The organism is Sphingobium chungangianum, assembly GCF_977014255.1.
Window position 1 is genome coordinate 2,925,001 of record NZ_CDRNIV010000006.1, and the last position, 56,530, is coordinate 2,981,530.

A 56,530-nucleotide genomic window follows, 5' to 3' on the forward strand; every position below is an offset into this window, starting at 1 on the left:
GAATCGCGGTGATCGTCATGCCCCGTCTCCTTGCCGTTCAGACATTATGTCTCAGTCCCTTGATGATCCCACTTTCGTTCCCCAAAGAAAAGAGATGAGAAACAAACAGGGCCTCGATGATCCTCTGATTGCCGCAACCGCATGGGGACGGTTCCGCCGCATCATGTTTTGGATGGCAATCGGTGGCGCGCTGTGCGTCGGCGTTGCGCTTGTCTGCTTGCGGATATGGGCTGGACCGATGCCGTTGCACATGGTTCTGGCCACCATCATCGGGGTCTGGTTGACCTTCATGCTGGGGACCGGATTGATGGCGCTCGTGTTCCTGTCGAGCGGGACAGGACACGACGATCAGGTCATGGACCCGCTGAAGGACGAGGTGTCGATCGATGACTGAAAAAAGGGGCGAACTGGTTCTGCGGGTGGTTCCCGGCATCACCCAGATCAATACCAACGGCCATATTTTTGGCGGGTGGATATTAAGCCAGATGGATATTGCGGGCGGCATCGTAGCGGGCCGACTGGCCGAAGGCGCGGTGGCGACCGTCGCGATCGATGGGATGAAATTCATATCGCCGATGCTGCTGGGCGATATTGTGACAGTCTATGCGCATGAGGAACGCCGCGGGCGGACCTCGATGGGCATTCGTGTCGATGTGGTGGCGACGCGCGGCGCGGATCAGCAGCAGATCGACCTTACCAGCGGCCTCTTCACCTTCGTCGCGCTGGACGACCAGCATCGGCCCCGGGTTTTGCCCACGCGCTGAATTGCCACTGGTGGAATATGAAAAAGGGAGCGGCGCGAACGCCACTCCCTTTAATTCTATCCCGCCGCCTGTCCGAGGCAGAACGCTAGATCATTCCGCCGCTTCGGCAGCCGGGCGCGCACGACGAGTGCGCTTGCGCGGCGCTTCCTCTGCGGCTGGCTCGCTGTCATTGTCGGCACGAGCGATCGACGGCGGCAGGACGGAAAGATCCAGTCCTTCGCTGCCCTCTGACTTCGCTGTGTCAGCCTTGCGGGGGCGGCCCCGGCGGGCGCGGGGCGCTTCAGGCGCTGCCGCAGCTTCCGCCTCGGGCTGAGGCGCGGGCGAACGCTCCACCACAGGCGCGGGAGCTTCCGGCGCTTCCATTTCCTGTCGTTCGGCTGCTTCATAGGCAGGGCGGTCCCGGCGCGGCCGATCCCGACGATTCCGGTCGCGATTGTCCTGCTGGTCACGCGGCTGATCCCGGCGACGATCGCCTTCATAGCCACGCTCGAAATGCTGCTGCTGCTGCGGCTCGCCACGATTATCATCGCCCGCATATTCCGGAGCGTCAAAATCATCGCCTTCATAATCGCCATTGTCTTCCGGTCGGCGGTAGCGCTGCTGCTGCTCCTCCTGCCGGGCGCGATTGTCGGCCAGCACGCGGAAATAATGATCGGCAAACTGCAGATAATATTCCGCATTAACCCGGTCGCCCGCCATCTGGGCGTCACGAGCCATATTCTTGTATTTTTCCAGAAGCTGGACCGCGTTGCCGCGTGCGCGGTTGTCAATCCGGTTGCCGCTATCGCCACCGCCCCGGTTACCGCCGCTGGGACGTCCGTTATTGTTGTTCCGGCCGCGATTCCGGCGACCGGCCTGCCTGTTGTTGATCAAGGCCTGGTCCTTGCGTTCACTTTGCCATCATTCACTGAAATCATCAGTCAGTCGCTATCCTAAAGCACAGCCTGCTCATCAGGCCGGGTAGGGCTCCGCCGGACAGGGGCTGCGCGACAGCCCTTGCCCTTACGCTGCCAGAGGCGCCTGCGCAGCAGCGCCGTCGTGACTTTGAAGGAGCGGGAAAACGGCCTTTTCTCGGCTAAGCCCACAGGGCAGATCCTCAGGATAATGCCGTCCCTGCTCCTCATGTAGTGTCTTTGGCGGGATAAACCAAGCGAATTTCACTTGCGCCCGAGCAATTCCGGCGCGTGCGGTTCGCAGGCTGATCAGCACGAGGATCAGGAGCGCTCAAAGCTGTGGAGAACGAGTAACGATCAGGCAACGGTCATGTCCCGCCATGTCCTTGCGCATGGCCACGCCAAGTCCCTGTTCCTGAAGCAGGGCGGACACGCTTTCTCTCTGGTCATGACCGATCTCGATCGCTGCCATGCCGCCTTCGGCCAGCAGCCGGGCGATCATGGGCGCGATACGCCGATAGTCGTCCAGGCCGTCGACACCGGCAAAGAGGGCGCTTGCGGGTTCATGCAACACATCGCCCGCAAGGTCGGCGTTGCTTTCAATATAGGGCGGGTTGGCCAGGATGAGGTCGAACCGTTCAGCTATCCCCTCAGCCCAGTCGCCCAGTTGAAAGGCCGCGCGCCCGGCAAGCCCGAGATGTTCGGCATTGGCCCGGGCAACGGCGAGCGCGGCGGTGGAGCTATCCACGCCGATGCCCGTCGCCTGCGGCCAGTGATCCAAGGCCGCGAGCAGCAGCGCGCCCGATCCGGTGCCAAGGTTCAGGACGCGTGCCGGTGCGCGGCCTTGGAAATGGTCAATCGCGGCCTCGATCAGCGTTTCGGTGTCCGGGCGCGGGATCAGGACATCGGGCGTCACCCGCAGGCTGATCGTCCAGAAATCGCGCACTCCGGTGATGTAGGCGATGGGTTCGCCTTCAATCCGTCGATCAATCAGCGCGCCAAAGCCGGAAGGCACCGTGAGGTCTTGCTGGCGAAGTAGCAATTCATTGCGACTGATGCCCAGCGCATGGGCGAGGAGCAGTTCCGCGTCGAGACGCCCTGTATCACTGACATTTTGGAGCCGGGCAGCCGCATCGCGAAGCGCCTGGGCGATGCTCACCCGATGCCGTCCAGTTGAGCGAGGCGCGCGGCCTCATCCTCGGCGATCAACGCGTCGATGATTTCAGCGAGCCCCGGCCCTTCCAATATTTCCGGCAGCCGGTGCAAGGTTAGGTTGATGCGGTGATCCGTCACGCGGCCCTGCGGGAAATTATAGGTGCGAATGCGTTCGGACCTGTCGCCTGACCCGACCATCGCCTTGCGCGCACCCGCTTGCTCGCTCTGCGTTCGTTCCCGCTCCGCTTCGTAAAGCCGGGCGCGGAGAACCTGCATGGCCTTGGCCTTGTTCTTGTGCTGCGATCGTTCGTCCTGCTGCGTCACCACGATGCCGCTCGGCAAGTGCGTGATACGCACGGCGCTGTCGGTCGTGTTCACATGCTGCCCGCCTGCGCCCGATGCCCGGTAGATGTCGATCTTGAGGTCGCCGTCGGCGATCTGCACATCGACCTCCTCTGGTTCAGGCAGCACCGCGACGGTCGCGGCAGAGGTGTGGATACGCCCACCGCTTTCGGTGACGGGCACGCGCTGCACGCGATGGACGCCGCTTTCGAACTTGAGCTTGGCAAAAACGCCGATGCCGTTGATGCTGGCCACGACTTCCTTGAAGCCGCCGACTTCAGCGGCATTGGCGGAGATCATCTCCATCTTCCAGCCCTGTGCATCAGCATAGCGCTGATACATGCGGAAAAGGTCACCGGCGAAGAGCGCCGCCTCATCACCGCCCGTTCCGGCGCGAATTTCCAGCATGGCCGGGCGCGCGTCGGCGGCGTCGCGGGGAAGCAGTTGAAGTGCCAGGGCGCGTTCGGCATCCGGCAGCTGACTCTTGATCAGCTGCATTTCCTCCTGCGCCATCTCGCGCATCGCGGCATCCGCCTCGGCACCATCGCCGCCCGCCATATATTCGAGCGCCTGAAGCTCCTGCCGAAGCCGCCGCACCTCATGGGCGGCGCGGGCTACCGGCTCGATCTCGGCATATTCCTTGGACAGCCGCACGAACTCCTCGGGCGCGAGGTCGGCGCGCGTCATCGACGCCTGCACCTCGTCCCGGCGCGCCTCGATTTGCGCGATGCGTTCGGCGGAGATTTGCATCAAAGAGCCGTCAGCTTCCCGACTAGATCGGCCAGCGGCACGGCCTGCTGTTCACCCGAACGCAGGTCGCGCAAACCCGCTTCGCCACGAACCAGTTCATCGTCGCCGATGATGACCGCCCAAGCGGCACCCGAAGCATTGGCGCGTTGCATCCGCTTCTTCATATTCCCCCGAAAACCCATGTCGCACATAATCCCGGCGCGGCGAAGATCAGCGACCAGGCCAATCGCCTTCGCTTCTGCCGCCTCGCCCAGCGGGATCATGACCACTGCGGGCGCGGAAGGTTCCGGCGCATCGATCAGCATCGCAAGCCTCTCTATCCCCGCAGCCCAGCCGACGGCCGGGGTCGAGGGACCACCGAGATTTTCGATCAGCCCGTCATAGCGGCCTCCGCCCAGCACGGTGCCCTGCGCGCCCAGCCGATCGGTGATGAACTCAAAAGCGGTGTGACGGTAATAATCGAGGCCGCGTACCAGACGCGCATCGCGTTCCCACGCCACACCCGCCGCATCAAGGCCCGCCGTCACCTTGCCGAAGAAGTCGCGCGCTTCATCGGTCAGATAAGCGTCGATATCCGGCGCGCTGTCCGCCACGGGGCGGTCGCGCGGGTCCTTGCTGTCGAGGATGCGTAGCGGATTGCGATGCAGACGGTCGAGACTGTCCTCCGACAGCTGATCGCGATGCGCCTCGAAATGGGCGACCAGCGCGGCGCGCCACGCGTCACGGCTGGCCGCGTCCCCCAGCGTATTGAGGTTCAGAGTGACGCCATCGGATACGCCAAGCTCGCGCAGCAACTGGTCGGCAAAGACCAGCAATTCGACATCCGCGCCCGGCTCGCCCGCGCCGATGATCTCGGCATCCAATTGGTGAAACTGGCGGAAACGGCCCTTTTGGGGGCGCTCATAGCGGAAGAGCGGTCCGTGGGTGGCCACTTTGAGCGGCGAATATTGTTGCCAGCCTTCGGTAATATAGGCGCGCGCGATCCCAGCGGTAAACTCGGGACGCAGGGTTATACTGTCGCCGCCACGATCATCGAACGTGTACATTTCCTTGGAAACGACGTCGGTGCTTTCGCCAAGCGACCGGGCGAACACCGCCGTTGCTTCGAAGACCGGCACTTCAACGCGATGAAAGCCATAGAGCCTGCGGACCCGGTCAAAGGTCGCGACCACATGGGCGAAACGTTCCTGGAACGCTTCCGCCGTGCCCCCCAGCATGTCTTGCGTGCCGCGCACCGGGCGCGGGGTTTCAATTTTCGCCATGGGGATGCGCCTTTAACGGCAAAGAAGGCTCAAGGAAACGCGCTTTTTTTGTCAGATAATTTCATAGCTGTTCTTCGCGGTGGACGCATAGATTTTGGTTCGTCATGCTGAGTTCATGAGGCAATTCCTGCCAGGTCTTTCTCGGAGACAGCCATGATCCGCAGCCTTGCTGCCGCTTTCCTGCTTTCCACAGCCATCATCACCCCGCTCGCCGCTCAGGATGCCGTAAGGTCACGGCCCGCTGCCCTGCCGGTGAATGACGCCAGCCCCGCGCCGCGCGACATCCCCTACCCCGGCGGCACCATCCGGCTGGAGGTGGACGCGACCGACACGACTCAACGAATCCTCCGGGTGAAGGAGCATATCCCCGTCGCGTCGAGCGGGCCAATGACCCTGCTGGTGCCCGAATGGCTGCCGGGCAATCATGCGCCGCGTGGCCAGATCGAGAAGATCAGCGGCCTGACCTTTACCGCCGATGGCAAGCCGGTCGGCTGGAAGCGCGATCCGCTCAACGTCTACGGATTCGTCGTCGACGTACCGCAGGGCACGCGAGAAATCACCGCTTCCTTCCAGTTCTTATCAGCGACGCAGTCCAGTCAGGGGCGTGTCGTCGTCACGCCCAAGATGCTGAATATCCAATGGGAGTCGGTCTCGCTCTATCCCGCAGGCTATTATACTCGGCAGATTTCGGTTCAGGCCACGGTGACCTATCCCGATGGCTGGCAGGCGGCCACCGCGCTGCGCGGGCGGAAGACCGGATCGACCGTCGCTTATGAAACGATCGACTATGAAGCATTGCAGGATTCGCCGGTATTCGCCGGGCGTTATTTCAAGCCGGTGGACCTGGGCCATAATGTCACGCTGAATATCGTCGCCGACGATGCCGACGAATTGGAGGCAAAGCCAGACCAGATCGCCAAGCACAAGAAGCTGGTCGATGAAGCGGGCGCCCTCTTCGGCACCTATCATTTCGATCATTATGACTTCCTGTTCGCCATCACCGACGAAATGGGCGGCATTGGCCTGGAACATCACCGATCTTCGGAGAATCAGGTCGAGCCGGGCTATTTCAAGAAATGGGGGGATGGCGAAGCGCTGCTCGATCGCAACCTTTTGCCCCATGAGTTCACCCATAGCTGGGACGGCAAATTCCGCCGCCCGGACCTGCTGTGGACGCCCGATTTCAACGTGCCGATGCAGGACAATCTGCTGTGGGTCTATGAAGGGCAGACGCAATTTTGGGGCTATGTGCTGGGCGCGCGGTCGGGCCTGTTTTCCAAACAGGAGACGCTGGACGCCTATGCTCATATCGCGGCCAAGCTCGACACGACGCGCGGGCGCGAGTGGCGGCCGATGGAGGATACCACCCACGATCCGATCATTTCCGCTCGCCGTCCCAAGGGCTGGACGAGCTGGCAGCGGTCGGAGGACTATTATAATGAAGGGCTGATGATCTGGCTGGAAGCGGACGCGATCATCCGCAGGCAGACGCGCGGGGCAAAGGGCCTCGACGATTTCGCCAAGGCTTTCTTTGGCATCAACCCCGGCGATTGGGGTCAGGTCGTCTATAATCGCGACGATGTCATCAAGACGCTGAACGGGGTTGCGCCCTATGACTGGACCGGATTCTTCGCGCGATATGTCGATAGCACGACGCGCGAGACGCCCAAGGGCGGCTTTGCCATGGGCGGCTACAAGCTGGTCTATGGCGACACGCCCAACGCCTTCACCAAGGCGGCCGAGGGCAAGAATATCGACCAGAGCTTCGGCGTTGGCCTGATCGTCAAGGGCGACGGCGAAGTCTCCAACGTCGTCTGGGACAGCGCCGCGTTCAAGGCGGGGCTGGCGGTCGGCACGAAGATCGTCGCGATCAACGGGGACGAATATTCGGGCGAGGTGTTCAAGGCAGCGCTGAAGGCCGCCAAGCCGATGCAGATCATCGTCAAGCAGGACAGATATTACCGCACTTTGACGCTCGCTTATTCCGGCGGCCTGCGCTATCCGCGCCTCGAAAAATCAGGAGAGGGTGAAGGCAGCCTCGACCGGCTGCTCAAACCAAGGACATAATCACCCGCAACGCCAATTTGCATCAAAAGGCTTGAAGTCCATGAATATCGAACTGATCCCGGTTGGGGACGATCCGCCCAACAGCCTGAACGTCATCATCGAAGTGCCGATTGGCGGCGAGCCTGTGAAATATGAATTCGACAAAGCGTCGGGCGCACTGTTCGTCGATCGCATCCTGCATACTCCGATGCGTTATCCGGCCAATTACGGTTTCGTGCCGCACACCCTGTCGCCCGATGGCGATCCGCTGGACGCTCTGGTCATCGCCCGCTCGCCCTTCGTGCCGGGATCGGTCGTGCGCGCTCGTCCCATCGCCGTGCTCAATCTGGAAGATGAAGCGGGTGGCGACGAAAAGCTGGTCTGCGTTCCCGACAACAAGACCTTCCCCTATTATAGCGACGTCGATGAAAAGGACGACCTGCCCGGCATCGTGATGGAGCAGATCGAGCATTTCTTCACCCACTATAAGGATCTGGAAAAGCAGAAGTGGGTGCGCATCGGCACATGGGGCGGCGCGGAAGATGCGCGCCGCATCACGCTGGAAGCGATCGAGCGCTATCAGGCTGACAAGAAGGCCGCGTAAGCGCCGTCGAGAGAAATAAGGGGCCGCGCGGGAGATGTCCTGCGCGGCTTTTTTGTTTGGTTGATTCCGTCATGCTAGCGAAAGCTGGCATCTCAGGAGGGGGCGCGCGAGCAGGCCCGAGATCCCAGCCTGCGCTGGGATGACGTTTTGGGCAGAGGGAGTCTGCGCCTCTCTCCCATCAAATCAGCCGATCCGCCTCCAGCGCCGCCGCCAGCGAATCACGGCCGCGCGGCAGGCGGGCATGCAGCCGTGCATCAGCCTCGGCCAGCCGCTCGACCCCGATCGTCAGTTGCTCCTCCGGCAATGTGAAGGGCAGGCGCAGGAAGCGTTCGAACGCGCCGCTGACGCCGAAGCGCGGGCCGGGTGCGACGCGCACCCCATGACTTTCCGCTATCGCAGCAAGCGCCGTTGCCTCGGCGCGCGGTAGCTCGGCCCAGAGCGAGAGCCCGCCCGCAGGCGATTCGACACGCCAGTGCGGCAGATGCCTGTCGATCTCGCTGATCAGATGATCCCGGCGGGAACGCAGCAGATCTGCCCGCGGCCCCAATCCCTCATCACTGTCGATCAACTGCGCGACGGCAAGCTGCTCCACCACCGGACTGGCCATGTCCATCGTCGTGCGCAGTCGGCCGAGCGCCGCGATCGTCTGCGGATCGGCGCGAATCCAGCCGACGCGCAGTCCGCCCCAGAAGATCTTGCTCGCCGATCCCATGGTGATGACCTGGCGCCCCGACGGGTCATGAATCGCCACCGGTGGCGGGGCGGGAAAGTCGAGCCCCATCGCCACCATGGTTTCATCGATAATCAATGGCGTGTGCGTACGCGTGGCCGCTGCGACCAAGGCGCGCCGGGTCGCCGGGTCCATGCTGCGCCCGGTCGGGTTGTGAAAATCCGCGATGACATAGGCAAAGCGCGGGCTTGTCTGGCGGAATGCGGCCTCCATGGCGTCAATATCCCACCCTTGCGCGGGAAGGCCAACTGGCACCGGCACGACATGCGCGCGCTGCAACGCCTGAATGACATTATGATAGGTGGGGTGGTCTATCACGGCCCGGTCGCCCGGCCCCGTCAGCCATTGCAGCAATAAGGCAAAGCCCTGCTGTGCGCCGTTGGTGACGATGATCTGGTCAGGGCTGGTGGGGCAGCCGCGCCGTTCGAACTGCGCGGCGATCGCACGGCGCAGCGGCGGTAGGCCGAGCGGATCATAGCCGAGGTCGCCCAGAAAGGCCGGCAAGGCTTCAACCGCCGCCTGGCAGGCGCGCCCTACCCCCGGCGCGGCGGGCAGTGCGGCATGAGTCCAGTTGAGGATCTTCCCGCCAATGGGCAGGTCCAATTCAGGCGGTTCGGGATGTATCCGGCCGGGCGGCAGACGCGTGACGCTGCCCGAACCCTGACGGCTTTCCAGATAGCCCTCATCACGCAACCGGTCGAACGCAGCCGCGATCGTCGTCCGGCTGAGGCCCAGCGCGGCGGCCAGTTCCCGTTCGCCCGGCAGGCGCACGTTCAGCCCTACCCGCCCATCCAGCACCAGCATGCGCAGCGCGTCAGCCAGTTGGCGATAGGCGGGTTCGGCGCTCTCGGCGACCCGCCAAACGCCCAGCAATCGAAGCAGCGAGGGCGGACGAAGAGCAGAATTGGACATGGAACCGACTCTTTCCGATCAGAAACAGAAGTCCACTTAGAAACCACAGGCCATTTTGTAAAAGGCCAATATATCTTCAGCGTATCAACCGGCCACCAACCGGATCGACGCGCTCGACACCCAGCCGCTAAGGCACGGCCCGGCATAGGCTTGCTTCCGGTCAACCGGCTCGGACAGGCCGCAATCGGTCGGTGGCTGCGGCACGACGACCACCCCAAGCCACTTTTGGTCCAGACTGCGTGTGCATACGAGGGCTCTCGCCCCTTCCGCCAGACGTCCGACCTCCTGCGCCTCGGCAAAAGGCGCAGCACGGATCGCCAGGCCCTGAGCGCCGACGCGCACCGCCTGCCCCATGGCGGCACAGGCATCCAGTCGCGGGCCATCCTCGCCAATGGTGACAGGGCGTGTGATCTTCGCTCCCAACTGGGTTTCGGGCATGTCATCGCGCGGTGCTCCGGCGATGGAGCTGTTGGGCAACTGCTCCAGCACATCACTGCTATCGGAACAGGCGCCAAGCATCAGAAACAGGGGGATGATAGCGCGCATGCGCCCCTGATAGACCGGCCCATCCTCAAGCGGAAGTCGGCATGTTTCGCTTTAGTTTCTTTGGGGCTTTCCCTATATGCTCAGGCATGAGCGAGGAAAGTCAAAACAGCCCCAACACCAACGCCTATGGCGCCGACAGCATCAAGGTCCTGAAAGGCCTGGACGCCGTGCGCAAACGGCCCGGCATGTATATCGGCGATACCGATGATGGCTCGGGCTTGCACCATATGGTGTTCGAGGTCAGCGACAACGCGATCGACGAGGCGCTGGCCGGACATTGCGACCGCATCCTGATCACGCTCAATCCCGATGGGTCGGTCAGTGTCGAAGACAATGGCCGCGGTATCCCTACCGACATTCACAAGGAAGAAGGCGTTTCTGCGGCCGAGGTCATCATGACCCAGCTGCACGCGGGCGGTAAGTTCGAGAACACGTCCGACGACAATGCCTACAAGGTGTCGGGCGGCCTGCACGGCGTGGGCGTGTCGGTCGTGAACGCGCTCAGCGAATATCTGGACCTCAACATCTGGCGGGACGGCAAGGAGCATTATATGCGCTTTGCCTATGGCGATGCCGTCGCACCGCTCAAGGTCATTGGGGACGCTCCCGAAGGCAAGAAGGGCACGAAGGTCACCTTCCTTCCCTCGACCGAAAAGGCCCCCGGCGACGGCGGCACCTTCAAGAACCATACCGAGTTCGACTTTGAAAAGCTGGAGCATCGCTACCGCGAACTGGCCTTCCTGAACTCCGGCGTGCGACTGTTTCTGGCAGATGCTCGGCATGAGGAGAAGAAGGAAGTCGAACTATTTTATGAGGGTGGCATCGCGGCCTTCGTCAAATATCTTGATCGCAACAAGACACCGCTGATGCCCGATCCGATCGCGATTTCGGGCAGCCGCGACGACGTGACCATCGACGTCGCGCTGGAGTGGAACGATTCTTATTATGAGAACGTGCTCTGCTTCACGAACAACATCCCGCAGCGTGACGGCGGCACGCACCTTGCGGCCTTCCGCGCGGCGCTGACCCGGACCCTCAACAATTATGCCGACAAGTCAGGCATGTTGAAGAAGGAGAAGGTGTCCCTGACCGGCGAGGACATGCGCGAAGGCCTGACCGCGATCGTGTCGGTGAAGCTGCCCGATCCCAAATTCTCGTCCCAGACCAAGGACAAGCTGGTCTCCTCCGAAGTCCGTCAGCCGCTGGAAAGCCTGATGGCCGACAAGATGGCGGAATGGCTGGAAGAGAATCCGGGCCATGGCAAGATGATCATCCAGAAGGTGATCGACGCCGCCGCCGCCCGTGAGGCCGCGAAGAAGGCGCGCGAACTGACCCGGCGCAAGGGCGTGATGGACATCGCCTCCCTGCCCGGCAAGCTGGCCGATTGTCAGGAACGCGACCCCGCTAAGTCCGAACTCTTCCTGGTCGAGGGCGATTCGGCAGGCGGTTCGGCCAAGCAGGGGCGCAACCGGCATAATCAGGCGATCCTGCCTTTGAAGGGCAAGATCCTGAACGTCGAGCGCGCGCGCTTCGACCGGATGCTGTCGTCCAAGGAAGTCGGCACGCTCATTCAGGCGATGGGCACCGGCATCCGCGACGATTTCAACCTGGAAAAGCTGCGCTACCACAAGATCGTCATCATGACCGACGCCGACGTCGATGGCGCGCATATCCGCACGCTGCTGCTGACCTTCTTCTACCGCCAGATGCCGCAGATCATCGATGCCGGGCACCTCTACATCGCCCAGCCGCCGCTCTACAAAGCGACCCGGGGCCGTTCAGAAGTTTACCTGAAGAATGAAGCGGCGCTGGAGCAGTATCTGGTCGACAATGGCGTTGATTCCATGGCGCTGGAAACGACCGGCGGCATGCGTTCGGGCGAAGACCTGCGTTCGCTGATCGAGCATGGCCGCCGGATGCGCGCAGTGATGCGCTATGTGCCGCGCCGCTACAATCCTGCCATTATCGAGGCGCTGGCCATCAACGGCGCGCTTGATCCTGAACTCGGCCATGACGCGCAGGCAGAACGGCTGACGGCGACCGTCAAGTGGATGGACGCGCAGGATGACGAGGGCCGCTGGAGTGGCCGCATCGCCGAAGAGGGCGGTTTCCATTTCGAGCGGCTCTGGCGCGGCGTGACCGATCACCACATGATCGAACATGGCTTCATCGGTTCCGCCGAAGCGCGCAAGCTGCACTCCATCGCTGCCGAGGAAGCCGACAGCTTTCGCACCACCAGCCGACTGGTCACCGCAAAGGCGGCCGCTGCCGCCGAAGAGGCGGGGGAAGACGATCTGCCGGTGGTATCCAAGGGCGCGGTCGTCGTCACCCGGCCCAGCGAATTGCTGGAAGCGGTGCTGACGGCAGGTCGCAAGGGCCTTGCCATTCAGCGTTACAAGGGTCTTGGCGAGATGAATGCCGAGCAGTTGTGGGAAACCACGCTGGACCCCGACAACCGCTCGATGCTGCGCGTCGAGGTTGAGCAGGCGGACGTCGCCGACGAGATCTTCACCCGTCTGATGGGCGATGTCGTCGAACCCCGGCGCGAGTTCATTCAGGACAATGCGCTGAACGTCGCCAATCTGGACGTCTGATCCTGGTAGAGTGAAGCGGCTCTTACAGCCGCTTCAACTTATCAGCCGGACAGCGGTCAACGACCATTTGGACGCTCCCCCGGGGGGTCGCATGTGTTCGTGATCGTCGCGTTTCCGCTGAAGGACAGGCGCAGCGCGACCATCTGGAAGCAGGTGAGCGACATGCCCGATGTGCCGTTGAAGGTCAGCGTATCGTTCGGGAAATAGAAGGCGCCACTGAGGGTCGAATTGGAATTGCCGTTGACCTGGCAGCACTGATTGCTCGCCGCCGCCCTGCTGTCCCGATAGATGGTGATGCCGCTATAGGTGCCGCTGGTGGATTGAGAAAGATCGACCTCCGCTCCACCGTTGATATCCATCGTCGCGAAACTGTTCGCGTTATTGGGCGTCGTGCTGGTCAGCACGAAAGTGCAGCCCATGCAGGTAAGATGGCCCTGAGCGCCAACTTGCAGGCCCGCATTATTCGCCCCATTGGCCAGGTAGTAGACGCCCGGCTTCAGCGTCAGGGTGCCTTGGACATTGATCGTTCCATAGCAGCCAGGCGGATAAAGAGACCCACTAATATCATTAACCGGCGGATCGCTCGATGCGATGCTTATGACATTCCAATTGCTGCCGTTCTTGCACTTCCCATTGGAAACATCGTTGGTGCTCGGGTCAAGATTGGTGCCCGCAAACGGATCGGTCAGCGCTGCATGATTGGGCATGAGCATGGTGCCAGCGGCATAGGCGGTAGATGAGGGGATTCCACCCATAGCTACGATGGGCGAAACCTTCACGGTCGGCTGGCCGTTCACGTTCACCGCATTGCTGCTGATCGAATTGGTGCCCGCGCCGCATCCCAGATCGAGTGTCGAGTTGCCCGCAAAGGTGATCCCGGTGTTGTTGCCACTCTCCTTGGCAAGGAAACAGACCTTGCCATCGGAAACCACCGCCGCCCGCGCCTCAGCGGCCACGGTGGACGTGGACATGCCAAACAGGGCCATCAAGGCCGTGGGCTGAGTGCTGGCCAAACGAACATACATTGCCGAGGTGTAAGTGGTGCCACTACTGGTAGTATAAGCCCCCGGCGTGATCGTAGAGGTGGCTCCCGGGACAAGAGCATTCTGTGTCAGCGCCTTGTTCGCCTGAGCGGTGGCCGCACTGTTACCCTGACTTTGATAGAGCGAATAGGCGCCTGCCATCGCCGCGGAGTCGGCCTCCCGCTGCAATTCCCGCTTCACATGCGAAAGCTGCATGGTGTGGACGCCAAGCCCCGCCGCGCCGATCATGACGGGAAGCGCCAGCGCCGTCAGCATGAGCGCATTGCCCCGCGCGTCGGACCAAAGCGTGCGAAGACGGGACAAGCAATTGAGCAATGGCATCGTCAGCTCCTCGGCTTTAGCTCGTGACATAGGCTCTGCGCGTTTCGGACAGCGCGATCGTCTTGCTGCCGAGCAGAAAGTTGATGGTGACATTGTAGCCCATCGTTATGGTGACATAGTTGGGCTTCGAACTCGTCGTGAACGTGACGGTCGGCGCAACGATGTTGGCCGAGTTCATCCCGAACTGCTTTGACGCTATTCTTGCCTGTATGTCGGCCTCGCTCGGCTTTGGCCACGTCGTTGCATAACGCGCGGCATCCTCGACAGTGCTCCTGAGCCCAGCCTGCGCATAAAAGAGTATCCCGAGCGCCGGAATCCCGATCAGCATGCCCAGCAGGACAGGCGCTACCAGCGCGAATTCCAGCACACCGGCGCCACGGCAATCGCACGCAAGCTGATGGAGAAGGCGAAAAAGCCGTGTCATTGGATTCTCAGGACTCCGGTCGCGGAAATCGGCACGACGCCATTCGAGTTGGCCAGCATCTTCGCCAGCGAACCGAGCGCAAAGGATGGCGTGAAGGTCGTTGAAATCTGAATCTGCGTGTAGCGAGCGGTTTCGCCGGAGGCGCAGGGGTTGGCATTGGTGGTCCAGGTTGTCGCCGTGCCCCCGCACTCAAGTGTCTGGGTGACCGTCACGGCACTGGTCGGCACATTCGCCTGCGCTGCCGCCTGCGCCTGAATGTCGGTTGCGACAACGTCCGTGCCGCCCATCCATGACATCTCCAGACCGCGATTGACGGCTTGTTGGATTTTCATCTTAGCCGCGCCGTAACGGGCCGCATCGACCGTGCCCATGAGGATGATGGCCAGGAAAGGCGCAACCAGCGCCGTTTCAACAAGGGCGATGCCTGATGTCTCGGCCCTGAACCTGGCCAAAAGTGCCCGGAGAGACGCCCGATCGGCGGCAGACGTGGGACAACGCGGCGAATCAGCGCTCGCCTCGCTGCACGACAATCGGCCAAACATAGAAGGACGCATTGAAAATCCCCTTCGCTCGGGGATTTTCTACTCAACACATGCTGTTCATTTGCCTAAACAACATGGTTAATCATCTGCTAAGATGCTGTTTATGCTTCGGTATATATCCGAGGGTATATTAATTAACAGTAAAGAGGCGAGGGAAATATGAAGGCATGGCTGTTCGTTGCAGGCGCTCTTCTGCTCGCGGGTTGCGGCCGGAAGGAAGACATGGGTGAACATCGTGCGAAAGATACGCCAGTCGCGGAAACGCCCATTTTGAACCAGCAGGCGGATCATGACGAACCAGCAAATGTCGCTGACGCGCCAACCCCGCAACCTCCCCCGGAAAGAGTGAACACCGCACCGCTCAGCAACGAAACGCGCTATCGCGCTCTGGGAACCGAACCCTTTTGGGCGGTAACGGTCAAAGGCTCGGTTGCCACGCTGGAGCGCCCGGACAAGGCGCCCGTTCATGTCTCCGTCAACCGGACGGATGACGGTCGCGCCGTGCGGTATCTGGCGGACGGATTTTCGATGACCGTGACGGACGGACCATGCAACGACGGCATGAGCGACGCACATTGGGCCGATCGCGTAGCACTGTCTTTTGGCGAAGGAACTTTGAAGGGCTGCGGCGGAGTGCGCGAGGACTTCTAATCCGTCCGCATCGCCTCTGCCACCAGCGCCTCCGCCTCCATCAGCAGGGCATCTTCGGCCGCTGCCTGCGCGACCTGTTCGCGGCCGATCAGGATCAGCACCGGCACCGCCAGCGGGCTTACTCTATCCAGATCGATATGCAGCATCGTTGCCGATGCCCGATCGATCAGGTCTCCCAGCCGCCCGACATCCGTCATGCGCGCGCGGGCATCGGCCCAAGCCGCCTTCAACAGCAAATGATCCGGCTGATATTTACGCAGCACGTCATAGATGAGATCAGTCGAGAAAGTGACCTGTCGCCCGGTCTTTCGCTTGCCAGGATGCTGACGCTCGATCAGGCCAGCTATGACCGCGACGTCCCGGAAAGCGCGCTTCAACAGGCTCGATTGTTCGACCCATTCGACAAATTCATGATCCAGAATGTCGGCGGAAAACAGGCTCTGCGGGTCCGTCACGGGTTTGAGCCCGTAGACGGCGAGCGCATAGTCATTGGATACGAAACCCAGCGGCATCAAACCCTGCGCATCCATCCGGCGGGTGAGCAGCATGCCCAGCGACTGATGCGCATTCCATCCTTCAAAACTGTAGCAGATCAGATAATGCCGCCCTTCATGCGGGAAGGTTTCAATCAGCAGTTGCCCCGGCTCAGGCAGGGCGGAGCGATATTTCTGCACCTCCAGCCACTCCCGCACATCGTCAGGAAAGCGGTGCCATTCCTCCGGCTCGGCCAGGAAGTGCCGCACACGATCGGCGAGCCGCGTGGACATTGCCATGCGCGTGCCACCCCAGGCGGGCACCCGCGCCTGCTTCGACGTCGCCCGCACAACCAGGTCGGTGACATCCATCCGCACCACCTCCAGCGCGAGGCCGGAAAAGAAGAAGCTGTCGCCGGGTCGCAGCGTCGCGGCGAAACCCTCCTCCACTGTGCCGAGCTTGCGGCCATTGGCGAAACGCACGTCCAGCACCGGCTGGTCGACGATGATCCCGGCATTCATACGATGCTGCTGAATGAAGCGCGGGTGCGACACGCGCCATATCCCGTCCGCATCGTGGGTTAGTCGCTTGAACCGGTCATAAGCGCGCAAGGCATAACCGCCCCCTTCGATGAAGTGCAGGACGTTGGCAAAGCCCTCATCGGTGAGCGCACTATAGGGGGTGGCTGATCGGATTTCCTCCAGCAACTCTTGTTCCGCGAACGGCGCGGCGCAGGCGAGCGCCATCACATGCTGCGCCAGAACGTCAAGGCTGCCGGTACGAAAGTCATCGGCATCCCGCTCCCCCGCCTCCACGGCGTCAAGCGCAGCCCGCGCCTCAAGATATTCAAAACGGTTGCCGGGAATGATGATGGCTTCGCTTGGCTGGTCCAGCCGGTGATTGGCGCGACCGATGCGCTGGAGCAGGCGGGACGATCCCTTGGGCGCACCCATCTGGATCACGCAATCGACATTGCCCCAATCGACGCCCAGGTCGAGGCTCGCGGTCGCGACGAGCGCGCGAAGCCTGCCATCGGCCATCGCATTTTCCACCTTGCGCCGGGCCTCTACCGACAGGCTGCCATGATGGATGCCGATGGGCAGGTTCGCCTCATTCGCGGTCCACAATTCCTGGAAGATCAGCTCGGCAAGCCCCCGCGTATTGCAAAAGACCAGCGTCGTCTGCCGCCGCTCGATTTCGGCCATGACCTGCTTTGCGGCATATTTGCCGGAATGGCCCGACCAGGGGATGCGCCCTTCCGGAATGAGGATCGCGACCTCGGGATCAGCGCCCTGCTCGCCCATGACCGGCGTCACACTGTTGATGTCACCGTCGGGCGCGAGCCAGGCCCGATAGGCGTCGACATCCGCCACGGTCGCGGATAGCGCGACGCGGCGCAGTCCGGGATTGATCCTCTGCAACCGCGCGAGCGACAGGCTGAGCAAATCGCCGCGCTTCTGGGTGGCGAAGGCGTGGACCTCATCAATGATCACCGTCTTGAGCTGCCCGAACATCAGGAAGCTGTCGGGATAGCTCAAGAGCAGCGATAGCGATTCAGGCGTGGTCAGCAATATCTGCGGCGGCCGCGCCCGCTGCCGCGCCTTGCGATCCGAAGGCGTGTCGCCCGTGCGCGTCTCGACCCGGATCGGCAGGTCCATCTCCTCGATCGGGGTAAGCAGATTGCGGCGCACATCGACCGCCAGCGCCTTCAGCGGCGACACATAGAGGGTGTGGAGACCCTCGGCCGGTTCTTCGATCAGGTCGGCAAGCGTAGGCAGGAACCCCGCCAATGTCTTTCCCGCCCCTGTAGGCGCCACCAGCAGCGCATGATCGCCGACACGTGCGGCTGCCAGCATGTCCATCTGATGACGACGCGGCGACCATCCGCGCGCGGTGAACCATTGCTCCAGCGGTTCGGGAAGGCGTTGGTTCATATCGATAGATGTAGGAACGCGCGCAGCCCCTGTCACGATCCCCGCGCGATGTCATGGCGATAACATAATTGCCGGAATGGCTGATCTCTTTCCCCTCGAAAGGCGTTACACTCCTGGCATCATAAAGAGGCGGCAAAGGCCGCAAACGCAGGAGAAACAGCGATGACCGGCGAGACAGAGGCCGACCTTTCAGGTGCCGAGCCCCCGCGCAAGCGCCGACGCGCCAAGCCAGCGATCATGGAGATCGGTGGGCGCAAGCTGAAGCCCGCGACGCTGATGATGGGACATGGCTACGACCCGATGCTGTCGGAAGGATCGCTCAAGCCGCCCATATTCCTCACCTCCACCTTCGCTTTCGAAAGCGCCGCCGCAGGCAAGCGGCATTTTGAAGGCGTCACCGGGATCAGGCCCGGCGGCGCGGAAGGGCTGGTCTATTCCCGCTTCAACGGCCCCAATCAGGAAATCGCCGAAGACCGGCTGGCCGTGTGGGAAGAAGCGGAAGACGCCCTGCTTTTTTCCAGCGGCATGTCGGCAATCGCGACCACGCTGCTCGCCCTCGTCCAGCCCGGCGATGTGATCGTCCATTCCGCGCCGCTTTATGCCGCGACCGAATCGCTGATCGGCCGCATTCTCGGCAAGTTCGGGGTGCAATGGCTCGATTTCCCGGCCGGTTCTACGGAGGAGGAAATCAGCGCGGTTATTGAACGGGCAAAATCGCTCGGCCGCGTCGCGCTCATCTATCTGGAGAGCCCGGCCAACCCCACCAATGTGCTCGTGGATGTGGAGGCGGTCGTGGCCCGCCGTGACCATCTCTTCGCCGGAGAGGCCCATTTGCCTCCGGTCGCGATCGACAACACCTTCCTCGGCCCGCTCTGGCACCACCCGCTGGCCCATGGCGCGGACCTCGTCATCTACAGCCTCACCAAATATGCGGGCGGCCATAGCGACCTTGTGGCGGGCGGGGTTCTGGGGCCAAAAGACCTCATCAACACCATCCGGCTGATGCGCAATACGATCGGCACGATCCTCGACCCGCACAGCGCCTGGATGCTGCTCCGCAGTCTCGAAACGCTGGAGTTGCGCATGAGCCGGGCTGGCGAAAATGCGGCGAAGGTCTGCGCCTGGCTGAAAGACCAGCCGCAGGTGGAAAAGGTCGTCTATCTTGGTTTCCCCGAAACGGAACGTCAGGCGGACATCTACAACCGCCACTGCACGGGCGCGGGATCGACCTTCTCGCTTTATCTGAAGGGTGGCGAGGCTGAAGCTTTCGCCTTCCTTGATGCGCTGAAGATCGCCAAGCTGGCCGTCAGCCTTGGCGGCACGGAGACGCTCGCCAGTCACCCGGCGGCCATGACGCACCTGTCCGTGCCCGCCGAGCGCAAGAAGGCTCTGGCGATCACCGACAATATGGTGCGCATCTCGATCGGCTGCGAGGATGCCGATGATCTGATCGCAGACTTCGCGCAGGCGCTGCAGGCCGTGGGATGAGCGGCAGTCGCCCTGTTGTCCTGGTTGGACAGCCACTGCTGGCGCCGTTGCTGAATATCCTTTCACCCTTCTACGACGCCCGGCCGCTGTGGGAGGAGGAGGCCCAGCGGCAAGCCGATGCCAAGGCCATAGTTTGGGCTGGCGAATTCCCGCTTTCCGTTGCGCTGCTCGACGCCATGCCGCAGCTCCGCCTCATCGCCTGCTTCACCGTCGGCTATGACGGCATCGATCTGGAAGAGGCGGAAAGGCGCGGCATAGCCGTCACGCATGGCGCGGATGCCAATGCCGAGGACGTTGCGGACCATGCGATCGGCCTGATGCTCGCGCAGCGGCGTGCGATCGTAGAAGGCGACCGGCAATTGCGCGCGGGCCTTTGGACAGCAGAATCAGACCGGCTTACCCGTTCCATGAATCAGGCCCGGCTTGGCATCGTCGGTATGGGGCATATCGGGCAGGCTGTCGCCCGGCGAGCGGAAGCGATGCGGATGCAGATCGGCTGGTGGGGTCCGCGCGACAAGCCCGGCTTGCCCTGGCCGCGATCCGAAAGCTTGAAGGCTCTGGCACAGGACAGCGACATATTGCTGGTCGCGGCCCGCGCCGACAGCAGCAATCGTGGGATGATCAGTGCCGGCGTCATGGATGCAATCGGTCGCGACGGGCTGCTCGTCAATGTCGCGCGCGGGCATTTGGTGGATGAAGAGGCCTTGAGGGGGGCTTTGCGTCAGGGAAGACTGGGCGGAGCGGCGCTGGACGTGTTCCAGCAGGAACCTACCCCCGCCGACCTCTGGAAGGACATGCCCAACTGCGTCCTGACACCACATATCGGCGGGGCCACGCAGGAAGCAGTCGCGCGCATGGCGGCGATGGTGTTGGCGAATCTGGAAGCCTTCTTTGCCGGAAAAGCTCTACTCAACCGGGTCGGTTTTCACTGAGCCTGCATCTAGAGCATGATCCGAGCCAGCAGATGATGCCATCTGCTTCGAAAATGTTCTACGCCCAGTCCACCCGCGTCCACCCGCGCTTCGCAGCCAGCTTGGCGAGCGGCTTATGCGGATTGGAAGCGAAAGGCATGTCGGCGAATTCCAGCATGGGCGCATCGGACACATGGTCGGAATAGGCCCGGATCTGCGCATGGTCACGGTCGATCGCTTGCGCCGCCATCCACGCCTTGATCATCCGCAGCTTGCCGGTGTCGTAGCAATTCTCGCCCGCGATCTTCGCGCGCACATAACGCAGGTCCTGGCTCAAATGGTCGGTCGCGATCACCGCGTCGAACCCCAGCCTGCGGGCGATCGGCTCCACATACAGGCGGTAGGATGCGGTGGCGAGCACCAGCCGGTATCCATCGGCCCTGTCCCTTGCGATCTGGTCGAGGGCGCCCGCGCGGACATTGGTCGCGACGACCTTGGCCGCATAGCTTTCGACATGTGGCATCAGCCTGGCGCGCTCGACATTGAAACCGATCATCAGCGCCTGATTCAGCTCCTTCAGCCGCTGCCGACTGATGAGCCTCATCACATAGGCGAGCATCAGCAGGATGACGCAGGGCAGCAGCACCAGCCGCCATGGCGCCAGGCCTTTGGAAACATGTATCAGGAAGCCAGTATAGGTGCCCGAAAAGGTCACCGTGCGGTCCATATCGTATATTGCCAGACGGTGCGTCATGCCGTTTCCGAAACTTTTGCGCCTTGCTATCGTTCTACCGTGCGGATGGGCCGTTTCGGCTTGCCGTGCAACCGATAATGGACCACTAAACCGCCTTGATGAACAAAGCCGCCGATCTTGCCGAAGAAACGCGCGATGGCGGTGCTGTCATTCGGCTTCTCGGGCATTTTTCCATTGCCTGCCTGGGCGATCTGCCCGCCCGCCTCGACGCGGTGTCGGGGCCGGTCGCTGCCATCGACCTGTCCGGCATCGACCATATGGACACGATCGGCGCCTGGACGGTCCACCGTACCGCGAAAAGGCTGAGGTGCGAGCTTACCGGCGGCAATGAAGATGCGCGACGCCTGATCGAGGCCGTGGGCAAGCTGGACGAGCCGGTCAACATCAGGCCCGACTATGTTCCCCCGTTGCAGCGCGTGGTCGGCCAGATCGGCGAAGCGGTGGTCAACTCCTTCACGACGCTTCTCGGCCTCCTCGGCTTTTTCGGCGCGACCTTGGTCGCAAGCTGGAACGTTATCCGGCATCCCAGCAAGTTCCGCGTCAACGCCGTGGTGCAGAGGTTCGAGGTCGTCGGCGTCTCCGCGCTCGGCATCATCGGCCTCATGAGCTTCCTGATCGGGATCGTCATAGCCCAGCAGGGATCGGTGCAGTTGCGCCAGTTCGGCATGGAGATGCTGACGATCAACCTCGTCGGCCGCCTGACCTTCCGCGAACTTGGTGTTCTGATGACGGCGATCATGGTCGCGGGCCGATCCGGCTCAGCCTTCGCCGCGCAGCTCGGCACCATGAAGCTGACCGAGGAAGTGGACGCGATGCGCACCATCGGCGTGTCGCCTATGGAGGCGCTGGTCCTCCCCCGGACGCTGGCGGTTGTCATCATGATGCCGCTGCTCGGCTTCTATTCCTCCATCGTCGCGGTAATCGGCGGTGGGTTCCTGTGCGCCGTCTCGCTGGACATCCCGCCGATCACCTTCATCCAGCGGTTGCGAGAGGTGGTGCCGATCACAGACCTTTGGGTTGGCCTGCTCAAGGCCCCCGTCTTCGGTATCATCATCGCGCTTTCCGGCTGCTTCCAGGGGATGCAGGTGAAGAGCAACGCTGAGGAAGTCGGGCTGCGAACCACGGCTGCCGTTGTCCAAGCGATCTTTTTGGTGATTGTGATCGATGCGTTTTTCGCTGTCTTCTTCACTTGGCTAGGGTGGAACTGATGGCCGAGGAAGAAGAAGCGGCCGCCGAAGAGGCGCGCGTCGACAATGCCGTCGCAAAAAGCGAAATCGCCATCTCCGTCCGGGGCCTCAAGAACAGCTTCGGCGATCAGGTCGTGCATGAAAATCTCGACCTCGACGTGCGTAAGGGCGAGATATTGGGCGTCGTCGGCGGCTCGGGCACCGGCAAATCGGTATTGATGCGCTCGATCATCGGCCTCCAGACACCTGACGAAGGCGAAATCCACGTATTTGGCGAATCGATGGTCGGCCGCCTGGATGACGAGGCGCTGGCCATCCGCAAGCGTTGGGGCGTGTTGTTCCAAGGCGGCGCGCTCTTCTCCACCCTTACGGTGGCTGAAAATGTCGAGGTGCCGATCCGCGAATATTATCCCAATATCGGGCCGCAACTGCGCGACGAGATCGCCGCCTACAAGATCCGGCTGACGGGTCTCCCCGCCGAAGCTGGTCCTAAATATCCCGCCGAGCTTTCAGGCGGCATGAAGAAGCGGGCGGGCCTAGCCCGCGCGCTGGCGCTCGACCCCGACCTGCTGTTTCTTGACGAACCGACTGCCGGACTCGACCCGATCGGCGCAGCGGCGTTCGACGATCAGACGCGCAAGCTTCAACAGACGCTTGGCCTCACCGTCTTCCTCATTACCCATGACCTCGACACGCTATATTCCATCTGCGACCGCGTAGCGGTGCTGGCGGACAGAAAGGTCATCGCGGTCGGCACCATTGATGAGCTATTGGCGACCGATCACCCCTGGATTCAGGAATATTTCAACGGTCCTCGCGGCCGCGCCGCCACGGCGGCCGTGACCCGCGAACGGGAAAAGACGGCGGCACAGCCATCGGACGGAAGGCGATAATATAATGGAAACCCGCTCCAACCATGTGCTGGTGGGCACGGTCACATTGCTGCTGCTGGCGGCGATCATGGTCGCCGCCTTCTGGTTCTCTCGCCTCTCCGAAGGCGACAACATGGAATATGACATCTTCTTCAAACAGTCGGTGAACGGCCTCGCCAAGGGGTCGAGCGTCAATTATTCCGGCGTTCCTTCCGGACAGGTCGAAAAGATCGAGCTGTGGAAACGTGACCCCAGCTTCGTAAAGGTGCGCATCTCCGTGAAGGAAGGCACGCCCGTTCTTCAAGGCACCACCGCCACCATCGCGGGCGTCGGCTTCACCGGCGTCAGCGAGATCGTGCTGGACGGCGCCGTAAAGGGTGCGCCGCCCATCGGCTGCCCTGAGGAAAATCCCCTGTCCGCCTGCCCTGACGGCATTCCGGTCATTCCGACCAAGCCAGGGGCGCTTGGCGAACTGTTGAACAACGCGCCGCAACTGCTGGAGCGACTCTCAACCCTGACCGAGCGTCTAACCGAACTGCTGAACGACAAGAACCAGCAATCGATCGCGGGCATCCTTGCCAATGTCGAGCGCGTGTCGGGCGCCCTCGCCGATCGCAGCCCGGAAATTGCAGCCACCCTTGCCGAAGCGCGCATCGCGGTCCAGCGCACGGGCATCGCGGCGGAACAGATCGGCAAGCTCGCCGCGACCACCGACTCGATGCTGACCGACGAAGGCAAGCCGCTGATGGCCGACTTGCGCAAGAGCGTGCAGTCCGCGACCCGCAGCATCGAAACGCTCGACAAGACGATCGCCGAAGCACAACCGGGCGTGCGTGCGTTCAGCAACCAGACCATGCCTGAAGTCAATCAGCTGGTCCGCGACCTGCGGGAAATGTCGCGCGCCTTCCGCGGCGTTGCCGAAAAACTCGATCAACAGGGCGCGGGGTCGATCGTTGGATCGCCCAAACTGCCCGATTACAAGCGATGAGAGGGACCGCGATGACGTTCCACAAGAAACCTGCCGCCCTTCCCATCATGCTGGCGCTCGCCGCGACGCTGTCAGGCTGCGTTTCCTTCGGCGGGAAGCCGCCGGAACGGCTGCTGTCACTCGACGCGGCGCAGAAGGTCACTCCTGGCACGCTCCGCAGCGCGACCGCGGGGACAACCATCACGGTTGCCGATCCGGAGGCGCCCAAGCTCCTCGACACCGTACGCGTTCCGGTGCGCACGTCGCCCACATCGATCGCCTATGTCACCAAGGTGCAGTGGGCCGACACGCCGCGTCACCTGTTCCAGAAGCTGCTGTCCGAAACCATCGCCGCCAGCAGCAACCGCATCGTGCTCGATCCCGGTCAATATTCGGCCGATGCGGGCCAGCGGCTGATGGGTGACTTGGTCGATTTCGGCCTAGATGAAGCGAGCAACAGCGCCGTGGTCACCTATGACGCTATCCTTGCGGGACCGGGCGGCACCGCGATCGCGCGCCAGCGGTTCACGGCGAGCGCCCCCATAGGCGGCAAGATCGATGCGACGACCATCGGCACTCCGCTCAACAGCGCGGCCAACAAAGTTGCTGCCGACGTCGCGGCATGGCTGGCGGCCAGCGGGCGCTGAGGGACGATAGGCCATGCCGAACCTGTATCGGCATGGCGAATGTCGCCTTAATCCAGGCTCTTGCCCACCTGCTCGGTAACGTCCTTCGACAGGCCCGGTTGACCCAAAATTCTCTGTAACTCGCGCCGCATCAGGGCAGCCCGGCCCTCATCGAAGCGCCGCCACCGCCCCAGCGGCGGCACCAGCCGCGCGGCGGTCTGCGGATTGAGCTTGTCGAGCGCAATGATGCAGTCGGCAACAAGCCGATAGCCCTTGCCCGATCGGTGATGGAACGCCCACTGGTTTCCGGCGAACGCGCCAAAAAGCGAACGGACCCGGTTGGGATTGGCCAGAGTAAAGTCCGGATGCCGCCCCAGCTCCTCCACCAGATCGACCGTATCAGGGTGGGAAGCAAAAGCCTGCGTCTGGAACCACTTGTCGAGCGTCAGCGGATCATCCCGGTAGCGGTTATAGAAAATGTCGAGCGCCGCCTCCCGCTCGTCACTGCGGCCGTTGGCAAGGGTCGCAAGAGCCGATTGCCGCTCCGTCATGTTATCGGCTTCATCAAATTGGGAGAAGGCCAGCCCCGCTGCATCGGCCGCGCCTGAAGCGACCAAATAGACCAAGGCGCCGTTGCGCAGCTTGCGCGCGCCCTTCGCCGCCGAGGACAGCGAAAAGCCGTTCGCCCTGTTTCGCGCGTGCACGTCGCGCCAAAGGGGCTCCAACTCGCGGCCGATCCGGCGCTGCAACGCATCGCGTGCCTCATGGATGGCATCCGGATCGACCTGCGCCATCTGATCGCCCAGATAGGCTTCGCTCGGCAAGCGAATGGCTTCCGCGATGAACGCCCCATCAAGATGCGGGTCGGTGACGGTATCCCGGATCGCCGTGACGATTGCCGCCGCGTCCAACGCCTGTCCGGCGACATGGCCAACCAAGGCATTGACCATCAACTGCTGCATCGCTTCATAGCGGGCGAAGGGATCGTCATCATGCGCGGACAGGAAAGCCAGATCGGCTTGGCTCCTGTCTGTTTCGACGACCACCGGCGCTGAGAAGCCACGATTGATGGACAGAATCGGCGCAGCAACACAGTTCTTGAAGGTGAAGCGCTGCTGCTTCTCCGTCAGGATCAACAGCGTCTCGCCCGAACTTCCGCCGCTGCCGCGATCGAACAAGGCTGTCCGAAGCGGGAGGGCGAACGGAAGCTTTTCCGGCTGGCCCGGCGTCGGCGGCGTGCTTTGCTCCAACAGCAGCTCAGCGGTCTGGGTAACGGGGTCATGCGTCAGGCTCGCCCGGACATGCGGCGTTCCGGCCTGCTCATACCAGCGGCGGAACTGGGTAAGGTCCGCCCCGCCCCCCTCTTCCATCGCCCGGACGAAATCCTCGCAAGTCGCCGCCTCGCCATCGTGCCGCTCGAAATAGAGGTCCGTCGCGGTGCGGAAGCGATCCGGCCCCAGCATCAGCGCGATCATCCTAATCAGTTCAGCGCCCTTGTTGTAGATGGTCGCGGTATAGAAGTTACTGATTTCCATATAGGATTCCGGCCTGACCGGATGGGCAAGCGGACCTCCATCTTCCTGAAACTGCGCCGCGCGCAGCACCCGCACGTCCTCGATGCGCTTGACAGCCTCGCTACCCATGTCCGCCGAAAAGTTCTGATCGCGAAAGACGGTGAAACCCTCCTTCAACGACAACTGGAACCAGTCCCGGCAGGTGACGCGATTTCCTGACCAGTTGTGGAAATATTCATGCGCCACCACCCCTTCGACGCCGTCATAATCGGCATCCGTCGCGGTCTCGGGATCGGCCAGAATGTAGCGCGAATTGAATATGTTAAGGCCCTTATTCTCCATCGCGCCGAAGTTGAAGTCCGCCACGGCGACGATGTTGAAGACGTCCAGGTCATATTCGCGACCATAGACGCGCTCATCCCACGCCATGCTGTTCTTCAACGCCTGCATGGCATGGCCCGTGCGCGGTAGATCAGCTTCCTTCACCCAGATGCCCAGCTTCACCTCGCGCCCACTCATCGTCACGAAGCTGTCGCTGTTGCAGGCAAGGTCGCCCGCAACCAGCGCGAAGAGATAGCAGGGTTTGGGGTACGGATCGGTCCATCGTGCCCAATGCCGCCCGCTGGAAAGTTCGCCCCGCCCGACCGGATCACCGTTGGAAAGCAGGATCGGATAGCGCGCCTTGTCCGCCTCCATTCGAACGGAATAGCGGGAGAGGATGTCCGGTCGATCCGGGAAGAAGGTGATCCGACGAAATCCTTCCGCCTCACATTGGGTGCAAAGCAGCCCGCCGCTGGCATAAAGGCCCATCAGCTTGCTGTTATGCTCAGGAGCAAGCTCCACCAGCGTTTCCACCTGATGAACCCCGCCCGAAAGCGGGATAATCAAGGCGCCGCCATCCGTCTTCCACTCGCCCGAGCCGAGGGCGTGGCCGTCCACCTTTACTTCGACGGGCGTCAGTTCATCTCCGTCCAGCCTCAGCGCGCGATCATGCGCACCATTGCGGCTAACGTTCAGCCTTGCCCTTACCGTCGTGCGCGCGGGGTCCAAAAGGAAGTCCAGCTCAATCTCGGGGACGAGCCAGTCGGGCGGCCTATAGTCCTGACGTCGAACGACAATGGGCGCGGAAGCATTTGCAGATTGTATGTCAGCCATCGCGGCAATCTAAAGCATTTTCCAGACAGGTGGTATCACCCGCTGGCCCGGAAAATGCGGAAAACGAGAGTTAAACCGAGCATTTTCGAGGCAGGGCGGCGGCGTCACCCGCTGACTCAGACAGCGCCGCAATTAAACCCATGCAGTTTTGATCGGGTCATGCTCTGGGCAAGACCCTCGTCAGATGCCAGTGGCGCGCGGCGAATCATGCCACGCTTGCCTGTTCAGATACGCTCGCCGGACAGGCGCTGGCACAGCATGTCGAGCTGGTCGAGCGTCGAATAACGCAACGACAGCGTGCCGCCCGCGCCCTCCCCATGTCCAATGTCCACTTTGACGCCAAGAATATCGGCAAGATGCTGTTCGAGCGCCGCGATATCGGGATCCTTGCTGACCAGTCCCGACGAGGCCCGGCCTCGCGGCGCGGCCCTGTCCCCCTTTTTCGACCGGCGCACCAGGTCTTCGGTATCGCGCACCGACAGGCCCTTGGCCTCCACGGTCTTCGCGAGCGTCTCACAATCCGGCGCACCGATCAGCGCCCGGGCGTGCCCCATGGACAGTTTCTGCTCAACGACTTGTTGCTGCACAGAGGCAGGAAGATCGAGCAGCCGGATAAGATTGGCGATATGGCTGCGCGATTTGCCAACGATCCGTCCCAGCGCTTCCTGGCTGTGATTAAAGTCCGCGATCAGCTTGCGATAGGCTTCCGCCTCTTCGATCGGGTTCAGGTCTTCGCGCTGGATATTCTCGACCAGCGCGATTTCCAGCGTTTCGGCTTCGTCAAAATCGCGGACGATAGCCGGGATGCGGTGCAATTGCGCACGCTGCGCCGCCCGCCAACGTCGTTCCCCCGCAACGATCTGAAATCCGCCGCCATGGGGGCGCACGATGATCGGCTGGATAACGCCACGCTTGCCGATGCTGTCCGCCAGCTCGGCCAAGGCACCTTCGTCAAAATGACGGCGAGGCTGCTCCGGATGCGGCTGGATCAAAGCGACTTCGATGCTCTGAATAGCCTTGGTCGAAGCGGAAACGGCCTGTGGTGCGACCGGCTCTTCTCTCGTTACGTCGCCCAGCAGCGCTGAAAGGCCCCGTCCCAGTCCATGGGGACGCTTGATAACCTTCAGCTTTTCATCATTCTCGTTGCTCAAGCCGCAACCTCCTGTGGGGGCAGACGCGAAATCAGTTCACGGGCGAGGCGCATATAGGCCTCCGAACCAGAACAGCGGAAGTCGTAGATGAGCGCCGGAACGCCATGGCTTGGCGCTTCTGAAAGCCGAACGTTCCGCGGAATAACCGTCGAGAACACCAAGTCGCCCAGACAGGCCCGCACATCGTCCGCGACCTGATCTGTGAGGCGATTACGCCGATCATACATGGTCAGCGCCACACCCATGATCGAAAGCCCCGGATTGAAACGGCCGCGAATGCGCTCCACCGTCTGCAATAGCTGAGAAAGGCCTTCCAGCGCGAAGAATTCACACTGAAGCGGAACGAGCAGGGATTGGGCAGCCACCATCGCATTGATGGTCAGGAGGCCGAGCGAAGGCGGACAATCGATGAGGCAGATATCCCACCTACCGGCCTGCGCTTCGCTGAGCACCCGCTCCAGTCGGTGGGTCCGTTCCTCATATTCGATCAATTCGATCTCGGCCCCCGACAAGTCCTGCGTCGCCGCGATGATGTCGAGTTTAGGCACGCGGGTCGGCAGGATCGCATCTTCAATGGCGCAATTCCCGACGAGCAAGTCGTAGCTTGACCAGGTGCGATCGGATTGATGGACCCCCAATCCTGTTGAAGCATTCCCTTGGGGATCAAGGTCGATCAACAACACTCTCAGGCCAGTAGCGGCAAGCCCAGTTGCCAAGTTGATCGCCGTTGTGGTCTTCCCCACCCCACCCTTTTGATTGGCAATGGCGATACGGATCATTTGCGACCTTTCTTGCCCCTTGGCGCCACCGACTGCGCTATGATGATTGCGCTTTCCGGGTCGGTGATGCTGCGTTCCACGTGAAACACACCTTGCCACGAGGATCGCGCCGCCTCCAGTTCATTCTGCGCATTACGCCCCTTTGGCAACACCCAAAGGGTTCGATTATCGGACAAATGGAGCGCCGAGGGGAAGAGGCGCTCCAACGGCGCGTAAGCGCGCGCACTGATTACCGCCGCCGCCTTTGAGGAAGCACCTTCCACCCGTCCGCCGTAAACTTGAGCATTCTTGATGCCGACACTGTCGATCACCTCATTCAGGAAATCTATTCTCTTACGCCGCGATTCTATCATCAGCACGGGCCGGTCGCTCAAGATGGCGATCACGATTGCGGGCAAACCCGCTCCCGATCCGAGGTCGATCCAAAGGCCCTCACCCGCGCTATTGGCCAATGTGAGAAGCTGAGCCGAATCCGCAATATGCCTCGCCCAGACATGATCACGCGTGGACTCTGCAATCAAATTCTGCTGATCCATTTCGGACAGCAAGATTTGCACATAGCCGTCCAGCTTCTCACATGTTTCACGTGAAACGGGGAAATGCTGCTCCAGCCATGCCTTCGCTTCATCCTCCGTCATGCGGCTTGACGCCGAACATGTACCAGCAACGCTGCCAAAGCCGCTGGGGTAATGCCCCGAATGCGGCCCGCAGCCGCCAGCGTATCGGGGCGAGCCTTATCAAGCCTCTCGATCATCTCGCTCGACAGTCCACCGATTGCCCCGAAGTCAAAGTCGGCCGGGATCGACACCCGCTCGTCGCGACGCAAGGCAGCAATCTCTGCCGCTTGGCGTTCGAGATACGGAGCGTAATGAGCGTCCTCCAAGATTTCGTCTCGCACACTCTCGTCCACTGATGTGAGCGACGGCGCCAAAGCGAACAGCAATTCCCGCTGGACTTCCGGAAACCGCGCCCATTCAAACAACGTTCTTCGCGAGCCATCCTGCCGGACATTCGCACCCGCGCGGGCAAGCTGAGTGGCGCTCAGCTGCTGCCCCAGCTCCTCATCCACACTGGCGCGCTGCGAAGCCCGCCGATCATAATGAGCGAGCCGATCCTCGCCCAATATGCCATGCACCCGACCAACGTCTGCCAGCCTACTCCCGGCATTGTCCGCTCGAAGCCGCAATCGATACTCCGCCCGCGCAGTCAGCATGCGGTACGGCTCAGTCACGCCTTGCAGCACCAAGTCATCGACCATGACGCCGATATAACTGCTCGCCCGATCGAGGATCATCGGCGCATCACCCTTGGCACGCGCCGCCGCATTCACACCGGCGACCAGCCCTTGCGCCGCCGCTTCCTCATAGCCCGTGGTGCCATTTATCTGCCCTGCGCAGAACAGGCCGGGGACCTCTCGCATTTCCAGACTGTGGTCCAATGCGCGCGGATCGATATGATCATATTCGACCGCATAGCCCGGCACCACAATCTCGGCACACTCCAGCCCCACCATCGACCTGACCATCTGCTCCTGTACATCGGCAGGCAGGGAGGTACTGATCCCATTGGGATAAACCAGATGGCTTCCCAGCCCTTCCGGCTCCAGAAAAATCTGATGCCCGTCACGATCGCCGAAACGGATCACCTTGTCCTCGATCGAAGGGCAGTATCGAGGACCGCGCCCCTCGATCGCCCCGCTGAACAATGGCGAGCGCCCCAGCCCCCCACGGATGATCGCGTGGGTCCCCTCATTGGTACGCGTGATCGCGCAGCTCAACTGCGGAAGCCGCCGTCCTGCGGAGATGGCGGACATGGTCCAATCGCCACCGTCAGACGGCTGCTCCTCCAGCACCCCCCAATTTATCGATCGCCCATCCAGCCTCGGCGGGGTCCCGGTCTTCAGCCGCGCGATTGGCAGGCCCAGCCCACGAAGCTGAACACCCAGTACCGTTGCCGCCTGCTCTCCGGTTCGACCGCCCGTCAGAGTCTCCTCGCCCCGGAATAATTTGCCGCCCAGAAATGTGCCCGTGGCCAACACGATCGCGGGAGCCGACAAACGGCGCCCGTCTGCTAACTCCAGCCCGTCAACCTCGCCCTTCTTCAGGAGCAGCGCCGCAGCCTCACCCTCGATGATTTCGATCCCGCGCTGCGCATCGATCATGCGGTGAATAGCGGCCCGGTAATGGGATCGATCGGCCTGCACGCGCGGCCCCTGAACGGCGGCGCCTTTGCTGCTGTTCAACATCCGATAATGTATCGCGGCGGCATCGGCGGCACGCGCTATCAAGCCATCCAGCGCATCAACCTCGCGCACCAAATGACCTTTGCCTAAACCCCCGATCGCCGGGTTGCACGACATCGCCCCCACCGTTGCTTTTTCGAAGGTGAGAAGCGCCACCCGCGCACCCTTGCGAGCAGCCGCAGCCGCAGCCTCACACCCGGCATGGCCGCCGCCCACCACTATCACGTCAAAAGCTGTCTGCATGCCGCGCCCTTATCAGAATTGGGGCCTCGCGGTCAAAACTGTTCCACGTGGAACAGCGGTCATTTGCCGATGCAAAATCCTGCAAAGAGCCGGTCGAGCATATGCGCGGTGCTTGCCCGCCCCGTCAGCGCGTCGATGGCCGTACGCGCATGCCGAAGATCTTCAGCGACAATGAGAAGGTCTGACTGCGGCAAGGCGTTTTCCAAATGACCGACGAGCAGCGCAACACCCTCCCGCTGCCTTTCGTGCAGAGCATATTCGCTTACCCCCGGCAGCAAGGCAGCCGCTCGCTCCAAAAGCAATGCGATGAGGGTCTCCATCCCCTCGCCCGTCACCGCCGATATGGGCAAGCCATTTGTCACCGCATGCCGGTCACATTGGGCACCGACAATAATCGCGTCGGGGCTTGGTGCCTCGGCCGCGTCGCCAAGCCAAAGGATGATGTCAGCACTGTCCAGCGCAGCGCGCGCCCGGTCCATCCCGATCGCTTCGATGACGTCCGATGTCGCCTCTCTCAAACCAGCGGTATCGGTAAACAGAAAAGCCGTGCCGCCGAGCGCTGCGGGCACTTCTATGCGGTCGCGCGTCGTACCTGCGACATCGGACACGATCGCCGCCTCCCGCCCCACCAGCGCATTCAAAAGCGTCGACTTCCCCGCATTGGGCGGCCCAGCCAGCACCACCCGGATGCCATCCCGCAAACGCTCGGCCGAAGGCGCACTTAGCGCCGACCGCACCTCCTCAATGAGCGCAGCTATACCGGAGCCGATACGTTCCTCGGCCCCATGTTCAGGCACATCATCCTCATCGGAAAAATCGAGCGCTGCCTCCGCCATGGCGGAAAGATCAAGCAAGCTCCTTTGCCACTGTTCCAGCCGACGAGAAAAATGCCCCTCGGACATGAGTAGAGCCGCGCGCCGTTGCTGCTGGGTTTCGGCGGCGAGAAGATCGGCCAGCCCCTCAACCTCATTGAGATCCATGCGCCCATTCATAAACGCCCGGCGGGTAAACTCACCCGGCTGGGCCTGCCGCACGCCTTCAAAGGACCTTAGCGCATCCTCCAGCCCCGCCACCACGGCCCGCCCGCCGTGGCAATGCAGCTCCGCCAGGTCTTCCCCGGTCGCAGTGCCAGGGCCAGGAAACCAGAGGATGAGCGCGCGATCGAGAGGCGCCCCGTTGCGCGGGTCTTTCAGCAAGGCCAGCCGCGCCCGCCGGGGTTCGGGAAGTTGCCCCGCAAGGCCCTGCAAGGCGGCAGCGGCAGCAGGGCCACTTATCCGAATGACCCCAATCCCTGCCGGTGGCGCACCACTCGACAGGGCGAAAATCGTATCTGCCATTAACGGATCAGGACTTGTCGCCATTCTTCCCAGCAACGCCAGAAAGGCCGATGTCCATCATCTGCCGGAACAGGCGCATCCCCGCATCCCCCAAGGGAGAGAAGCTTTTGAACATCGTTTCCATCTGTTCCGCGCTGGCGATGCCATCAAAGCTGTCCAGCATCGTTTTCACATATTTGTCGTGAATGGGCGTGACATCAGGCAGGCCCAAAAAGGCCCGCGCCTCGGTTGGGGTGCAATCTACGTCGACCGTTACTTTCATCCTGCGCACCTTCAATTGCCAACGATCGTCGTCATGCCGCAACATGGCCCCTGAACGCAAATAATTTGGCCACAGCAGCGTTGGCGGTTCTGCAAAAGCCGCTTATCCTCAAACACAGTGCAGCGAACGAAAGGACATCCGCCATGGGATCATTTACGCCGATTTCGACCCTTGAGGGCGATGCGCAATTCGACACCTATGTCGCTCGACCCGACGGAACCCCGCGCGGGGCGATTATCGTCATTCAGGAAATCTTCGGCGTGAACGAAGGCATTCGCCGCAAATGCGACAATTGGGCCAGCCAAGGATATCTGGCGGTTTCTCCCGACCTGTTCTGGCGTGACACCGCGCATGTCGAACTGGATGCGGACGTTCCAGAACAATTTCAGGCGGCAATCGGCCACATGCAGAAGCTGGATCAGGACCTCGCCATCTATGACATTGAATCAGCGATCAAATTCGCTCGGGCCGAACTGAGTGGCACAGGCAAGGTCGGCGTGGTCGGCTACTGCCTTGGCGGGCGGCTGACCTTCATGGCGGCCTGCCGGACGGATGGCGACGCCTTTGTCGGCTATTATGGCGTGGGCATCGACAATCTTCTGGGCGAGCAGCATGCGATCGGCAAACCCGTCCTGCTGCACATCCCCACCGCTGACGGATTCGTGCCGCCGGAAGTCCAGAAGACGATGCATGACGGCCTGAAGGACAATCGCCATGTAACCCTTCACGATTATGAGGGGCTGGACCATGGCTTCGCCGCTGAAATGGGCGCGCGCCGGGTCGAGGATGCCGCGCAACTGGCCGATCAGCGCACAGCCGATTTCTTCGCCACGCATCTCTGACCGATGCGCCGCCCATGACACGAGCCTGGCGCATGATCGTCCGCGCGACCGGTGGTCCGGAGGTGATCGAGCGGGAGTATTTCGATCCCGCGCCTCCGGCCGAGGGTGAGGTGCTGATCGCTCAAGATGCAATCGGCTTGAACTTCATCGACACCTATCATCGGTCGGGCCTCTACGAAGCATCGCTCCCCCTCACCCTCGGCGTCGAAGGCGCGGGCTATGTCGCGGCCTTGGGACCGGGCGCCAGCGGGCTGGCGATCGGCGACAAGGTTGGCTCGGCGGGCGGTATGGGCGCCTATGCCACCCATCGCACGGTCGCCGCCGACCGCGTCATAAGGATTCCAGACGAAATCGGCACGGATGACGCAGCCGCTATGATGTTGAAGGGCATGACCGCCTGCTTCCTTGCAGAGGATATATTGCCGCTGCGGCAGGGTCAGGTCGCCCTCGTCCATGCAGCCGCGGGTGGCGTAGGTTCCGTGCTGGTGCCTTGGCTTCGGGACAAGGGCGTCGTGGTCATCGCCCATAGCGGTTCAGCAGAAAAGGCCGCAACCGTGCAAGCCGACCACAGCCTGCATTGCCCGTTGCCGGACCTTGCCGACCGGGTGCGCGCCCTTACGGACGGACAGGGTGTAGACGTTGTCTATGATGGCGTGGGGAAGGATAGCTGGAGCGCGTCGCTTGGCTCTCTCAAACGGCGCGGCATGATGGTGAGCTATGGCAATGCGTCTGGCCCAGTACCGCCGGTCAGCCTGCTGGAACTCAGTCGCGCCGGATCACTCTATGTGATCCGCCCCACCCTGTTCGACTATATCGTGACGCAGGAGGAACTGAAGCATGTCAGTGACCGCCTGTTCGATCGCATGCTGAGGGGCGTCGTTCGCGCCCATATCGGCCAGCGTTTCGCCCTTTCGGAGGCTGCGGAAGCACATCGGGCGCTGGAAGGGCGACAGACCATCGGTAGCACCATCCTGGTGCCATAGGCGCGCTGAAGAAGTCTGAAACGGGTTGAGCAGGTGACGGGCTCAAACCCGCCCCTGCTCGCCTCAATCACACAAAGAGGGTCAGAATGCCGACCTGATGGTCGATAATACCCTCATAGATCATCTTGACGGCGACATAGATGATGACGGCCAGACCCAGATAAGCGATCCACCGGAAACGCTCGATATATTTGGCGATGATGTTCGCCGCGATACCCATCAGGGCAACCGACAGGATAAGCCCGATGATCAGGATGCCAGGGTGATCACGCGCCGCGCCTGCCACGGCCAGAACATTGTCCAGGCTCATCGACACGTCGGCAACGGCGACAGCCCAAGCGGCGGCTGCGAAGCTCTTGGCGGGACGCAGCCCCGATATGTCATCGTCGCTGGGATCGTCCGGCGTGTCGGCACCCCGCTTCGGGTGCAGTTCGCGCCACATCTTCCAGCTTACCCACAGCAGCAGCAGGCCACCGGCCAGGATCAGGCCGACAATCTGCATCAGCTGCGTCACGACCAGGGCAAAACCGATACGCAGCACCAATGCGGCGATGATACCGATCATGATGACGCGCTGGCGTTGCTGCACCGGCAGGCCCGCCGCCAATGCGCCCACGACGATCGCATTGTCGCCAGCCAGCAGGATGTCGATCATCAGCACTTGGCCAAAAGCCGACAAGGCAGCCGGAGAACCGATATTGCTGAAATCGTTGACGATGTGCCCCCAAATATCGGCGGGCGAACCCATACCCTGCGCGGCAGCGGCGGCAGTCGTAAGAAGGTCGATCATAACGGCCTGATATAACTCCGCTTATTGGTTCATCGAGTCGAAGAAATCTTCGTTGGTCTTGGAATCCTTCATCTTGTCGAGCAGGAACTCCATTGCGTCGACCGTACCCATCTGCATCAGGATACGGCGCAGCACCCACATCTTGGAAAGCTTGGCCTTGTCGACCAGCAGCTCTTCCTTGCGGGTGCCCGACTTGCCGACGTCCAGCGCCGGGAAGATGCGCTTGTCCGCGACCTTGCGGTCCAGCACGATTTCCGAGTTGCCGGTGCCCTTGAACTCTTCGAAGATGACTTCGTCCATGCGGCTGCCAGTGTCGATCAGGGCCGTCGCGATGATGGAGAGCGAACCGCCCTCTTCGATGTTGCGCGCCGCACCGAAGAAGCGCTTGGGACGCTGGAGCGCATTGGCGTCAACGCCGCCCGTCAGCACCTTGCCCGACGAGGGCACGACGGTATTGTAGGCACGACCGAGGCGGGTGATCGAATCAAGCAGGATCACCACATCCTTCTTATGTTCCACGAGGCGCTTGGCCTTTTCGAGCACCATTTCGGCGACCTGCACGTGGCGCTGCGCGGGTTCGTCGAAGGTTGAGGACACGACCTCGCCCTTCACGCTGCGCTGCATGTCGGTGACTTCTTCCGGACGCTCGTCGATCAACAGGACGATTAAGAAGACTTCGGGATGATTGTCGGTGATCGCCTTGGCGATGTTCTGGAGCAGGACGGTCTTACCGGTGCGCGGCGGCGCGACGATCAGGGCGCGCTGGCCCTTGCCCTGCGGCGAGACGATGTCGATGACGCGGGCCGACTTGTCCTTGACCGTCGGGTCGAGCGTATCGAGCACCAGCTTCTGGGTCGGATAGAGCGGCGTCAGGTTGTCGAAGTTGACGCGATGGCGGACGACATCCGGGTCATCGAAGTTGACGGAGATAAGCTTCGTCAGCGCGAAATAGCGCTCGCCATCCTTGGGCGCGCGGATTTCGCCTTCCACCGTATCACCCGTGCGCAGGCCGAACTTGCGGACCTGATTGGGCGACACATAGATGTCGTCGGGACCGGCAAGGAAGTTCGCTTCGGGCGAACGCAGGAAGCCGAAGCCATCGGCCAGCACCTCGATCGTGCCCTCACCCATGATCTGCTCGCCATTTTCCGCCTCAGCCTTGAGGATCGCGAACATCAGGTCCTGTTTGCGCAGGGTCGATGCGCCTTCGACGCCCAGTTCTTCCGCCGTGGTGACCAGGTCGGCGGGTGATTTCTTCTTGAGGTCTTTAAGGTGCATTCGACTTGAGTCCGATGACGAGAGATGAAGATTGGAAATACGAAAAAGGAGAGTCGCCCGGTATGGAAAACACGGGACTCCGGCGCTGGACGGCCGGGATAGACCGTCCGCGTTTAGCGATCAGCCCCCCCCAAAGTCAAGGTGTCGCTTGGCCCTGCCTTGCTGGAAATGCTGGCTCCCGCCGCCTTCATCGGCAAATGGTGCAGCAGTTGCGGCAATGGACCGGCCTTTGCGATCCATGCTATGACTTGGCGCTCTAGCTGAAGAGGCGAAGGGCATGAGAAGGCCTTATCTCGTCCCTGCAATGGCCATCCTGATGATGTGCCCGCCCGCCGCGGGTCAGCCGGTAACTGCGGCCGATCCGCCCGCCGTGGTCCGCACCCTCTCGACCAGTGACGACCGCGTCTCCATCCCCATCCACATCGATGGACGCGGCCCTTGGAACTTCATCGTCGATACCGGATCGCAGCGCACCGTCATCTCCCGTGATCTTGCCGATCAGCTCGCCCTCCCCGCCCGACGTCGCGTCACCATCGTCAGCATGGCGGGCCGCCAGGAAACGCGCACCGTCGCTGTTCCGCAGCTCGGCTATGGCGCGGAAACGGTCGATGACATCGAAGCGCCCGTGCTGGAGGGGGACCATCTCGGCGCGGCTGGGCTGCTCGGGCTCGACAGCCTGCATGCCAAGCGCCTCCTCCTGAATTTCCGCACCGGCCGAATGGAAATCGGCGCCAGCCGTCCCTCATGGCGGGACCCCAACGCCATCATCGTCGAGGCACGGCGCCGCAAGGGGCAGCTGATCCTGCTGCATTCCGACGCCAACGGGTTGAAGGTCAACATCATCCTCGACACCGGCACGCATCTAAGCGTTGGCAATCTCGCCCTGCGCGACAAACTGATCCGCAAGAAACGCGCCCCGGCGATGAGCGAGATCAGCCTGATGAGCGTAACCGGCGAGACCCTGACGGGTCAGCTTGGACGCATCGGCAGGATCCGCATGGGACCCATCGCCTTGACCGACCTGCCAGTCATGTTCGCCGATGCCCAGCCGTTCAGCGAACTTGGGCTGCAGGATAAGCCGACCCTGCTACTGGGCATTCAGGCCCTCAGAATGTTCGATCGCGTCGCCATCGACTTCGGCCGGGGCAAGGTCGATTTCCTGATGCCGGATGCCAGCGCCTTTGATCCACGGCGCTTTGCCGCAGCACCCCGTCAGGCCGGTTAGAGCATTATAGAGCCTTGTACCCTCTATCTCCATCACTCAACTCCGTTCGGGCTGAGCTTGTCCAAGCCCTCTCCTTATTAAAAAGGAAGTGGAACCGTTGGCTTCGCCAGCCTGCGGCTCGACAGGCTCAGGGCGAACGGTAACGGGGGGAGTGCCGATTTAGGGATCAATGCCCTAGCGCGGCGCAGTCCGCTGCCTGTCGCGGCCGAGCACCTGATCGATCCATTGCTGGTCCAGCTTTGGCGGCGCCGTCCGGGCACGAGGCGCCTGATCGACCGACTGATCGTCCTGCTGGGGCTCTTGATCTTGCTGCTGTTGCTGCGGGTCCTGACTGATCGGCAATCCATTTTCATCGACCATCATGCCCCCGCCCGTTCCATTATCGGGCTGGCCATAATAGGCCTCGTCGTCGGGCTCCAACTGCCATTCGGGCAGCGTTACCTGCGTCTCGAACTGCTCGACGGGGCGGCGCGACACGGCGACCTTCATATAGTCGGCAAAGGCGTGCGCGGGCGCGCGGCCACCCTGCAAAACACTCACCGGTCGCGCATCGTCCCTGCCCATCCAGACGCCCGTCGTGATCCCGCTGGAAAAGCCCAGGAACCATCCATCCTTGTTGCTGCTGGTGGTGCCCGTCTTGCCCGCGACCGGCCTGCCAATCTGCGCCGCCTTGCCCGTGCCCGTGCTGACCGCCGTCTGCATCAGGTCCGTCATCCCCGCCGCTACCCAGGGCGCGACAAGCACCCGGCTGGTATCATCCTGATGCTGGTAGAGCAGCCGCCCATCGGCCGTCGTCACCTTCGTGATGCCATAGGGCGTTACCGCCACCCCCTTGCGCGCGATGGACGCAAAAGCGCGGGTCATGTCGATCAGGCGCACGTCGGACGTGCCCAACACCATCGAGGGATGCGTATTGATCGGCGTCGTCACGCCAAAGCGCCGCGCCATGTCCGCCACTGTGGGAAAGCCCACCTCAACGCCCAGCTGCGCGGCAACCGTGTTGATGGAGTAAGCGAAGGCCGTCCGAACATCGATGTCGCCGGAATAGCGACCGCTGCTGTTGCGCGGGCTCCATCCGTTGATCGTCACCGGTTTGTCCGTAACGCCGGTATCAGGCGTATAGCCCGCCTCCAGCGCCGCCATATAGACGAATATCTTCCAGGCCGAGCCCGGCTGCCGCGTGGCTGTCGTCGCCCGGTTATAGTTGGATGTCACATAGTCGAGCCCCCCGACCATCGCCCGCACCGCGCCATCCCGATCGAGCGAAACCAGCGCACCCTGCGCACCCCCCGGCACATTCGCCTGGATCGCCGCCGTCGCCGCCTTCTGCATGCCCAGATCGATGGTGGTATAGACCTCCAGCGGCTCATTGGGCTCATCCACCAGCACATCGAGTTGCGGCAGCGCCCAGTCGGTGAAGTAGCGCACACTGTTTTGCGGAGGCTCCGGCGCCATCTTGACGTCGTTCAGGTCGATGCTGGCCCGCTGCGCCGCGCTGATCGCGCCATTTTCCTGCATCAGTTCCAGCACGACGCCCGCACGGCCGATTGCCGCTTCGGCATCGGCGGTCGGCGAATAGCTCGACGGCGCCTTCACCAGCCCCGCGATGATCGCCGCTTCCGGCAGGCTGAGCGCGGCGGCGGGGTGACCGAAGAATTTACGGCTTGCGGCGTCGATGCCATAGGCGCCGCCGCCGAAATACACCTTGTTGAGGTACAGCTCCAAAATCTGCCGCTTGGAAAATTTCCGCTCCAGCGCCAGCGCCAGGATCATCTCCCGAACCTTGCGGCCCCAACTATAGCTGTTGTTGAGGAAAATGTTGCGCGTCACCTGCTGGGTAATGGTCGACGCACCCTGCCAGCGGCGGCCCTTGCCCCGATTCTCCAACGCCACCCAGGTCGCGCGCGCCATGCCGATCGGATCGACGCCGGGATGCAGGTAGAAGCGCCTGTCCTCCGTGGAAACCATCGCATCGACCATCACCGTCGGTATCTGGTCATAGGACAGCCAGCGGCCAAAGCTCGGCCCCAACGACACGATCACGCTGCCGTCGGCGGCATGGACGCGGATCATCTGGCCGTTGGGCGATGATTTCAGCGATTCATAATCGGGCAGCGACTGGTAGGCGATCACCACCGCCACGACGATCGCGAACAAAGCGCCCACCGTCGCGACCAGTCCGAACTTGATGCCCCGGATCAGCCACCGCTTCGCGCCCCCGGGCGTGTCCTTGCTCTTGCCTGCTCGTGCCATCTACATCGCCCGGATACGCGCTAAGGGATCAAGCCACCAGCGCAAAACAGGCACTGACAACCTCATGATCTTGGTTCTCAATAGGAGCGACGCTTTACCGGCGATGAATGATTATTCAACCTCGTCGCGCGGCTTGAAGTCCAGCGACGCACTGTTCATGCAATAGCGCAGGCCGTTGACGCCCGGACCATCGGGAAAGACATGGCCCAAATGCCCTTCGCACTTCGCGCAACGCACTTCGGTGCGGATCATGCCGTGGCTGCTGTCGCGAATCTCCTCCACCGCGTCGATGTCGACCGGTGCGGTAAAGCTGGGCCAGCCAGAGCCGCTGTCATATTTTTCCTCGGCATCGAACAACTCTGCCCCACAACCGGCGCAAAAATAGACGCCGTCAGCCTTGTTGCTGTTATATTTGCCGGTAAAGGCCCGCTCCGTCCCCGCCTCTCGCAACACATGAAATTGTTCGGAAGAAAGGCGCTCGCGCCATTCGGCGTCGGTCAGGTTGAGCTTGTCCATGGCCGCAATATGGCGACGGCCTTTCCTGCGATCAAGCGCTTAGCGCTCCCGTGCCGCCTGCCGCGCAATGGCTAGCAGTTCGTGGCGCACCATCAGGTCGCCAAGGCCCCTGCCCGACCGGCTCGCCCGTTCCGCCTGCGCCAGCCGCTGGATCACGCGGGCGATGCCATGCGCGTCCCACAGCCGCACCTGCCGGGTGACGACGCCCTTTTCCTTCCAGAATACCTGTTTGCCCGCCGCTTCGACGGCTCCTTCCAGCCGTCCGCTGTCATCGAAGGACGAACGGATATTGGCGAGCAGCATCGCACGGGTCAGTAGTGGACGCAGCACCGCCGCCATCGCGGTCCCTGCCTCAGCCAGACGCCCCAGTTCCCGATGCATGGCGCGCAGGTCGCCCCCCAGCACGGCATTGACCAGCGGCGCCGCGTCCGAATCGGGATTGTCGGCCGACAGGGCGTCCAGCGCTTCCGCCGTCGCCTCGGCTGGCCGATCCGGCGCGGCGTCGAGATAGAGGATCAGCTTCTCGATCTCACCGCCCATCAACGCGCGGTCACCATTGGCAAGGTCCACAATCCGCTTCGCCAACTCGGCGGGCAGGCGCAGTCCCCCTTCGCGCGCGATCGCGACGGCAATCTGCTCCGCCTCCCGCGCATCCGGCTGATAGGAGGCGAACGCCATGGCCAGCGGACTGTCGAGCGCCAGTTTCAGTAGCTTGGACGTACCCTTCAGCGCCCCTGCGGTAGCGATAACCGGGTTGCCTGCCGCCAGCGCTTCGAACAATGCCGTCACCGCCGGCAGCGACTCCTCGCCCATGCCGTTGACGCGTATCCAGCGCCGGTCACCGAACATGGAAAAGGACGCGGCCTCATCCGCCAGCCGGGCCGGATCGTCCCGCAATGTCGGCCCATCCAGATCGACGCGCTCCGCCTCCGGCCCCATCGCGCGTTCAAGCCGCTTGCCCAGCGCCGCGCTCCCCGCCTCATCGGGGCCGTAGAGCAGGAAGAAACGGATATCGGCCGGGGGTGCGTCCAGCGCCTTTTCAATCTGGCCGCGATTAGCCTTCAACGCTGCTGGTCCCTCGCCGCGAACAGCGCCAGCCGGGATACGATCTGGTCCGCAATCGTCTGCGACAGCCGTTCCAGCGCGGTATCTTCCGCCGCGATGGTCGCATATTCGCTGGACGTGACGTCGATGCCCGCGTCCGATCCCGCCGTATCGTCGATCACCTGCGCGCCGGTGGCCGCATCGATCAACTGATAGCGCGCCCGCAACGTCCGCCGTTCGCGCGTAATCGCCTGGTCAGCGCGCAAGCCAAAGCCGCTGATCTGGTCATCCAGCTTCACCACCAGCCTGTAGCTCGGCCCCGCGCCGCTCATTGCGGACAGGCGGTCGTTGAGCGCATTGCGCACCAACCAGCCGCCCTTCCCTTCGATCGGCGCAACCTCGACATTGCCCAGCTTCTGCGCGACCGCGCCATGACTGCCGCCACTGTAGACGGGACGCAGGCCACAAGCGGAGAGGATGACGGTGGCAGCAAGCAGGGGCAAAATGCGCTTCATGGGACACTCTCTACCCGTTCGGGCGGAGCCTGTCGAAGCCCTGTTCTTCTTTTGAAGAAAAGAGAGCCCTTCGACAAGCTCAGGGCAAACGGTTCGTTGTTAAATGACTAGGTTGACCAGCCTGTCAGGCACCACGATCACCTTCTTCGGGGTCGCGCCATCCAGCGTCCGCGCCACATTGGGCGCCGCAAGGGCGAGCCGTTCCAGCTCATCCTTGCTCGTCCCCTTGGGCACGGTGATGGTGTCGCGCAGTTTGCCCATGACCTGGCAGGCAATCGTCACCTCATCCTCGACCAGCAGCGCCGGATCGACCTGCGGCCAGGCTGCGTCGGCAATCAAGCCTTCCTCGCCCATGTCCGCCCAGGCTTCCTCCGCCAGATGCGGCGTCATCGGCGCGACCAACAGCGCCAGCGCCCGGATCGCCCCGCTACGGCTCGCCGAAGGCTTGGCCTTTTCCACCGCATTGGTCAGTTCGTAGATCTTCGCCACCGCCTTGTTGAAGGACAGCGCCTCGATATCCTTGGCGATGCCATCGATCGTCTGGTGCAGCTTGCGGTCCAGCGCCTTGTCTTCACCCTCGGCACTCTTGTCAGCCTCTCCAAACAGCCTCCAAAGCCGGTTGATGAAGCGCCACGACCCTTCAATGCCGCTTTCGGTCCAGGGCAGGTCGCGCTCGGGCGGGCTATCGGACAGCATGAACCAACGAACCGCGTCCGCGCCATATTGGGCGATGATGTCATCGGGATCGACGACATTCTTCTTGGACTTCGACATCTTCTCGACGCGGCCCACCGTGACCGGGCCACCGCCATCGACCATGACGATCTTTTCACCCTGCCGCGCCACGTCCTGCGGGGCGAGCCATGTGCCTTCAGGTGACTTGTAGGTCTCGTGCGTCACCATCCCCTGCGTGAACAGACCAGTGAACGGCTCGGCAAAGCCCAGCTGCCCCATATACTGGAGCGCCCGCGTCCAGAACCGCGCATAGAGCAGATGCAAAATCGCATGTTCCACGCCACCGATATATTGTCCCACCGGCAGCCACTTCTCGACCGTTTCCCGATCGAACGGCTTGTCCTTGGGCTGGCTGGCGAAGCGGATGAAATACCAGCTGGAGTCCGCAAAAGTATCCAACGTATCGGTCTCACGCCGCGCCGCCTTGCCGCATTTGGGGCAATCGACATGCTTCCATGTCGGGTGACGGTCCAGGGGATTGCCCGGAATGTCGAAGCTGACATCCTCGGGCAGCACCACGGGCAGCTGATCCTTGGGCACGCCCACGACCCCGCAATCCTCGCAATGGATGACCGGAATCGGCGTCCCCCAATAACGCTGGCGCGACACGCCCCAGTCGCGCAGGCGGAACACGGTGGTGCCATTGCCCCAGCCTTCGCTCTCTGCGCGACGGATCACCTCTGCCTTCGCATCCTCGACGCTCATGCCGTTGAGGAAATCGGAGTTTACCAGACGCCCCGGCCCGGCATAGGCCTCGTCACCGATGCCCTTGTCCTCATCACCCTCGGCCGCGACCACGCGCTCGACGGGCAGCATATATTTGCGCGCGAAATCCAGATCGCGCTGGTCATGCCCCGGCACCGCCATGACGGCGCCCGTGCCATATTCCATTAGCACGAAATTCGCGACGAACAGCGGCAGCTTGGCGCCGGTAAAGGGATGGATCACCGATCGCCCGGTGTCATAACCCTTCTTCTCCTGCGTCTCGATCTCCGCAGCGGCAGTGCCGCTATGACGGCATTCCTCGGCGAACGCAGCCAGACCCGCATCCTTCGCCTCCAGCGCCAAAGCGATCGGATGGTCCGCCGCGATCGCCGCAAAGCTCGCGCCAAAGATCGTATCGGGCCGGGTCGAAAAGACCTCCAGCTCCCCGATGCCATCGACGGCCTCGTCGAGCTTGAATCGGAACTGCAAACCGACCGACTTGCCGATCCAGTTCTCCTGCATCAGCCGCACCTTTTCGGGCCACTGATCCAGCGTCTTCAACCCACTCAGCAGATCATCGGCAAATTGCGTGATCTTGAGGAACCACTGGCTGAGCTTGCGCTTCTCGACCAGCGCGCCCGACCGCCAGCCCTTGCCATCGATCACCTGCTCATTGGCCAGCACGGTCATATCGACCGGGTCCCAATTGACCGCGCTTTCCTTGCGGTAAACCAGCCCCGCTTCCAGCATGTCGAGGAACAGCGCCTGCTCCTGCCCATAATAATCCGGCTCACAGGTGGCGAGTTCGCGGCTCCAGTCGAGCGCAAAGCCCAGCTTCTTCAGCTGCGCCCGCATCGTCGCGATGTTGGAGCGCGTCCAGTCGCCCGGATGCACCTTCTTTTCCATCGCGGCATTTTCGGCCGGCATGCCAAACGCGTCCCAACCCATCGGATGCAGCACTTCATGCCCGGTCATCCGCCGGAACCGCGCCAACACGTCGCCCATCGAATAGTTGCGGACATGGCCGATATGGATGCGCCCGGACGGATAGGGGAACATCTCCAGCACATAGGAGCGCGGCTTGTCGCTCGTATCCGACGCCTTGAACGTCTGCTTCTCGTCCCATACGGCCTGCCAGCGGGCATCGGCCTCAAGCGGGTTGAAGCGCCTTTGCATCTGTTCACGTCCCCAAAATGCATGCGGGCTGAGCTCTTCCAAGCCCAGCCCCTTTGTTGTTCAAGAAATTGGATGAAAGGAAGGGCTTAGCCTGCGATCGCCATCCGGCGCAGGTCGCGCGCCTTGGTCAGGATGATCTCTTCCAGCTTCTGGACCGTGGCGGCCTGCACCGGCGCATCGACCCACTGGCCGCCCTGATTAACCTGACGGCTGGCCGCGACACGCAGCGCATCGGCGCGCAGGTCCTGGTCCAGGATCGAAACGGTCAGCTTCATCCGTTCATTGGGCGTGTTCGGATTGGCGTACCAGTCCGTCACGATCACGCCGCCGTTGGAATCGGTCTGCACCATCGGCATGAAGGACAGCGTGTCCAGTGTCGCCCGCCAAAGATAGCTGTTGACGCCGATCGTCGTCACCTTGGACGCGGCCAGATCGGCCTTGGGACGTTCCTTGGCCCCGCCGCCGCAGGCAGCGAGCGGCAAAAGCGCGGCCAGCAGCAGACCGGCGGAAACAGAAGCGGGTAGGCGGCGGACCATCAGGGCATGTCCCATATTGAAGAAAAACGCCCCGCTTCTATAGAGAAGCCGTCGCAATGGGCAAGGGGGCCGTGGCAGCAGTTGCAACGCTTGGCCGCCAGCCGCGTTTTGGACTCTGTGTGTTCCGTGCAACAGCCCGGACAAAAAGGTCATGACGTACTACCCATCGCGGCTCGACGGGTGTACAAGTTTTGAAAATAAGTCGGTGGGGAAGAGATTCGCGTTATGCGCATGAATAGGGGATATTTGGCATTGGCAAGCGCGGCAGTTGCCGTCGCTGGCTTTATGCTGTCTCCTGCTATTGGCGCCGCGACCGATCTTGCCCGGCTACGCGCCGACGTGCCGGTGTCGCTTGGCGCTCTGGGCAGCATTTCCTCCTTCACCCCGACGACCAAGGACCCGCGCCTGGCTGCCGCCTATGCCCGGATCGCAGCGTCGGCTGGCCGTCAGAATTTCCGCTTCACCCCCACTAGCGGCTCGCTCAGCGGGCAGCGTTCAGTGACGGTGATGGTCCGCGCCGCCGATCTCAACGATCGCGTCACGGTCAGCCGCACGATCGACCCGGTCGGCATCGCCCCCGTCGCCTTCAGCCTGAACAATGCGCATAACTGGCGCAAATTCGCGCTGCCGGAAGCTGTGGGCCGCAAGGAACTGGACCCGGTTTCGATCGAGCAAATGGCTGGCGCAAAGAATTTCTCGCTGGATCAGGGAGCCAAGAACCGTTTCAGCACCAAGGTGATGATCGAAAGCCGCCGCGATCCGGGCACGGCCGTGCGCAACCCAAATGCGGACAAGGATTATTCGCTGGACCTCGCCAGCTCCTATTCGCTGACGCGCAACCTGAACGTCACCGCTGGCCTGCGCTACAACAACAGCGTGATCGGACGCCTGACCCCGATGACCGACGAGCGGCAGGATAATCAGGCCGTCTATCTGGGCACCGTGTTCAAGTTCTGATCTTGGTGAGCTGAAACTTCGGCTTCTTTAATCGGTATCCGGGTTGAGGTCATTTGGCCGCACGGCTGTAATTGCTTTCCATCTATATCTGACGCCACTCCTTCGTCATCCCAGCGGACGCTGGGATCTCGTGAGGCTGGATCGAACACTCGACACAAAAGCGCGGCGTTCACGCATGGATGACAGCTGATGACGATATCTTGCCATGGAACTTAGCCAATCGTTCACCCAAAGCAGTCGTTGTCTCGCCGTCGGCTGACAAGTAGGCTGGCTCAATGACGAACGATCCGAGCTCATTGTTCCGAACGGTCAGCGGCAAATTTTTCCGGTCTGTTCTCGCAAATCGGGTAGATGACGTCCTTACGCCCCTCAGGCCCGAGAGCGCAGGACGCTACCATCGTCCTGGCCAAGCCGTGCTCTACATGAGTCCGCAACTGGAATGGGCAATGATCGCGGTTTCGGGCTACATCCGAGAAGATGGTCGGCCCCGTGTCGTAGTCCCATTGATCGTAGGCGAGGCCCATGTGCTCGATCAGCACGACGAACATGCCTGTCGCCTCCTCGGCATCGATCGCGATTTATCGAATGCACAGTGGCGACAGGCCTTGGAGGCCGAACAGGAGCCTCCATCGTGGCGTAACGCGGATAAAGCGCGTGCGGCAGGCGCAGATGGCATAATTGATCGTTCGCGCATGATCTCGGGCGGATGGCACGTGAACCTATTTCAGTGGAATGAGCTTGGCGGCCCATCAGTGTCAGTGACCGGAGAGCCAATTCCCATTCACCTATCGAACGACGGGCCGAAATGGGGTTTGTAGTCGGCGGCAAGCGACCAGATCTGACCTTAAAATCCTCCCTACGCGAAGCGTGGGGAGGGGGACCGCCGCGCAGCGGTGGTGGAGGGGAATGGCACGACCTGCGCATTTTCCCTCCACAAGCCTGCGGCTGGTCCCCCTCCACATCTAGCGATGAGGAGGACTAGCCATGACCGCTTCCAGATTAGGCCCTATCACCCCACCACCGATCCCCCCGTCAGACCATCAATCGCCGCCCAGCCCGCGGCGCCCAGTCCTTTCAATATCCGCCGATGCCCCGCGCGAACGCCCCCCAAGGCAATCACCGGCATCCGCGCCCTATGCGCCAACGCCGCGAATCCCACCCGTCCCAGCACTCTTCCCCCCGGATGCGACCGCGTGGCGAACAGCGGCGACAGGAAGATAAGGCCCGCCCCCGCGCGCTCGGCCCCTCGCAACTCCCGCGCATCGTGAACGGCCATGCTGCGCAACAACGGCCGTGCAGTCCACCCGGCCCCACGCCCATGCCAACCATCAGCGCCCCAGGCCGCTGCCTCCCGCGCCGGTCCCGCCAACAGCAGCTTCAAGCGCCGCCGCCGTGCGACCTCCGCCACCCGGTCGAATAGCGCCCGCCGTTCACGCGGCCCCGTGCGATAGTGGCGAAACAGAATTCCCCCCGCCCCTTCGGCAGCCGCGCGGCACTTGCCAGCAGCACTGCGGACGCAACGCGCTCGTCCGTGACCAACCAGATGGAGGGCATATTTTTAGCGTAGCGACCTGTCATCACCCTCGCCTATAGCAGCCCCCATGACGACCGACAGCATCGAAGCCGCGAACCGCCTGCACGCCGTGCGCGAAACCATGGGCCGCGCCGCTCGCCTCACTGGCCGCACCGCCGATGACATCACCCTCATCGCTGTTTCCAAGACTCAGGATGCCGCCGCCATCCTCCCGCTGATCGCCGCCGGGCAGCGCGTCTTTGGCGAGAACCGGGTTCAGGAAGCGCAAACCAAATGGCCTGCCCTCCGCGAGCAAACGCCGGACATCGCCCTGCACCTCGTCGGCCAGCTTCAATCCAACAAGGCCGGCGACGCCGTCGCCCTGTTCGACGCCATTCATTCGCTTGATCGCCCTTCCCTGCTCACCGCGCTCGCCAAGGCGATGGACGCGGCGGGCAAGCGCGTCCCCTGCTTCATTCAGGTCAATATCGGCGCGGAAGAGCAGAAAGGCGGCTGCCCGATCGCTGAAACCCCAGCGCTGATCCGCGCCGCACGCGACGCCGATGTCCCGGTCGCAGGCCTGATGTGTGTCCCGCCCGCAGACGTAGAACCCGCGCCCTATTTCGCGTTACTGGCAAAGATCGCCCGTGATGAAGGTATCGATCAGCTTTCCATGGGCATGTCAGGCGATTTCGAAACCGCCATCATGCTGGGCGCAACCCACATTCGCGTGGGCACAGCCTTGTTCGGAGAAAGACCCTCTCCCGCCCGCCCTGTTCCGACGAGCGGGAGAGGCATGATCAGAAACTCCCGCGAAGCGTGATGCCGTAGGTGCGGGGTTCAGCCAGATAGGCCGAGATCAACTGGTTTGCCATCGGCGCGCCCAGAGCAAACTGGCCGGTCGTCGATGTTGACGGGCTGCTCGATTGCAACGGGCTGCTGAAGGCCACTTGGGTATAATCCTGGTTGAAGATATTCTGGCCCCAGAATTCCACCGCCCAGCGCTGCTGCGGCCCACGGATGCCGACACGTGCATTGAACACCGCATAACCATCCTGCCGCTTTTCGGGGAACAGGTCCGACCCGGTGTTAAAGTCGCTGGTCATGCGGCCGTCGATGTACAACAGCGCCGACAGCCCGGTAGAGCCGATCTCCGGCGTCCATGAAGCGCTGACCGTGGTAACCACTTCGGGCGCCTGACTGTTGATCGATCCCGGCAGCAGGAACAGCGCCGGATCAAGCGGCACCGAACCATCGCCGCTGCCCACCAGCCGGTTGGCGAACTTGGCCCGCGCATAGGTCAACCCGCCCGACACGCGGACGTTGCGCACCGGCGCCGCCGCCAATTCCAGCTCGACGCCTTGGCTGATCAGCCCCGGCCCCACATCGCCGCTGTCGCATGTGCGGCCCGCGACAAGCGATCCATCGCAGCCATTGATATTCTGGACCACGAAGCTGGTGCCGTTGAAGGTGTTTAGCTGGAAATTCTTGAACTCTTGCCGGAACGCCGCGATGTTCACGCTCCACTTGAGCTGGCTGTATTTCAGGCCCACTTCGAACGCATCGACCTTCTCCGCAGCGAAGCGCAGGCTGGTCACATCCGCATTGCTACGTGGCGAAAAGACAGCGGGAACCGGGTTGAGCCCGGTCGATCCCAGCTGGAAGCGATCAAGATTATAACCGCCCGCCTTATAGCCCTTCGAATAGCTGCCATAAACCAGCATCTCATCCAAAGGCTTCCACGACAGCACGGCCGTGCCGGAAAACTCGCCATTGCTGATCTTGTCATTGAGGTTCAGCGCGTTCAGCCCGGTCGAACCGTTGCCCAGACAACCCAGCGTCAGGATGCCCTGCGCCAACGCGGCTGCGCTCCCCAGCGCGGGGGTGGTGGCGATCTCGAACAGATCGTTCAGCGCCCCTGGATTGCGCGTCTGCAACGCGGCGCAGGTCCCATTATTATTGTTGAAATCTGCCGAGAAACGCTTGCTCTCATGCGTGTAGCGCAGGCCCAGGGTCAGATCGAGCTGCTTGGTGATGTGGATGATGTTGTGGGTGAATAGCGCCCAATTCTCGCTCTTCTGGTGATAGAGCGAGGCAACATCGCCGGTGCCGCCGGGAATCGCCGCCAAGGCGCGCAGCCCGTCCCCCAAGCCAGTTGAAAGCGCGCCCGCAGCGCCTGCTCCGATAGCGGGCGTCAAACCAGCATTAAGCTGCGCCTGCGTCCCGGTGATCAGCGCCTGTGTCGCCAGACCGCTGCCACACGCTGCCAACTGCTGCGCCGTCAGGTTGCTGTTGACCCCTGCGCCCGCCATCAGTCGGCACGCAGCAAAGCGGCCATAGTCGTCGCCGAAGACAATATTGTCCTCCAGCGTCAGCTTCTCATGCGCATAATAGCCGCCAACCAGCCAGTCGAGCACCTCGCCAAAGGCAGAACCCTGTGCGCGCAGCTCCTGCGTGAAGGTGCGGAACTGACGATAGGTATTGGGATCGCGATACAGCAGGTCCGCCCCGCTATAATCATAATCGCCATAATCCTGGCTCTTATAATCGCGATAGGCGGTGATGCTGGTCAGCTTTGCGCCGCCCAGATCATAATTGACTTCACCCGACAGACCCCAATCCTTGACCTTGCTGACATAGTCGCGCCCGGGCGTGATCGTCAGTTCGCGGTCATAGGGATCGGCCGCGAACACGCTGCCCTGTCCGGCAAGGATCGCCGCGATGCGGTTGAACGGCGCGGTGCTGTATCCGCCACCGGCGACCGGCCGCCGCTCGCGCGTTTCGATATAGGCCGCGCCGCAGCAGCTTTCATCGCGGTTGGTATAATCGCCGATCAAGCGGATCGACAGCGCATCATTGGGCTCGAACAGCGCCTGTCCACGCACGAAATAGCGATCGCGATCGTTGGTTTCGCCGACCTTGTTGCCGCTCGTATCCACTAGGTCGTAAAAACCGTCCCGCTTCGACCACACGCCATCCAGGCTTAGCGCCAGCTTGTCGGAAACAGGCCCGGTGATACGCCCCGCGAGCCGCCAATAATCATAATTGCCGTAGGTGACCTCGGCCTTGCCCCCCAGTTTGAATTCGGGCGCCTTGCTGATGACGTTGATCATACCTGCCGAAGCGTTGCGTCCGAACAGCGTACCCTGTGGCCCGCGCAGCACTTCGACCCGCTCGATCTCGCCAAGCTCATTAAGCCCCGCACCCGTGCGGGAACGGTAGACGCCATCGATGAACAGCGCGACCGAGCTTTCAAGGCCCGGATTGTCACCCACCGTGCCGATGCCGCGAACACGGGCGGACGCATTGGCTTCCGACCCGGTCGATGACACCAGCAGCGAAGGCGCAAGCTGGTTGAGCGCGCGGATGTCGCTCGCGCCGCTATTCTGCATCGCCTGAGCGGAAACAGCCGATACCGCGATGGGCACGTCGGACAGAGGGCTGGGGCGGCGCGTCGCGGTGACGATGATGATGCCATCATCGTCCGCCGCGCCGTTCTGCGGTTGCGCTTCCTGCGCCTGGGCATGGGACACCGACCCGGCCAGCGCTATCATGCCAGCGGACAACAGCCAGAGATTTTTCTTGTTCATGGGACCCTTTCCTCTCCTTCAGCGCATGATTTTCTCATGTCGACTTTAGGAGTGCGATTATGCGGACACAGCAGGCCGAAGGCAAGGCAACCGAGCCTTTCCAACCCTTTGCGTCCGGCGTTTGACCTTATTACCGGCTTCTGTGTCTTAGCAGCAACAGCTTAACGCCAGGTTTCCGTAGCGTTTCTAGCCAAGCGGAAAGCGCAGCATCCTGTCCGCGACCGGCACCATCGCCATGGCGCCGGGACCCACCGCGCGGCGGATTTCTCCATGGCTTGCATCCAGTCCACCGGTGAGCGCGCCCAAGGCTGGCAGGATCAACTTGGATGATGATCCCACAAAGCAGCGCCGCGACACCCTTCGCCCCCGCACCGACAGCCGCAGCTTCGGGTGAAAATGCCCCGAAATCTCAGGCCGCGGATCGACCGGATCAGCCTCATGCCGCAGCCAGATGCCATCGACCTCGGCCTCTGCCATTCGCCGACCGCCTGGTGTCGCATCCATGCCCGCATCGTGATTACCGGTAATCCACAGCCAATCGAGCCGCGCCGTCAGCGCCTCAAGTCGTTCACGCGCCCTCACCGGCAGCCGCGCCGCCCCATCCGCATCGTGGAAGCTGTCACCCAGCGACCAGACGGCCTTTGCCCCCGTCCGCGCCACCAGCGCCTCAATCACGTCCAGCGTCGCCTGACTATCATGGGGCGGCAGGAACTGGCCGAACCGGCTGAACCAGCTCGCCTTCTCGAAATGCAGGTCCGCGACCAGCAACGCCGACCGCGCGGGCCAGAACAGCGCCGCTTCAGGCAAAGCCAGAAACTCGTGACCCGCGAACGAAAAGGGAACCATGGCCCGCCTATGCGCGCTCGCGCCCGCCCTTTCAAGAGGGCTGCGAAGTCGCTATGGCGCCCGCTATGGCTCCGCCCTTCACCATCGCCGCGCTCTACCGCTTCGCCAGCTTCGCCGATCCAGAAGCGCTGGCGGCACAGCTGCGCGACCTCTGCGGGCAGCTTGGCACATGCGGCACGCTGATCCTCGCCCGCGAGGGCATCAACGGCACGGTCGCGGGCAGCGAGCAGGCGATCGACGCCCTCCTCACCCTTCTCCGCACGCTTCCGGGCTGCGCCGATCTGGATGTCAAATTCGCCACGGCGGACGAAGCCCCCTTCGCCCGCATGAAGGTCAAGGTGAAGGCGGAGATCGTGACCCTGGGCGCAGGCGATCTCGACCCCGCCTCCCAAGCCGGGCGCTATCTCGACCCGTCTGAATGGAATGCGCTGATCGCCGATCCCGACACGATCGTCATCGACACGCGCAATGCCTATGAAGTCGCCGTCGGCAGCTTCGACCGCGCGATCGATCCCGGCACCCGATCCTTCCGCGAATTTCCGGCATGGTTTGACCGCTTCGCCGAGCAGCTGCGGGAAGAAGGCCGCGAACCCCGCATCGCCATGTTCTGCACCGGCGGCATCCGCTGCGAAAAATCAACGGCACTGGTGCGCTCACGCGGCTTTGAAGATGTCTATCACCTGCGCGGTGGCATTCTGCGCTATCTGGAGGAAGTGCCGGAGGACCAGAGCCGCTGGCAGGGCGACTGCTACGTGTTCGACGAGCGGGTGTCGGTCGGCCACGGCCTCGCCCCCGGCAATCATGTCATCTGCCGCGACTGCGGTCTCGCCCATCAACCTGATGCCGCGCATGAGTGCCCGGCGGGTGACGCCGCACCCTAAATCATATAGCGATGCAATCCCGCCCCATGCTCCCTTAACCAGGCGCGAGCAGGCTTGGGGTCCTCCCCCAATATTCGCGCATGGGCCGCATGAAATGCCGGGCTGTGATCCATGTGCAGCAAATGAGCGAGTTCATGCGCCACCGTCGCCCGCCGGACATGCGGCGGGCACAAGATCAGCCGCCAGCTATAGCGGATCGCCCCGCTCGACGCACAGCTAGCCCAACGACTACGCGGATCGCCAATGCCGACCGACGCCACGATCAAGTCATGATCGCCCGCCATCGCATGGCTCTCCTCTTCCAGCACCGCCCTCGCCCACGCCTTCAGCCAGCGCAGCACACGCGGCCCGACCGACTCGCGCTCGCCACCCAGCATCAGCCGATCGCCCTCGATCCGCACGGTGCGCGACGCATCCGCCATCCAGCAGATCCGCACCTCCCGCCCTTCGAGCGGAAAGCATGTCCCATCCTCCAACCGCACCGTTGCAGGCCGCGCCGCCATCTGCGACCGGACCCAGCCCTCATGCCCCTGCGCCCATCCCAGCGCCCGGTTGAGATTGGCCCGCATCGGCAGCGACAGCCGCAACTCCCCGCGCGCATGATCCAGTGACAGGCGGTAGGCCTTCGCCCGCGCTGAACGGCGGATTCGAACCGGAACGGCAATGCCGTCGATAGTGATGCTGTTGTCAGAGTTCCCGGTCGACAAGATGATTTTCCCAATCGCCCGCGTCCGCCTCGGCAATCGTCCAGCCGCGCACCGACTCCTTCGCGCGATGCACCGCCTCGCGATCGCCGCTGATCAGATAGTGCCAGGACGGCAACGGCTTGCCCTCACCCCGCAGCCGATAGGCGCAGGTCCGCGGAAGCCAGCTGATCGTCTTCACCTTCTGCGGGGTCAGCCGAACGCAATCGGGCACGAACCGCCGCCGTTCGCTGTAATTGCTGCACTGCCCGCTATGCCGGTCGAGCAATCGGCAGGCGACGTTGGTCGGATAGACGCGCCCGGTATCCTCATCCTCCGCCTTGTGCAGGCAGCATTTGCCGCACCCGTCGCACAGCGCTTCCCACTCCACGCGGTCCAGCTTGTCGAGAGGCTTTTCCCAGAAGTTCAAACCGTTACTTGACCCATTTTTCCAGGAAGGCGCGCACATTGTCTCGTCCTCCCTCATCTTGGTCCGGCGTCCCCGGATCGTCCACCGGCACTAGCGCCACGGGCTGGCCGTCCGGCCCAAACAAATAGGGCGTGCGTGTGTGGCTGACCAGATACTCGCTGTCGCCCTTCGCTTGTTCCTTATTAGCGATGACGACGAAATCCTTTTCCACCTTGGCGATTTCCTCGGGCGTGCCGGTCAGTCCAATCAGCTTGGGGTGAAACGCCGCCACATAAGCCTTCAGCACCGCAGGCGTGTCACGCTCCGGATCGACGCTGATGAAGATCGGCTGCACCTTCGCCGCCCGCTTCGCATCCGCCTTCTCGAACTGCGAAAAGCCCTGCATGATATGCTGCAAATCCAGCGGACAGACGTCAGGGCAATAGCTGTAGCCGAAATAGACCAGCCGGTACTTGCCCTTGAAATCGTCCCACCGCACCTTCTTCCCATCTTGGTCGGTCAGGGTGAAGGGCGCGCCGATCCGCGCCCCGGCGAGATCGCCGCGCGTCCCTTCCATCTCGCTTGATGCATTGCCGCCAGCACCCATATTGCAGGCGGCCAGCAGGGCGGTGAACGGCAGGAGGAGGGAACGGATCGCTTTGTTCATGGCGCCGCCAGCCATGCCCTGCTATGGGCGCTATTGCAAATGCCAACGGGGCTTAAGGACGATGATGAAGGCTTTTCCGGCTTGGATAGGCGCGGCTCGCGCAGCAGCTCTGGCGCTGACATTGCTGTCGCCAATCGCGGCGCAGGCGCAATTTTCGGACAGCTATAATTTCCTGAAGGCGGTCAAGGACGCCGACGGGCAGAAAGTCACCGACCTCATCCAGAAGCCCGGATCGACCGTCATCAACAGCCGCGACGTCACCAGCGGTGAAACCGCGCTGCACCTCGTCATCGCCCGTCGCGACAATACCTGGCTGTCCTTCCTGCTCGCCAAGGGTGCCAATCCCAACCTTGCCGACAATCGCGGCAATACCCCGCTCATGAACGCGGTGCAGGCCCGGTTCGAAGATGGCGTCCGCACCCTGCTCGCGGGCGGTGCGCAAATCGACAAGACCAACGGCAGTGGCGAAACTCCGCTGATCCGCGCGGTGCAGATACGGGACATCGGACTCGTCCGCCTGCTTGTTGCGCAAGGGGCTAATGCAGACAAGCGCGACACGATCGCAGGCATGTCCGCGCGCGACTATGCGGAACGGGATGCGCGCACCTCCGGAATTGTCGAGGTGTTGGCGGCATCGAAGCCAAAGGCCGCGCCTTCGGCGCCGGTGCAGGGTCCAACCTTCTAGGACAACCGGGTCAGACGCCTTCCTTGCGCCTGTTTTAGGGAATTGTGCCCTATATCGCGCTTACTTAACCCCGCTCGGGCTGTCCGAACGAGTCACTTGCCTCGTTCGAATGTCGAAGCCCTTTCCGTGTTCTGAAAAGAAGGGGAGCCCTTCGACAAGCTCAGGGCGAACGGTGAAAACGCATTTCATTGGAGGCACGACGCTCCAGCCTCACGTCAAGCATGCC

52 protein-coding genes and 1 pseudogene (1 of these 53 cut by a window edge) are annotated in these 56,530 nt (G+C 62.4%); 20 read left to right on the plus strand and 33 right to left on the minus strand.

What is annotated here, in order from left to right; genetic code table 11:
• A protein-coding gene (locus tag ACWNC0_RS21530) for a CBS domain-containing protein (RefSeq protein ID WP_449474478.1) crosses the window boundary here: on the minus strand, window positions 1-19 show its 5' portion. It extends 410 nt beyond the left edge of the window; the window shows 19 of its 429 coding nt (coding positions 1-19); its start codon is at window positions 17-19; the stop codon falls past the left edge of the window.
• A gap of 75 nt (window positions 20-94) precedes the next feature.
• Here ACWNC0_RS21530 and ACWNC0_RS21535 point away from each other — a divergent pair, with 75 nt between their 5' ends.
• Together ACWNC0_RS21535 and ACWNC0_RS21540 are read left to right on the plus strand one after the other, a co-directional pair.
• Complete coding sequence (locus ACWNC0_RS21535) at window positions 95-394, plus strand: hypothetical protein (protein ID WP_449474479.1); 300 nt, start codon at window positions 95-97, stop codon at window positions 392-394.
• Window positions 387-764 carry an acyl-CoA thioesterase gene (locus ACWNC0_RS21540; RefSeq protein ID WP_449474480.1) on the plus strand — a complete coding sequence of 126 codons (378 nt, stop codon included), beginning with the start codon at window positions 387-389 and terminating at the stop codon, window positions 762-764. The genes ACWNC0_RS21535 and ACWNC0_RS21540 overlap by 8 nt, the downstream gene beginning before the upstream one ends.
• A 90-nt stretch (window positions 765-854) precedes the next feature.
• Here ACWNC0_RS21540 and ACWNC0_RS21545 read toward each other — a convergent pair whose 3' ends face one another.
• The 4 genes from ACWNC0_RS21545 to hisS form a co-directional block, all read right to left on the minus strand.
• Entirely contained in the window at window positions 855-1,637 is a 783-nt protein-coding gene (locus tag ACWNC0_RS21545) for a DUF4167 domain-containing protein (RefSeq protein WP_449474481.1), read from the minus strand.
• Between the two features lie 351 nt (window positions 1,638-1,988).
• Window positions 1,989-2,816, minus strand: a complete 828-nt coding sequence (gene prmC / locus ACWNC0_RS21550) for a peptide chain release factor N(5)-glutamine methyltransferase (RefSeq protein WP_449474482.1) — start codon at window positions 2,814-2,816, stop codon at window positions 1,989-1,991.
• A complete protein-coding gene (gene prfA, locus ACWNC0_RS21555) occupies window positions 2,813-3,904 on the minus strand; it encodes a peptide chain release factor 1 (RefSeq protein WP_449474483.1) in 1,092 nt (363 codons plus the stop codon). The genes prmC and prfA overlap by 4 nt, the downstream gene beginning before the upstream one ends.
• Complete coding sequence (gene hisS, locus ACWNC0_RS21560; protein ID WP_449474484.1) at window positions 3,904-5,166, minus strand: histidine--tRNA ligase; 1,263 nt, start codon at window positions 5,164-5,166, stop codon at window positions 3,904-3,906. The genes prfA and hisS overlap by 1 nt, the downstream gene beginning before the upstream one ends.
• A gap of 153 nt (window positions 5,167-5,319) precedes the next feature.
• On the opposite strand from hisS, the gene ACWNC0_RS21565 reads away from it, so the two are divergent.
• Window positions 5,320-7,233 (plus strand): M61 family metallopeptidase, encoded by a 1,914-nt coding sequence (locus ACWNC0_RS21565; protein ID WP_449474485.1) that lies wholly within the window; start codon window positions 5,320-5,322, stop codon window positions 7,231-7,233.
• Window positions 7,234-7,273: 40 nt separating this feature from the next.
• A complete protein-coding gene (gene ppa / locus ACWNC0_RS21570; RefSeq protein ID WP_449474486.1) occupies window positions 7,274-7,816 on the plus strand; it encodes an inorganic diphosphatase in 543 nt (180 codons plus the stop codon).
• A gap of 178 nt (window positions 7,817-7,994) precedes the next feature.
• Here the strand turns inward: ppa and yczR are convergent, their stop codons facing one another.
• Both yczR and ACWNC0_RS21580 read right to left on the minus strand, forming a co-directional pair.
• Window positions 7,995-9,458 (minus strand): MocR-like transcription factor YczR, encoded by a 1,464-nt coding sequence (yczR, locus tag ACWNC0_RS21575; RefSeq protein ID WP_449474487.1) that lies wholly within the window; start codon window positions 9,456-9,458, stop codon window positions 7,995-7,997.
• A gap of 84 nt (window positions 9,459-9,542) precedes the next feature.
• Window positions 9,543-10,004 carry a hypothetical protein gene (locus ACWNC0_RS21580; protein WP_449474488.1) on the minus strand — a complete coding sequence of 154 codons (462 nt, stop codon included), beginning with the start codon at window positions 10,002-10,004 and terminating at the stop codon, window positions 9,543-9,545.
• An 86-nt stretch (window positions 10,005-10,090) separates the two neighbouring features.
• On the opposite strand from ACWNC0_RS21580, the gene gyrB reads away from it, so the two are divergent.
• Window positions 10,091-12,598: a DNA topoisomerase (ATP-hydrolyzing) subunit B gene (gene gyrB / locus ACWNC0_RS21585; RefSeq protein WP_449474489.1), complete on the plus strand. Its 2,508-nt coding sequence runs from the start codon at window positions 10,091-10,093 to the stop codon at window positions 12,596-12,598.
• Window positions 12,599-12,654: 56 nt separating this feature from the next.
• Here gyrB and ACWNC0_RS21590 read toward each other — a convergent pair whose 3' ends face one another.
• Genes ACWNC0_RS21590 through ACWNC0_RS21600 form a run of 3 tightly spaced genes read right to left on the minus strand, consistent with a single transcriptional unit; the run spans window position 12,655 to window position 14,838 of the window.
• A complete protein-coding gene (locus ACWNC0_RS21590) occupies window positions 12,655-13,962 on the minus strand; it encodes a pilus assembly protein TadG-related protein (protein ID WP_449474490.1) in 1,308 nt (435 codons plus the stop codon).
• A 16-nt stretch (window positions 13,963-13,978) separates the two neighbouring features.
• Window positions 13,979-14,386, minus strand: coding sequence for a TadE/TadG family type IV pilus assembly protein (locus ACWNC0_RS21595; protein WP_449474491.1), 408 nt, complete (start codon window positions 14,384-14,386; stop codon window positions 13,979-13,981).
• Entirely contained in the window at window positions 14,383-14,838 is a 456-nt protein-coding gene (locus tag ACWNC0_RS21600) for a TadE/TadG family type IV pilus assembly protein (RefSeq protein WP_449474492.1), read from the minus strand. The genes ACWNC0_RS21595 and ACWNC0_RS21600 overlap by 4 nt, the downstream gene beginning before the upstream one ends.
• 249 nt (window positions 14,839-15,087) lie before the next feature.
• Between ACWNC0_RS21600 and ACWNC0_RS21605 the strand changes: the two genes are divergently transcribed.
• Window positions 15,088-15,579: a membrane-like protein gene (locus tag ACWNC0_RS21605; protein ID WP_449474493.1), complete on the plus strand. Its 492-nt coding sequence runs from the start codon at window positions 15,088-15,090 to the stop codon at window positions 15,577-15,579.
• Here the strand turns inward: ACWNC0_RS21605 and ACWNC0_RS21610 are convergent.
• A complete protein-coding gene (locus ACWNC0_RS21610; protein ID WP_449474494.1) occupies window positions 15,576-17,987 on the minus strand; it encodes a ligase-associated DNA damage response DEXH box helicase in 2,412 nt (803 codons plus the stop codon). The two genes, ACWNC0_RS21605 and ACWNC0_RS21610, sit on opposite strands and share 4 nt — an antisense overlap.
• A 162-nt stretch (window positions 17,988-18,149) precedes the next feature.
• Here ACWNC0_RS21610 and ACWNC0_RS21615 point away from each other — a divergent pair, with 162 nt between their 5' ends.
• Both ACWNC0_RS21615 and ACWNC0_RS21620 read left to right on the plus strand, forming a co-directional pair.
• A complete protein-coding gene (locus tag ACWNC0_RS21615) occupies window positions 18,150-19,475 on the plus strand; it encodes a cystathionine gamma-synthase family protein (protein WP_449474495.1) in 1,326 nt (441 codons plus the stop codon).
• A complete protein-coding gene (locus ACWNC0_RS21620) occupies window positions 19,472-20,407 on the plus strand; it encodes a 2-hydroxyacid dehydrogenase (protein ID WP_449474496.1) in 936 nt (311 codons plus the stop codon). Before ACWNC0_RS21615 ends, ACWNC0_RS21620 begins: the two co-directional genes overlap by 4 nt.
• A 58-nt stretch (window positions 20,408-20,465) precedes the next feature.
• On the opposite strand, the gene ACWNC0_RS21625 is transcribed toward ACWNC0_RS21620, so the two are convergent.
• Entirely contained in the window at window positions 20,466-21,140 is a 675-nt protein-coding gene (locus ACWNC0_RS21625; RefSeq protein WP_449474497.1) for an HAD family hydrolase, read from the minus strand.
• Window positions 21,141-21,238: 98 nt separating this feature from the next.
• On the opposite strand from ACWNC0_RS21625, the gene ACWNC0_RS21630 reads away from it, so the two are divergent.
• From ACWNC0_RS21630 to ACWNC0_RS21645, 4 genes are read left to right on the plus strand one after another with little or no spacing between them, the layout of a single operon-like run.
• Window positions 21,239-22,348 carry an MlaE family lipid ABC transporter permease subunit gene (locus ACWNC0_RS21630; protein ID WP_449474695.1) on the plus strand — a complete coding sequence of 370 codons (1,110 nt, stop codon included), beginning with the start codon at window positions 21,239-21,241 and terminating at the stop codon, window positions 22,346-22,348.
• On the plus strand, window positions 22,348-23,220 hold the full coding sequence (locus ACWNC0_RS21635) for an ABC transporter ATP-binding protein (protein ID WP_449474498.1): 873 nt from the start codon (window positions 22,348-22,350) through the stop codon (window positions 23,218-23,220). The genes ACWNC0_RS21630 and ACWNC0_RS21635 overlap by 1 nt, the downstream gene beginning before the upstream one ends.
• Window positions 23,221-23,224: 4 nt before the next feature.
• Complete coding sequence (locus tag ACWNC0_RS21640; protein WP_449474499.1) at window positions 23,225-24,187, plus strand: MlaD family protein; 963 nt, start codon at window positions 23,225-23,227, stop codon at window positions 24,185-24,187.
• 11 nt (window positions 24,188-24,198) lie between these two features.
• On the plus strand, window positions 24,199-24,813 hold the full coding sequence (locus tag ACWNC0_RS21645; protein ID WP_449474500.1) for an ABC-type transport auxiliary lipoprotein family protein: 615 nt from the start codon (window positions 24,199-24,201) through the stop codon (window positions 24,811-24,813).
• Window positions 24,814-24,860: 47 nt separating this feature from the next.
• Here the strand turns inward: ACWNC0_RS21645 and pepN are convergent, their stop codons facing one another.
• The 7 genes from pepN to ACWNC0_RS21680 form a co-directional block, all read right to left on the minus strand.
• Entirely contained in the window at window positions 24,861-27,461 is a 2,601-nt protein-coding gene (pepN, locus tag ACWNC0_RS21650; protein ID WP_449474501.1) for an aminopeptidase N, read from the minus strand.
• A gap of 224 nt (window positions 27,462-27,685) precedes the next feature.
• Window positions 27,686-28,612, minus strand: a complete 927-nt coding sequence (locus ACWNC0_RS21655) for a ParB/RepB/Spo0J family partition protein (protein WP_449474502.1) — start codon at window positions 28,610-28,612, stop codon at window positions 27,686-27,688.
• Window positions 28,609-29,391: a ParA family protein gene (locus tag ACWNC0_RS21660; RefSeq protein ID WP_449474503.1), complete on the minus strand. Its 783-nt coding sequence runs from the start codon at window positions 29,389-29,391 to the stop codon at window positions 28,609-28,611. Before ACWNC0_RS21660 ends, ACWNC0_RS21655 begins: the two co-directional genes overlap by 4 nt.
• Window positions 29,388-30,029 carry a 16S rRNA (guanine(527)-N(7))-methyltransferase RsmG gene (gene rsmG / locus ACWNC0_RS21665; RefSeq protein WP_449474504.1) on the minus strand — a complete coding sequence of 214 codons (642 nt, stop codon included), beginning with the start codon at window positions 30,027-30,029 and terminating at the stop codon, window positions 29,388-29,390. The genes ACWNC0_RS21660 and rsmG overlap by 4 nt, the downstream gene beginning before the upstream one ends.
• A complete protein-coding gene (gene mnmG, locus ACWNC0_RS21670) occupies window positions 30,026-31,876 on the minus strand; it encodes a tRNA uridine-5-carboxymethylaminomethyl(34) synthesis enzyme MnmG (protein ID WP_449474505.1) in 1,851 nt (616 codons plus the stop codon). The genes rsmG and mnmG overlap by 4 nt, the downstream gene beginning before the upstream one ends.
• 59 nt (window positions 31,877-31,935) lie before the next feature.
• Entirely contained in the window at window positions 31,936-33,213 is a 1,278-nt protein-coding gene (gene mnmE / locus ACWNC0_RS21675; RefSeq protein ID WP_449474506.1) for a tRNA uridine-5-carboxymethylaminomethyl(34) synthesis GTPase MnmE, read from the minus strand.
• 7 nt (window positions 33,214-33,220) lie between these two features.
• Complete coding sequence (locus tag ACWNC0_RS21680; RefSeq protein WP_196226641.1) at window positions 33,221-33,475, minus strand: DUF6489 family protein; 255 nt, start codon at window positions 33,473-33,475, stop codon at window positions 33,221-33,223.
• Between the two features lie 143 nt (window positions 33,476-33,618).
• On the opposite strand from ACWNC0_RS21680, the gene ACWNC0_RS21685 reads away from it, so the two are divergent.
• Both ACWNC0_RS21685 and ACWNC0_RS21690 read left to right on the plus strand, forming a co-directional pair.
• Complete coding sequence (locus ACWNC0_RS21685) at window positions 33,619-34,317, plus strand: dienelactone hydrolase family protein (protein ID WP_449474507.1); 699 nt, start codon at window positions 33,619-33,621, stop codon at window positions 34,315-34,317.
• A 14-nt stretch (window positions 34,318-34,331) separates the two neighbouring features.
• Window positions 34,332-35,300 (plus strand): quinone oxidoreductase family protein, encoded by a 969-nt coding sequence (locus tag ACWNC0_RS21690; protein ID WP_449474508.1) that lies wholly within the window; start codon window positions 34,332-34,334, stop codon window positions 35,298-35,300.
• Between the two features lie 67 nt (window positions 35,301-35,367).
• On the opposite strand, the gene ACWNC0_RS21695 is transcribed toward ACWNC0_RS21690, so the two are convergent.
• Complete coding sequence (locus tag ACWNC0_RS21695) at window positions 35,368-36,090, minus strand: YjbE family putative metal transport protein (RefSeq protein WP_449474509.1); 723 nt, start codon at window positions 36,088-36,090, stop codon at window positions 35,368-35,370.
• Window positions 36,091-36,111: 21 nt separating this feature from the next.
• Window positions 36,112-37,368: a transcription termination factor Rho gene (gene rho / locus ACWNC0_RS21700; RefSeq protein WP_449474510.1), complete on the minus strand. Its 1,257-nt coding sequence runs from the start codon at window positions 37,366-37,368 to the stop codon at window positions 36,112-36,114.
• Window positions 37,369-37,645: 277 nt separating this feature from the next.
• Here rho and ACWNC0_RS21705 point away from each other — a divergent pair, with 277 nt between their 5' ends.
• Entirely contained in the window at window positions 37,646-38,593 is a 948-nt protein-coding gene (locus ACWNC0_RS21705; RefSeq protein WP_449474511.1) for a retroviral-like aspartic protease family protein, read from the plus strand.
• 174 nt (window positions 38,594-38,767) lie between these two features.
• On the opposite strand, the gene ACWNC0_RS21710 is transcribed toward ACWNC0_RS21705, so the two are convergent.
• From ACWNC0_RS21710 to ACWNC0_RS21735, 6 genes are all read right to left on the minus strand, one after another.
• A complete protein-coding gene (locus ACWNC0_RS21710; protein ID WP_449474512.1) occupies window positions 38,768-40,846 on the minus strand; it encodes a transglycosylase domain-containing protein in 2,079 nt (692 codons plus the stop codon).
• Between the two features lie 111 nt (window positions 40,847-40,957).
• Window positions 40,958-41,362 carry a peptide-methionine (R)-S-oxide reductase MsrB gene (gene msrB, locus ACWNC0_RS21715; RefSeq protein ID WP_449474513.1) on the minus strand — a complete coding sequence of 135 codons (405 nt, stop codon included), beginning with the start codon at window positions 41,360-41,362 and terminating at the stop codon, window positions 40,958-40,960.
• Between the two features lie 39 nt (window positions 41,363-41,401).
• A complete protein-coding gene (gene holA, locus ACWNC0_RS21720; protein ID WP_449474514.1) occupies window positions 41,402-42,427 on the minus strand; it encodes a DNA polymerase III subunit delta in 1,026 nt (341 codons plus the stop codon).
• A complete protein-coding gene (lptE, locus tag ACWNC0_RS21725; RefSeq protein ID WP_449474515.1) occupies window positions 42,424-42,921 on the minus strand; it encodes an LPS assembly lipoprotein LptE in 498 nt (165 codons plus the stop codon). Before lptE ends, holA begins: the two co-directional genes overlap by 4 nt.
• 99 nt (window positions 42,922-43,020) lie before the next feature.
• Window positions 43,021-45,537: a leucine--tRNA ligase gene (gene leuS / locus ACWNC0_RS21730; RefSeq protein ID WP_449474516.1), complete on the minus strand. Its 2,517-nt coding sequence runs from the start codon at window positions 45,535-45,537 to the stop codon at window positions 43,021-43,023.
• Window positions 45,538-45,623: 86 nt separating this feature from the next.
• On the minus strand, window positions 45,624-46,073 hold the full coding sequence (locus ACWNC0_RS21735) for a DUF3576 domain-containing protein (protein ID WP_449474517.1): 450 nt from the start codon (window positions 46,071-46,073) through the stop codon (window positions 45,624-45,626).
• Window positions 46,074-46,298: 225 nt separating this feature from the next.
• Here ACWNC0_RS21735 and ACWNC0_RS21740 point away from each other — a divergent pair, with 225 nt between their 5' ends.
• Both ACWNC0_RS21740 and ACWNC0_RS21745 read left to right on the plus strand, forming a co-directional pair.
• Window positions 46,299-47,030 carry a hypothetical protein gene (locus ACWNC0_RS21740; protein ID WP_449474518.1) on the plus strand — a complete coding sequence of 244 codons (732 nt, stop codon included), beginning with the start codon at window positions 46,299-46,301 and terminating at the stop codon, window positions 47,028-47,030.
• A 422-nt stretch (window positions 47,031-47,452) separates the two neighbouring features.
• Window positions 47,453-47,848, plus strand: coding sequence for an RES domain-containing protein (locus ACWNC0_RS21745; RefSeq protein WP_449474696.1), 396 nt, complete (start codon window positions 47,453-47,455; stop codon window positions 47,846-47,848).
• A 191-nt stretch (window positions 47,849-48,039) separates the two neighbouring features.
• Here ACWNC0_RS21745 and ACWNC0_RS21750 read toward each other — a convergent pair.
• A pseudogene (locus ACWNC0_RS21750) lies at window positions 48,040-48,608 on the minus strand (thiamine phosphate synthase).
• Between the two features lie 23 nt (window positions 48,609-48,631).
• Between ACWNC0_RS21750 and ACWNC0_RS21755 the strand changes: the two are divergent.
• A complete protein-coding gene (locus tag ACWNC0_RS21755) occupies window positions 48,632-49,366 on the plus strand; it encodes a YggS family pyridoxal phosphate-dependent enzyme (RefSeq protein WP_449474519.1) in 735 nt (244 codons plus the stop codon).
• On the opposite strand, the gene ACWNC0_RS21760 is transcribed toward ACWNC0_RS21755, so the two are convergent.
• Window positions 49,344-52,133, minus strand: coding sequence for a TonB-dependent receptor (locus ACWNC0_RS21760; protein ID WP_449474520.1), 2,790 nt, complete (start codon window positions 52,131-52,133; stop codon window positions 49,344-49,346). The genes ACWNC0_RS21755 and ACWNC0_RS21760 overlap by 23 nt on opposite strands.
• Before the next feature lie 186 nt (window positions 52,134-52,319).
• Window positions 52,320-52,979, minus strand: coding sequence for a ligase-associated DNA damage response endonuclease PdeM (gene pdeM / locus ACWNC0_RS21765; protein ID WP_449474521.1), 660 nt, complete (start codon window positions 52,977-52,979; stop codon window positions 52,320-52,322).
• Between the two features lie 65 nt (window positions 52,980-53,044).
• Here pdeM and trhO point away from each other — a divergent pair, with 65 nt between their 5' ends.
• Window positions 53,045-53,860 carry an oxygen-dependent tRNA uridine(34) hydroxylase TrhO gene (gene trhO, locus ACWNC0_RS21770; RefSeq protein ID WP_449474522.1) on the plus strand — a complete coding sequence of 272 codons (816 nt, stop codon included), beginning with the start codon at window positions 53,045-53,047 and terminating at the stop codon, window positions 53,858-53,860.
• Here the strand turns inward: trhO and ACWNC0_RS21775 are convergent.
• The 3 genes from ACWNC0_RS21775 to ACWNC0_RS21785 are packed head-to-tail and all read right to left on the minus strand — an operon-like array spanning window position 53,857 to window position 55,634.
• Entirely contained in the window at window positions 53,857-54,567 is a 711-nt protein-coding gene (locus tag ACWNC0_RS21775) for a M48 family metallopeptidase (RefSeq protein ID WP_449474523.1), read from the minus strand. The two genes, trhO and ACWNC0_RS21775, sit on opposite strands and share 4 nt — an antisense overlap.
• Window positions 54,548-54,973, minus strand: coding sequence for a YcgN family cysteine cluster protein (locus ACWNC0_RS21780; RefSeq protein ID WP_449474524.1), 426 nt, complete (start codon window positions 54,971-54,973; stop codon window positions 54,548-54,550). The genes ACWNC0_RS21775 and ACWNC0_RS21780 overlap by 20 nt, the downstream gene beginning before the upstream one ends.
• Window positions 54,974-54,977: 4 nt before the next feature.
• Complete coding sequence (locus tag ACWNC0_RS21785; RefSeq protein WP_449474525.1) at window positions 54,978-55,634, minus strand: SCO family protein; 657 nt, start codon at window positions 55,632-55,634, stop codon at window positions 54,978-54,980.
• Between the two features lie 46 nt (window positions 55,635-55,680).
• Here ACWNC0_RS21785 and ACWNC0_RS21790 point away from each other — a divergent pair, with 46 nt between their 5' ends.
• A complete protein-coding gene (locus ACWNC0_RS21790) occupies window positions 55,681-56,304 on the plus strand; it encodes an ankyrin repeat domain-containing protein (protein ID WP_449474526.1) in 624 nt (207 codons plus the stop codon).
• The last annotated feature ends 226 nt before the right edge of the window (window positions 56,305-56,530 follow it).

Coding starts and splice junctions, on each gene's coding strand:
- ACWNC0_RS21535 (WP_449474479.1), top strand. CDS start 95: ATGAGAAACAAACAGGGCCTCGATGATCCTCTGATTGCCGCAACCGCA.
- ACWNC0_RS21540 (WP_449474480.1), top strand. CDS start 387: ATGACTGAAAAAAGGGGCGAACTGGTTCTGCGGGTGGTTCCCGGCATC.
- prfA (WP_449474483.1), bottom strand. CDS start 3,904: ATGCAAATCTCCGCCGAACGCATCGCGCAAATCGAGGCGCGCCGGGAC.
- hisS (WP_449474484.1), bottom strand. CDS start 5,166: ATGGCGAAAATTGAAACCCCGCGCCCGGTGCGCGGCACGCAAGACATG.
- ACWNC0_RS21565 (WP_449474485.1), top strand. CDS start 5,320: ATGATCCGCAGCCTTGCTGCCGCTTTCCTGCTTTCCACAGCCATCATC.
- ppa (WP_449474486.1), top strand. CDS start 7,274: ATGAATATCGAACTGATCCCGGTTGGGGACGATCCGCCCAACAGCCTG.
- yczR (WP_449474487.1), bottom strand. CDS start 9,458: ATGTCCAATTCTGCTCTTCGTCCGCCCTCGCTGCTTCGATTGCTGGGC.
- ACWNC0_RS21580 (WP_449474488.1), bottom strand. CDS start 10,004: ATGCGCGCTATCATCCCCCTGTTTCTGATGCTTGGCGCCTGTTCCGAT.
- gyrB (WP_449474489.1), top strand. CDS start 10,091: ATGAGCGAGGAAAGTCAAAACAGCCCCAACACCAACGCCTATGGCGCC.
- ACWNC0_RS21590 (WP_449474490.1), bottom strand. CDS start 13,962: ATGCCATTGCTCAATTGCTTGTCCCGTCTTCGCACGCTTTGGTCCGAC.
- ACWNC0_RS21595 (WP_449474491.1), bottom strand. CDS start 14,386: ATGACACGGCTTTTTCGCCTTCTCCATCAGCTTGCGTGCGATTGCCGT.
- ACWNC0_RS21605 (WP_449474493.1), top strand. CDS start 15,088: ATGAAGGCATGGCTGTTCGTTGCAGGCGCTCTTCTGCTCGCGGGTTGC.
- ACWNC0_RS21610 (WP_449474494.1), bottom strand. CDS start 17,987: ATGAACCAACGCCTTCCCGAACCGCTGGAGCAATGGTTCACCGCGCGC.
- ACWNC0_RS21615 (WP_449474495.1), top strand. CDS start 18,150: ATGACCGGCGAGACAGAGGCCGACCTTTCAGGTGCCGAGCCCCCGCGC.
- ACWNC0_RS21620 (WP_449474496.1), top strand. CDS start 19,472: ATGAGCGGCAGTCGCCCTGTTGTCCTGGTTGGACAGCCACTGCTGGCG.
- ACWNC0_RS21625 (WP_449474497.1), bottom strand. CDS start 21,140: ATGACGCACCGTCTGGCAATATACGATATGGACCGCACGGTGACCTTT.
- ACWNC0_RS21630 (WP_449474695.1), top strand. CDS start 21,239: ATGAACAAAGCCGCCGATCTTGCCGAAGAAACGCGCGATGGCGGTGCT.
- ACWNC0_RS21635 (WP_449474498.1), top strand. CDS start 22,348: ATGGCCGAGGAAGAAGAAGCGGCCGCCGAAGAGGCGCGCGTCGACAAT.
- ACWNC0_RS21640 (WP_449474499.1), top strand. CDS start 23,225: ATGGAAACCCGCTCCAACCATGTGCTGGTGGGCACGGTCACATTGCTG.
- ACWNC0_RS21645 (WP_449474500.1), top strand. CDS start 24,199: ATGACGTTCCACAAGAAACCTGCCGCCCTTCCCATCATGCTGGCGCTC.
- pepN (WP_449474501.1), bottom strand. CDS start 27,461: ATGGCTGACATACAATCTGCAAATGCTTCCGCGCCCATTGTCGTTCGA.
- ACWNC0_RS21660 (WP_449474503.1), bottom strand. CDS start 29,391: ATGATCCGTATCGCCATTGCCAATCAAAAGGGTGGGGTGGGGAAGACC.
- rsmG (WP_449474504.1), bottom strand. CDS start 30,029: ATGACGGAGGATGAAGCGAAGGCATGGCTGGAGCAGCATTTCCCCGTT.
- mnmG (WP_449474505.1), bottom strand. CDS start 31,876: ATGCAGACAGCTTTTGACGTGATAGTGGTGGGCGGCGGCCATGCCGGG.
- mnmE (WP_449474506.1), bottom strand. CDS start 33,213: ATGGCAGATACGATTTTCGCCCTGTCGAGTGGTGCGCCACCGGCAGGG.
- ACWNC0_RS21680 (WP_196226641.1), bottom strand. CDS start 33,475: ATGAAAGTAACGGTCGACGTAGATTGCACCCCAACCGAGGCGCGGGCC.
- ACWNC0_RS21685 (WP_449474507.1), top strand. CDS start 33,619: ATGGGATCATTTACGCCGATTTCGACCCTTGAGGGCGATGCGCAATTC.
- ACWNC0_RS21690 (WP_449474508.1), top strand. CDS start 34,332: ATGACACGAGCCTGGCGCATGATCGTCCGCGCGACCGGTGGTCCGGAG.
- ACWNC0_RS21695 (WP_449474509.1), bottom strand. CDS start 36,090: ATGATCGACCTTCTTACGACTGCCGCCGCTGCCGCGCAGGGTATGGGT.
- rho (WP_449474510.1), bottom strand. CDS start 37,368: ATGCACCTTAAAGACCTCAAGAAGAAATCACCCGCCGACCTGGTCACC.
- ACWNC0_RS21705 (WP_449474511.1), top strand. CDS start 37,646: ATGAGAAGGCCTTATCTCGTCCCTGCAATGGCCATCCTGATGATGTGC.
- ACWNC0_RS21710 (WP_449474512.1), bottom strand. CDS start 40,846: ATGGCACGAGCAGGCAAGAGCAAGGACACGCCCGGGGGCGCGAAGCGG.
- msrB (WP_449474513.1), bottom strand. CDS start 41,362: ATGGACAAGCTCAACCTGACCGACGCCGAATGGCGCGAGCGCCTTTCT.
- lptE (WP_449474515.1), bottom strand. CDS start 42,921: ATGAAGCGCATTTTGCCCCTGCTTGCTGCCACCGTCATCCTCTCCGCT.
- leuS (WP_449474516.1), bottom strand. CDS start 45,537: ATGCAAAGGCGCTTCAACCCGCTTGAGGCCGATGCCCGCTGGCAGGCC.
- ACWNC0_RS21735 (WP_449474517.1), bottom strand. CDS start 46,073: ATGGTCCGCCGCCTACCCGCTTCTGTTTCCGCCGGTCTGCTGCTGGCC.
- ACWNC0_RS21740 (WP_449474518.1), top strand. CDS start 46,299: ATGCGCATGAATAGGGGATATTTGGCATTGGCAAGCGCGGCAGTTGCC.
- ACWNC0_RS21745 (WP_449474696.1), top strand. CDS start 47,453: ATGAGTCCGCAACTGGAATGGGCAATGATCGCGGTTTCGGGCTACATC.
- ACWNC0_RS21755 (WP_449474519.1), top strand. CDS start 48,632: ATGACGACCGACAGCATCGAAGCCGCGAACCGCCTGCACGCCGTGCGC.
- ACWNC0_RS21760 (WP_449474520.1), bottom strand. CDS start 52,133: ATGAACAAGAAAAATCTCTGGCTGTTGTCCGCTGGCATGATAGCGCTG.
- pdeM (WP_449474521.1), bottom strand. CDS start 52,979: ATGGTTCCCTTTTCGTTCGCGGGTCACGAGTTTCTGGCTTTGCCTGAA.
- trhO (WP_449474522.1), top strand. CDS start 53,045: ATGGCTCCGCCCTTCACCATCGCCGCGCTCTACCGCTTCGCCAGCTTC.
- ACWNC0_RS21785 (WP_449474525.1), bottom strand. CDS start 55,634: ATGGCTGGCGGCGCCATGAACAAAGCGATCCGTTCCCTCCTCCTGCCG.
- ACWNC0_RS21790 (WP_449474526.1), top strand. CDS start 55,681: ATGATGAAGGCTTTTCCGGCTTGGATAGGCGCGGCTCGCGCAGCAGCT.